The following is a 57,671-nucleotide window of genomic DNA, read 5'->3' on the forward strand; positions in this document are numbered from 1 at the left end:
GGCGGGCGCTCCGAACCACTGAGCGCTCCGGAGCAGAACATGACCCCACAGCGGAGCCCTCGGGGCGGGCGAACAAGGGGCGCTGTTGACGAGCGGCGAACCAGGTGACAAGTAACCCCTGAGTAACTTTCGGAGCCGGATCTTCCTCGTCGGACTCGTCGTGGCCCTCGTCCTCGCGGGGATCGGGCCAGCGGCCGAACGGGCCGATCTGGCCAGGGCGTTCGGCTCCGAGTGCCCCGGGGCCCTTCGTACGGTGCGACACCGAGGGGATCACGCGTGCTCCCCTCGGTGTCGGGCATGCGCGAGCAGCGCGGCCGCGACGTCGTTCGCCTGGTCCTCGGTCTGTTCAGCGACCGTGCCCACCGCGTCAGTGGTGCCGCTTCCGGGCCCGGTGAGGTCCACCCGGGTCGGCCGGCGCGGCGCGATGCTCTCCGGCCCGGCCGGTGCGCCGGTCTCCTCGGCTTCGGCGAGCGCGCGGTGGACGGAGGCGAGGAGACCGGCGGCCCGGAGCCGGCCGGAGAGGATCATCAGCTCGGCGACGTCGCGGGCCAGACGCTTGAGCTCGTGGGCGGTGAGGATGACCTCCTGGTCGGGAGCGGCGTCCTTGATGTCGTACGCCAGCTTCAGCGCCTTCTCCAGCTCCGGCCGGGTCTTGACCCGGGTGGAGATCTTCTCGGGGATGATTCGCTTGCAGACCGGTCCCAGCGCGTCGAGCTGGCTCTGCAACTCCTGCTGCGCCCGGCTTCCACGGCCGCCCCGGGACGCGGTCCTCGGGCACCGGCACCTCATGTTTTCCCGCCGGCAGGGCGTTCCCCAACAGGGACCAGAAGGACTGACCTGCGACATCCCCTGGGACCGACTTACGGGTGCCGGGCTGGCAGTTGCGGCGCTCGGCGGACGGCGGGCGGCACGTCGACGTGGGGGTCTACGGTGACCACGCCTTCGTCAACCGCGGTTGCACCGCCGGCCTCGATGCCTCGGACCGCTGGCAGGAGGGCCGGACGCCCTTCGACCTGTCCGCCCGCACGGTCTGCCTGCGCGTCCTCGTCGACCGCACGTCCGTCGAGATGTTCGTCGACGACGGCCGGTACGCGCACTCGACCGTGGTCTTCCCCGACCCGTCCGACACCGGGCTGGCCCTGTTCACCATCGACGGGCAGGCGGTGTTCCGGAACATGGTGATCCGGGAGTTCGCGGTCTGATCCGACGGGGGGGGTGGCCGGTGGGATGGCCGCGACGGACGAGGTCGGCGGCGCCCGGCGCGCCGGGGCTCTCGTCGAGGAACAAGCGCGAGGGCCGCACCGGGCGCGCTCGGTTCCGCGTCGGCCGAGCTTCGGGGGCCACGAGGTGGGGCGGGTCCCGCGTGAGGCAGCGGCCGCTGGGGCGTGATACGGGGGCTTCGGCTCGGCGTGACAAAATGGGGGGCCGTTCGTCCGTCCTTTGATGCTGCGAGGTTCTCCGTGAGCAAGCCCGTGGGCCGCGAGCCGCTGCGCCGTAATGCGCGGTCCAACCGGGCGCGCATCCTGGCCACGGCCCGTGAGGAGCTGGGGCGCAACCCCGACATCACGCTGGAGGAGCTGGCGCGGGCCGCCGGGGTCGTCCGGCGTACCCTCTTCGGGCACTTCCCGGGGCGGGCGGCGCTGGTGGAGGCGCTCGCCGAGGAAGCCGCCGAGACCTTGCGGAACACGGTGGAGGCCGGGTCGGAGCCGGGGGAGTCGGCCGAGCGGGCGTTGGCGCGGTGCGTACTCCGGATGTGGCCCGTGGGCGACCGCTACCGCATGCTGCTGGCGCTCACCCGGCGGGACCTCGGCGCCGGGCGCCTCGCCGAGGTGCTCGAGCCGGCCCGGGAGGCCGCCACCGGGATCCTGGAGCGCGGGCAGCGGGACGGCGTCTTCCACTCCCATCTGCCGCCGGCCGTGCAGAGCGCCAGCCTGATGGCGTTGATCGTAGCTCTGGTGGAGTCCGTCAACACCGGCGCGCTGGAGGACGACGGGCACCGCATCGCCACGGCCACCCTCATCGCGGCCGGCGTGCCGGAGGATCGGGCGAGCGCGGTGGTCGAGGAGGTCGCGTCGGCGATGGCTACGGCTCTTCCGGCCGGCGACGCCTGATTTCTCTCCGGCCGACCCGTTCGACGAGGTGTCCCGGGCGTCGTCGCGGCGGAAGGTGACCGACGTGCCGGAGAAGTGGGCGGTGAGGCCCTGCTCCCTGGTGGTGACCGAGCGCGGTCGGAGGCCGTCGGGGATGTTCCGCGGCGCGATCGGCTCGGCGAAGACCTGGCCGAGCAACGTCTCACCGGCCTCGGGCAGGGCGACGCGGCCCGCGACCTTGAAGTCCTTGAAGATGACGCGGTTGCCGGAGGCCGCCGCGACGGTCGTCGTCGCGGTGACCTCGAAGCCGAGGGTGGTCAGGACGAGGGCGCGGATCCGGTCGCAACCGTAGCCCCGGGTCAGTTCCAGGCCCAGGGCGTCGGACAGGTCCGCGTACGACAGGAAGACGGTCGCCTCCGCCGAGCGGGCCCGTGCCTCGCTGTCGTCGTCCGACTTCGTCAACCCGTCCATCCACAGGGCGAGTTCGCTCACCGGCAGCCGGCGGTCGGAGCCGTCGGCGGGTTCGTGCGCGTACGAGTACGAAAACTCGCACTCCTGGTCACAGTCGCGCTCGGGGCGGGGCGGTACATCGGCCCTCCTCCAAAGGGCGTCAGGGGACAGGGAGTTGGGGGCGGACATGTGTGAGTGCGAGTGGGGTACGGGCACGGGGTTTCAGACGGGACTCGGGGGCGACCCGGACTTCCGTACCTGATCGACCTTCGCGGCGGCGGTGTCCGGGGCGACTCCGGCGGCGATGAGGGCGGCGGTGGCGGCGCCGGTGCCGTCGTCGGACCACGGGCCGCAGTCTGCGCAGTCGAGCAGGGCCAGCAGTTGGGCCTCGATGGCTCGGCCGAGCGGGTCGGGCGGGACGGCGGTCTGGAAGACGCCCTGTCGGCGGCCGTGGGCGAAGACCCTCGCGGCCATGTCGCGGGCGGGGGTCAGCAGTTCGTCGACGCGTGCGCGTGCGAGGTCATGGCCGCGGGTCAGCCGGATGAGGGCGCGGTAGCGGTCGCCGACGGGCCACACCATGAGGACGAATCGCGCCAGGTCCGCGACGGCGTCGGGGGTCGGGGCCGGGGCACCCGCGACGGCGCGCCGGATCGCCTCCGCGGCCTCGGCGGCCAGGCCCTCGACGAGCGCGGCCCGGCCGGCGAAGTGGACGTACACGGTGCGCCGGGCCACACCGGCGGCACCGGCGATGTCCTCCAGGCTGCTGTCGGGGTCGCGGGTCAGTTCCCGCCGAGCCGCGTCGAGGATCCGGGCACGGGTGGCCCGCGCGTCCCGACGCTGCGCCGAAGTCGCGGTCGAAGTCGGCGAGGGGGGTGAAGTCGAAGTCGGAGCAGGAGGGGGCGGCGTCTCGTGGGGCCGGGCCGGAGACCGTCTCGGCCTCGTCGTCGGTGTTCGTGCTGTTCGGCTGGTCACGTCGGTACCTCGAGGGCGGGTGGAAGAAGGGAGCCATCGCGATAGTTGCACACCAACGGGCAATAAACTAGTGTGCACATCGATGGGCAATTAAGTGCTTCCGCTCATCCACCCGTCCCTCTCAGGAGCTACTGATGCCCTTCCTTGCAAACACCCCCGTGGAGAAAATGCCCGGGCCGTACGCGCGGCGCTGGTGGGCGCTGCTCGTGCTGTGTCTGAGCCTGCTGATCACGGTGATGGCGAACACGTCGCTGATCGTCGCCGCCCCCGCCATGACCACCGACCTGGGCCTGAGCAGCAGTGATCTGCAGTGGGTCGTCGACTCCTACACCGTTCCGTACGCGGCGCTGATGCTGGTGCTGGGCGCGATCGGCGACAAGTACAGCCGGCGCGGCGCGCTGGTGCTGGGCCTGCTGGTCTTCGCCGCCGGTTCGGTGATGGGGAGCATGGTCGACGAGACCTCGCTGGTCATCGTGGCCCGCGCGATCATGGGTATCGGTGCCGCGGTCGTGATGCCGGCCACGCTGTCCCTGGTGGTCGCGACCTTCCCCCGCAGCGAGCGGACCAAGGCCATCACCGCCTGGGCCGCGACCTCCGGCCTTGCGGTGGCCGTCGGCCCGCTGGTCTCCGGCTGGCTCCTTGAGGACCACGCCTGGGGCTCGACCTTCCTGATCAACGTGCCGATCGCCCTGCTCGGCGTGGTCGGCGCGCTCGCCCTGGTACCGCCGTCCAAGGCGCAGGGCATGGGCCGGATCGACTACGTCGGTGGTCTGCTGTCGATCGTCACCGTCGGCTCCCTGATCTACGCCGCCATCGAGGGCCCGCACTCCGGCTGGAGCACCGGCCCCGTCACCGCCGCCGTGGTCGCCGGCGTCGGTCTGGCCGCCTTCATCGCCTGGGAGCTGCGCCACCCGCACCCGATGCTGAACGTCCGCAAGTTCGCGCTGCGGCCCTTCAGCGGCTCGATGCTCGCGGTGCTGTTCTTCTTCTTCGGCATGTTCGCCGTGATCTACTACGTGACGCAGTTCCTGCAGTTCGTCCTCGGCTACGGCTCCCTGGACACGGGCGTACGGCTGCTGCCGCTGGCCGGTGCGGTCTTCCTCGGGTCCGCGCTGACCGGGATGCTCACCCCGAAGCTGGGCGTGAAGCCGATGGTGGTGACCGGCTTGGCCATCGGCACGGCGGGCATCTTCCTGCTCACCCAGATCGACAAGGGCTCGACATACGGGGACTTCGTTGCGCCGATGATGATGCTGGGCCTCGCGCTCGGACTGGCCATCTCCCCGGCGACCGACACGATCATGGGCTCCTTCCCCGAGTCCGAGCTGGGCGTCGGCGGCGGGGTCAACGACACCGCGCTGGAGCTGGGCGGTGCGCTGGGCATCGCGGTGCTGGGCTCGCTGCTGGGCACGGCCTACCGCGACGAGCTGACCGACCTGGTGGGCAACCGGCTCCCGGCGGAGGCGATGGAGACCGCCAAGGACTCCGTCGGCGCCGGCCTGGCCGTCGCGGAGCGGGTCGCGCAGGATCCCGCTGCCGGGCCCCAGCAGGCCCAGGCCGCCGTGGACGCCGTCCACCAGGCCTTCGCCCACGGAGTCGCCCAGACCAGCCTCATCGGCGGGATCATCATGGCCGCCGGAACACTGATCGTCCTCGCCATCCTGCCGGGCCGGCGCGGGTTCGCGAAGCAGAGCGCCGAGCCGGGGGCCGGGACGACGGCGAGCGAGGCGGCGACGGTGCGGGAGCACACCGGGGCCACCCGCTAGATCGCTGGCGGGGCTCCACTGGATCGCCGGGCGGCGCGTCCGCCGAGTCGCCGGGGGCGCGTCCGCCGAGTCGCCGGGGGCGCGTCCGTAGGATCGACGGGCGACGTGTCCGCTGGGCACCGCCTCCGCCGGATCGCCCGCCAGGCGCGTCGGGCAGGAGCCCGGCGGCGCGAGACGCGCAGGGCGCGGGCGTGGTCCACGGTCCACGGCCAGCGGGTCTCCTGCCGGAACACCTCACCGTCCTCGGCCTCCGGGCCGCCCCGGGGCTCTCCTCCGGGCGGCCCGGAGGCCGAGGGCCGTGAGGTGACAGCGGCGGTCGCCGCAGACGCCGCCCTGCGACGACAGGCAACCGCCGTTCTCCTCCGCTACGCCGCACTCCGCTATGCCGCACCCGCCGCTGCTCGCACCCACGCGGCGGCGTCGTGCCACCGCCCTCTGATGCTCGTGCCCTGCGGCCCTGCGCCCCCGCCCCCTGAGCCTCGCGCCCCCACGGCACCGCTCGAGCCGACAGCCCTCTGCCGCCGTCACCCTCAGCTGCTCGCACCCCCGCGGCGGAGCCACGTACGTCACGCCCGCCCCCTCAAGGCGCAGGCGTGAGCCCCAGGTTCTCGGCCGACCGGCGGAGGCCTCGACCACGGCCGCGGTTCGGGGTTGTGGGCCGGACGGGGAAGCGGGCCATACGGCCGCGATGCGGCGGTGGCCCGCCACCGGGACCGCGGGGCAGGGCCACGGTTTCGGGCGGGGCACCGGTGAGGGCGAGGGTGGGGACCACGGCCGTGCCGAGGCCCGCTCGGACCAGGGACAGTGCGGTGGGAAGCTCCCGAGCGGTGTGGGCGCGGCTCGGGGTGTAGGCGTGCTGCGCGGAGATGCGCGCGAGGGCACGGCCGCACGCCGTGCCGGGCGGGGGACCCCGGGGGCGGTCGGCGAGGTCCCTGACCGAGCGGGGCGACGGTGACCAGTCGGCAGGGGTGACCACGCGGTACTCGTCGTCGGCGACCGGCGCGGACGCCAGGTCGCTACTGCTCGTGCGGATCGGGATCGTCGCCGTCGTACTCGACGACCAGGCGGAGGCCCGCCGTAAACGCGCCGAGCTGACCGGCCGTTCGACGGGCCGACGACGATCGCCGCGTTCTCCGCGGGCATCTGCTCGTCCCGGCCCTCGCCGCCCTCGCCCGCCTACACCGGAAAGCTCGTCGACTGGGCGAAACAGCACCTCAACCTGACCGTCAAGCCGGTCAGCCGCCCCAAGGACGCCTCTGGCTTCGTCGTGCTGCCCCGCCGCTGGGTCGTCGAGGTCGCTCGCGTGGATGATGGACGCGCGCCGCCATGCCCGGGACTACGAACGGCTCATCCAATACTGAGACCCTGATCGTCTGGGCCGTCATCACCCTCATGACCAGGCGTCTCGCACGGAAGGGGGCCACCCCCAGCCGGCCAAGGAAACCCACATCGGCCACGAGCGCCTGGCAGGTGTGGTCACCGTTCCCCGGCCAAGCGGATCCCCGCAGCCCGTGCTCCATCTGCTCTCTAGGCGGAGGCGGCGGCCACGAAGAACGGAATGGCGATGAGGAAGCGGTCGGCCTCGGCGCGTCGGTGCTGTTCGGCGAGCCACTCATCGGCCTGGTCACGGCCGACGGCACCGCTCATGCAGGCCGACTCGGCGAGCCCGGTGAGCAGCGACAGCATCGCGGGATCGGTGAACACGCTGGTGTGCACCTCGACGGTGACGTCGTTGAAGCCGCCGTCCAGGAGCAGGTTGCGGTACTGGCGGGCGGCGCGGGGCGTGCCCAGGAGGTCGGCGCGGGCGTGCACGATCGTGCGGGTGAGCGCCGCGTCATCAGAGTCGACCATGATGGCGTCCCAGTCCTGCCCGACCAGGACGATCCTGCCGCCCGGGCAGAGGACGCGCCGCGCTTCCGCCACCGCGCGCCACGGCTCCTGAAGTGCGTGGAAGACCTTGTCGGCACGGTAGCCGCGCACACTTCCGTCGGCAAACGGCAGCTCCTCCGCCCCCGCCTCCCGGAACTCGGCCGCCGGCCACCGTTTCCGGGCCTCGGCCAGCATCCACGGATCGGGATCCACGCCCACCGCGTTAACGCCCCGCTCGGCCAGCTCGGCGACGGCCCGCCCGGCACCGCAGCCGATGTCCACAACAGACGAGTCCGGGACAAGAGACAGCAGCTCGTAGGAGCGGGCCCGCAGCCGCCTGGCGCTCGGCATCTGGTCCATCGCGTCGAGGAGGGCCAGCATGGCCTCGGTGCCGCGGTGCTTTTCCACGAAAGGAGTCGTCACAGCCATGGCCTCCTGCCTTTCCTTGTCAGTCATGGTTCGGTCAACCCTTCGAGTTCTGGGTGGTTGGCGGGGGGTCAGTCGTTCAGGAAGCCCAGGATGTGGTTGGCGACCGGTGCCCTGTGCCGGGTATGACGATGCGTTCGAAGCCGTTCGTGAACAGGTCGTCCATGCCGTCGCCGTCCATGCCGTCGCTCGCCTCCACGGAAAAGCAGTTGTCGTCGGCCCCGTGGAGGTAGAGCGACGGGACGGTGATAGCGCCGGGCGTGCACGCAGCCTGTCCGGTGAGTTCAGGACATTGTGTACTGAACAGTCAGAAACCTAGGCGGTTCTGTACTGAGCTGTCAAGTACGTCGGACGGTGGTGCCGGCGACCACGGCGACCAAGGCGGGCGCGTTCACCGGGCCGGGGCCGGTCTTTCCCGTGCTCTGCGCCGAGACCCCTCACGAACGGGCGGGGAAGCCCCTTGCCGTCAGCTCGGACGGACCATGTGGGCCTGCGCGGTCGTGCAGGCCATCGCCTTGGTCTCGGCGTCGGACACGGGTGTGATGTCCAGCGGCAGGTCGGGGGGCCTCGCAGACCTGTGGCCGGCGCGGCTCGAACTGGAACCCCTGGGCGGCGACGAGCGGCCGGGTGCGCGGTGGTGGCCGTAGGCCTGGGCGATCCCACGCGTCAGCAGGGTGGTCGCCTGCGCCGGTTGCGGTCCCGGCGGTACGGGGGCGTTTGCCGCGTGGGTGAGCGGGACGTCAGGCTGACGCTCGCGCGGGATGGCGACGGTCGGGCCGGTCGCCGACTCGTCGACGCCCGGCGGGAGTCCGTACGGGTGCCCGCATCCGCGGGGACGGCACCTGGCTCTACGAGGGCAGCGAGGCGGAGCGGTGGCACGAATTCGTGCCACCGCGGTCCGAGTTGGCGCAGCGGCGGCCGAAGTGCCACCGGGCCGGCGGCGTAGCGTTCGGCGACTGACGTGCAGTTCAAGCCCGGCGACACCGCGCCTGCGGTGGAGCAACCCGACTGGAGGCGGGCGCAATTCTTCGCCGGCCGCCCGGACGACCGCCCGGCGGCGCGTAAACCTACAGGCCGCGCCTGCGCGGCGTCGAAGTGGGCCGACCGCATCAGACGCCGGTGCGGCGAGGCCGGCTGTGCCCTTGTCAGTGGTGGCGCGGGCGAGGCAGCAAGGCGAACGCGCTCTCCGCGATCGAGGTCAAGCGGTCGGGACTGTGGCCGTAGGCGCCTACGACATCGCTCCCGCGGATGACGGTCAGCAGAAGGTACGCGAGGTCGTCGGGATCCGCGTCGGGGTCGATGTCGCCGTTGCGCTGCGCCGCTCGCACACACTCCGCCACCGCCGTCCGGACCACGGAGAAGCAGTCGCTGGCCAGCCGTTGCACCTCGGGGTCGGAGGCGCCGATCTCCAGGGCCATCTTGGCGGCGAAACAGGCCGCCCCCGTCCGGTCGGAGGCGGGGGGCACGTCGGGGGCGAGCGGAACCCCATGGACGGCGCGGAGCAGGTAGGCGTGCAGTCGCTCCAGGGCACCCTCGTCCGGTCCGGCAAGCATCTTCCGCGGACCCTCCCCCAGCCGGGCGAAGTAGCCGCCCATCGCCTGCATCAGCACGCCGCGCTTGCCGTCGAACGCGGCATAGAGGCTGCCGCGGCCCAGGCCGGTGGCGGCGCTGATGTCGTCGACGCTCGTGCCGTTGTAGCCCGAGGCGCGGAACTGCCGCTCAGCGGCATGCAGGACGTGGTCGCGGTCAAAGCTTCGTGGTCTGGCCATGCATCGAAGGTAAAGCCGACCCACCCTTCTTGACAACCCAGTACAGAACCGCCTAGGTTCCTTACCGTTCAGTCCACAACGATCCTGAGCTCACCGGACAGGGTGCGTGCACGCCCGGCGCGATGACTGGCCGGCGCCGACATCAACAGGATGCTGGCCACCGCGGACACCGACGCGGCCCTCCAGAGGATTGCCGAGGGAAGCCCCGAAGCGGCCACACGATGATCTCGAAGCCCTGAGATCTCAGCCCGTCATCCGGTCGCCTCACCTTCATCGGTGAGGAAACCCATCAGATTCCAGACGGCTTTCAGTCATGCCGAGCAAGCAAGGGAAAAAATGAGTACCAGCATCGACCGCGGGGCGCCCGCCTCCGGAAAGACAGACTCGGGCCTTCGCGGCTCACATGCCGTGCGCTGGTGGGTGCTGGTCGTCATAGGCATGGCACAGCTCATGGTCATGCTCGATGCCACCGTCGTGAACATCGCGCTGCCCGAGGCACAGCAAGACCTCGGCTTCAGCGACGGCAGCCGGCAGTGGGTCATCACGGGGTACGCCCTGGCGTTCGGCAGCCTGCTGCTGCTCGGCGGCCGACTCGGTGACCTGTTGGGCCGACGCACCCTCTTCGTGATCGGCTTGGCAGGTTTCGGGGCCGCGTCCGTCGTCGGCGGCTCGGCCGGCAGCTTCGAGATCTTCGTCGCGGCACGTGTGGCCCAAGGCCTCTTCGCCGCGCTGCTCGCGCCCGCGGCACTCTCACTGCTCAGTGTGACCTTCACCGAACCGTCGGAAAGGGCGAAGGCCTTCGGTATCTTCAGCGCGCTGGGTGGTGCGGGCGGCGCGATCGGGCTGCTGCTCGGCGGCATGCTCACCGAATGGGCGTCGTGGCGCTGGGTGATGTACGTGAACGTCGTCTTCGCGGCCCCCGCCCTGATCGGTGCACTGCTGCTGCTGGCCAAGCCCGTGATCACTAAGAAGCCCCAACTCGACATTCCGGGCATCGTCGTGGTGAGCGCCGCGCTGTTCGCCGTCGTCTACGGGTTCGCGCACGTAGAGTCCACCAGCTGGACCAACCCGGTCGCCCTCGGCTCCATGATCGTCGGCGCGGTGCTGCTCGCGGTGTTCGTCTGGCTGGAGTCCAGGGTCGCGCATCCGCTGCTGCCCCTGCGCCTCGTGCTGGACCGGACCCGCGGTGGTTCGTTCGCGGCGGTGTTCGTCCTGGGCATGGGGATGTTCTCGATCTTCCTGTTCCTGACCTACTACTTCGCGGCCAGCCTCGGCTACTCGCCGATCAAGACCGGTCTGGCGTTCCTGCCGATGGTCGCGGGCGTCGTCGCATCGTCGACCACGATGCCTTCGCTGGTGCTGCCCAAGGTCGGCCCGAGGATCGTCGTCAGCGCCGGCTTCCTGGTCGCCGCAGCCGGTATGGCCCTGCTGACCCGGCTCGAGCTGGACAGCGCCTACGCCACCCACATCATGCCCGGCCTGATCCTGCTGGGTCTCGGCATCGGCGCGGTGATGAGCACCGCGACCCAGGGGGCGACCTCAGGCCTGCACCACGAGGACACGGGCGTCGCCTCGGCGCTGATCAACACCGGTCAGCAAATCGGCGGCTCCATCAGCACGGCGCTACTGACCACCATTGCCTCGTCGGCCGCGACCGACTACCTGACCGCGCACAAGCCCAGCGCGCTGGCCGCGGCGCAGGCCGGGGTCGAGGGCTACACGGCCACCTTCGCGTGGGGCTCCGGCTTCTTCGTGGTCGGTGCGGTGATCGCCGCGTTCCTGATCCCGAACCGGGCTCTGGCGCCGTCCGAGGGCGAGCCCGTGATGGCCCACTGAACCTGGATCCACCCTGGAGATGCCCTGCCACCTGCGATGACTGTTGTTCTCAGGACACGAACCAGCACAGGAAAGCAGGGCATCTCCAGGGTTCCACCGCGACCGTCTCGCCCCGCGAATCCACGACAGGGCCTTCTCCGCGATAGACCTCACCACCCGCCACCCGCGCACCAGAGAACTGCTGTCCACGGCGAAGTCCTTGGTGCAACCAGACCCAACAGGAGACACTCCCATGAAACGACGTACATTCCTCGGCGCGACCACCGCGTCGCTGGCCGCCACCCAACTCGCCGGGCCCGCCCACGCCACCAGTTCAACCGCCGGCCCAACCGCCGGTCAGTACACGGTCGTCGCCCGCTTCTGGGGCTCGATGCCGACGGGTGTCACCGTCTCACGCCACGGCCGTATCTTCGTCAACTTCCCCCGCTGGGGCGACGACGTCCCGTTCACCGTCGCCGAACTGCGCGGCGGGAAGCCCGTGGCCTACCCCAACGCCGAGGTGAACCGCGAGGACGCCTCCGACCTGGCCGGGCACTTCCAGTCGGTGCAGAGCGTCGTCGTCGACCCGGCCGACCGGCTGTGGATCCTCGACACCGGAAACCCGCTGTTCGCCGGGTCCTCCTACGGCGGCCCGAAGCTCGTGGCGGTCGACCTGCGCACCGACCGGATCGTACGGAAGATCCTCTTCCCGCCCGAGGTGGTGCCGTCGAACAGCTACCCCAACGACGTGCGCTTCGACCTGCGGCGCGGCGCCGAGGGCATGGCGTTCATCACCGACTCGGGCGGCTCGAACGGCATCATCGTGGTCGACCTCGCCACAGGCCACTCCTGGCGGCGACTGGCCGGGCAGCCCTCAGTACTCCCCGACGAGCAGTTCCTTCCCGTCATCGAGGGCGAACCCCTCATGATCCGCCCCGCGGGCAGCGAACCCATGCACTACGAGACCGGCTCCGACGGCATCGCCCTCAGCGCCGACGGCAAGCGCCTCTACTACTCCCCCCTGTCCAGCCGCCGACTGCACAGCGTGGCCACCGACGCCCTCGCCGACCCCGACGCCACCGACGCCGAGGTGGCGGCGACGGTCGAGGACCACGGGTTCAAACCGATGGCCGACGGCCTGGAGAGCGACGACAAGGGACGGCTCTACGGCGGCGACCTGGAACACAACTCCATCTGGCGCAGGAACCCGGACGGCACCTACCGCACCCTCGCCCAGGGCACCGACCTCATCTGGGTCGACACCCTGTCCGTCGCCGCGGACCGGCACCTGTACGCCACCGCCAACCAGCTCAACCGGATGTCGCTCTTCCACGAGGGCGAGGATCTGCGCCGCAAGCCCTATCTCCTGGTCCGCCTGCCGATCGACGCCGGACCGGTCAGGCTCGTGTGACCTCTCCGGCCCGCGTCACGTGACTGCCTGGTCGCTGTCCCTGTCCGGACGGCGAACCGGTCCACCAGCACGCCGGCCGAGGGCTCGACCACGGGGCCTGGGTGCCGCTGAATGACCATGTATCCGCTGGCCGAGGAGGGTGTGCTGGTGATCGGCTCCGGCTTTATGACGCACGGGCTGCCGTTCATCACCCGTGCGATGCTCGAAGGCCAAGTCCCGGGCTGGTCCGCCGAGTTCGACGCCTGGGCCGCCGACGCCCTCGCGCGCGGCGCCGGGGACGAACTCGCCGCGTTCCGGACGAGGGCGCCCGGTATGCCGTACGCCCATCCGACCGTCGACCACTACATCCCGCTGTTCATCACCCTGGGCGCCGCCGCGCACCCCGACCCGTCGGTGCGGACCACCGTCGAGGGGTACACGGTCGGCTTCTCCAAGCGCTCGTCCCAGACCGCCGCGTGACACCGACAGCCGTATGACGACAACACCGAATCAGATCACCTTCATTGGGGAAACGACCATGACCGAAGCCACAGACCGGATCATCGACGCCCTGCGCAGCGGGCACGACCACCTCGCCGCCGTGGTGCACAGACTCACCGCCGCCGATCTCACCCGCCCGTCCGGCGCGTCGGAGTGGGACGTCTCCCAGGTGCTCAGCCATCTGGGCAGCGGCGCCGAAATAGGCCTGGCCGCACTGGAGGGCGCGACGGGCGGTACGGGTGCCCCCGACGGCGACTTCAACAAGTCGGTGTGGGCCCGCTGGGACGCGATGACCCCGGCCGAGCGCGCCGAAGGCTTCGTCACCGCCAACCAGGCGCTGGTCGAACGCTACGAGGGCCTCGACGCGGGGGCCCGCAGCGACCTCCGGATCGACCTCGGCTTCCTGCCCGCGCCGGTGGACGTCGCGACCGCGGCGGGGCTCCTGCTCAGCGAGCTCGCCCACCACTCGTGGGACATCGAGGTGGCCTTCGACCCGTCGACGCCCCTGGCGTCCGCCGCGACCGGGCCGCTCCTCGACCAGGCCGGCATGATGCTGGGCTTCCTCGGCAAGGCGGACGCCCTGGAGAACCGCCCCGTCGCCGTCGCGGTGCACACCACCGCACCCGAGCGCGCCTTCGGTCTCTCGGTCGGCGAGACGGTCGCGCTCACCGGCGAACCCGAGAACGCCGACGCCGTGCTGACGGCCCCCGCCGAGTGGTGGCTGCGACTCGTCGCCGGCCGGCACGCCCCCGCCCACACCCCGTCCTCCGTGACCCTCACGGGCGACACCGTCACCCTCGACGACCTGCGCAGGATTTTCCCCGGGTTCTGAGCCCGGCGGCGAGGCAACGGGCACGGGAACACGCCCTGGCCCGCGTGTTTCGCTCGGGGTCGTGTCCGGATCATGAGCGGCACAGCGAAAGTGCCTTCCGACCTGGGACGACAGGGCTTGTCCAAGGCTTCTGTCGTCTCGCGGGGGAAGGCACTTTCCGCGTGCACACCACCGGGTCACGTCCGCGACTTGTCGTCTCGGCCGACGGTCGCGGGGTGGTCAGCCATGCCGGATCCCGTCTGCCGGCCGATCTGGCCGAAGTCACCGGGCTGGCCAGCGCCTTCACCAGCGCGTTGCGTCGGCTGCGGCCGCGCGGCACGGGGCACGCCCCTGGCCGGGTGGCGGTCGACCTGGCCGTGATGCCCGCCGACGGCGGCGAGACCATCACTGACCTCGCTGTCCTGCGTGACCAGCGCGAGGTGTTGGGCCCGGTCGCCACCACACCCACCGCCTGGCGTCTTCTCGCCGACATCGGCCCTCCCGCACTGGCCGCCCTGCATGAAGCCCGGGCCACCGCACGCGAAATCGCCTGGCTGCAAGCCGCCGACACCCGCGACGGCATACCAGCGTCCCGCGCGGGCGGGCGCGACCTGCCCTGCCTGGTCCTGGACCTCGACGCCACCCTGGTCACCTGCCACTCCGAAGGAGCAGGCAGCCGCCGCCTACAAGCGCGGCTTCGGCTACCACCCGCTGCTGTGCTTCCTGCACCACATCCGGGCCCTGCCCGACCGGGTCTGGCACCCGGCCCTGGAACAGGACGGATCCCTGCGCGACGGAGCAGAGGCCGCCGAGCTGACCGGCATGATCGACCTCACCGGCTACCCCGACGGCACCCGCGTCATCGTGCGGCGTGAGCGTCCCCATCCCGGTGCCCGGCTGTCCCTGTTCGACTTCGACGAAGGCATGCGCCACCTGGTCTTTCTCACCGGCACCCCGGTCACGGGTGGGGGAACCGCGCAGCGCCTGGAGGCCCGCCACCGCGCGCATGCCCGCGTGGAGGAGCGCATCCGCCTGCTCGTCTGGACCCAGGCCCTGCTGTTGGACAGCGAGTTGGCCACCGCCGAGCCGAAGAAGCTCCGCTACCGGCTGCTGCCCGCCGCCGCCCGCATCACCCGCGGAGGCCGCCGACTCTGCCTCCGGATCTCCGCTACCTGGCGTTGGCGACACGAGCTGACCAGCGCATTCACCCGCCTCGCAGCCCTGCCCCGGCCAGCCACCTGACCCGCAGCACTGTCCCTGCCCATCCGCGACCCGAGGAACCCATGCCCGCCCCTCGACCAGCAACCCAAATGGCGGCAGTCGGCTTCGTTGGTCTCGATCTCGTACAGGGCTGTCGTCACCACGGGGCGCTCACGTCTTCGAGGAGGGTCGCCAGGAGCTCGCAAGCGTCGTCCTCGTGCGGGGTCCCTGTAGGAGGCGTGATCGCTGACGTGGAACACCGTGTCCTTCGCGGTGACCGTGTACCTGGGCCGACGTGAACGGCGCGTAGTGCGTGGGTTTCATGCCGACGTCGTCGGGGATGTCCAGGCCCGCCGCGCACACCCCGGCGTCCCCGGCGATGAGCACGGCACGGGCCTCGCGGACACGAGACGGGTCAGCTCGTCGTCCCGGCACCGCTGGGCGGGACGCTGGGGTCGATGCCGGTGTCCTTGGTCATGAGGGCTCCTGGGCCGGGTCGGGGACGGTATCGGGCTCGGTGTCGGGGTCGGTGGCGGTGAGGGGGAGCAGCACCTGGAAGCGGGTGTCGCCGGGTACGGACTCGACTTTCAGGTCACCGTGGTGCTTGTTGACGACGATCCGCCAGGAGATGTCGAGCCCCAGCCCGGTGCCCTCGCCCACCGGTTTGGTGGTGAAGAACGGGTCGAAGATCCGGCCGCGGATCTCGGCCGGCACTCCCGGGCCCGTGTCGCGGAACTCCACCAGCAGCCGGTCGTGCACCAGAGCGGTGCGTACGGTCAACGTCCCTTCGCCGCCCGCGCTGTTGATGGCGGAGACGGCGTTGTCGATCAGGTTGGTCCACACCTGGTTCAGCTCGGCAGGGTAGGCCGGAATCCTCGGCACCGAACGGTCGTACTCCTTCACGACCTCGACCTGCGGACCGATCTTGCCCGACAGCATCAGCAGCGTGCTGTCGAGGAGTTCGTGGACATCGGCGACCTGGTAGGGCGCGCGGTCCAGCTGCGAGTACTGCTTGGCGGCGTCGACGAGGTGCGAGATACGGGTGGTGGAGTCCTCGATCTCGGACATCAACAGCTCGGTCTCGACCGTGTAGGTGAGCCACCCGATGGCACTCGGCAGGATCTCCTCCTGGTCGCATGCCGCCGCGATCTGCTCCAGCCAGTCGACGTCGAGACCGCCCTGCACGAAGATCGGCGCGATCTGCCAGCCGTTTGGGACACCGTGGTCGTCGAGCCAGTCGGCGAGTTCGTCCTCCCGGTCGGACGCTTCGAGCGGGCTCAGTGCCGGCGCCTTGGAGACCCGCTCGGCCGTACGCTCCTGGAGGTCGACCAGGGCCTTCAGGGCGTCGTGGTGATAGTCGCCCGAGGCGATGACGCCGAGCTTGTTGCGCATGTGCGCGACCCGGTCCCTGAGCGAGGAGGTGGCCCGTACGGCGGCCGCGGCCGGGTTGTTGAGCTCGTGGGTGAGACCCGCGGACAGCGAGCCCAGCGCGAGCAGCCGTTCGCGCTGCCCGACGGCCCGCTGAAAGGTCTGCGAACCGAGGGCGAGCCCCTCCAGGAGATGGACCGCCATCGGAAACCACTCGTGCATGAAGTTCGCGAACGATTCGGCGGGCAGGACGAAGAACCGCGTCGGCTCCGACACCCGCAGCGAGTTCATGTACCGCTGCGGTTTCCCGTCCCCGACGAACGCCATCACGGCCCCCGCGTACACCCCTGGCTGGGACGTGCGGCTCACCTCGATGTCGTCGCTGCCCACCCGGCGCGACATGACGACCGTGCCCTCGATCATCACGTAGAAGCAGGTCGCCGGGTCACCTTCGGCGAACACCGGCCCGGGGTCGAACAGTTCGACCCGTCCCTCGCTGCACAGCCTGTCGATCTGCTCGGCGCTGAGCTTCTCGAAGAGGAACAGCGAGCTGATCTCCGCCGCGCTGCACGGCATCGGCCGCCCGCTCACGACTGCTCCAGGTACCGGTGGACGAGCATTACGGCCATGGCTCCCTCTCCGACGGCGGACGCGACCCGCTTGGCGGACTCCGCGCGCGCGTCCCCGGCGACGAACACGCCGGGGATGCTGGTCTCCAGGTGGTACGGCGGCCGGTCCAGCTCCCAGGTGGCCAGTGGCCGCCCGTCGGCGGTCAGATCGGGCCCGGCGAGGATGAACCCGCGCTCGTCCCGCAACACCGTGCCCTCCAGCCAGTCGGTCAGCGGGGCCGCGCCGATGAACACGAACAGCCACTGCGCGTCGACCCGTTCGGTCTGACCGCTCGTGGTGTCGCGCAGCGTCAGCTGTTCCAGGTCGTTGTCGCCGTGCGCGGCATCGACGACCGTGTGGGCCCGTACAAAGATGTTCGGCGACTGGGCGATCTGCTGGATCAGGTAGTGCGACATCGACGCGGTGAGGTCCGCTCCGCGCACCAGCAGGGTGACCGACTTGGCGCCCCTGGACAGGTACATCGCGGCCTGTCCGGCCGAGTTGGCGCCGCCGACGATGTACACGTCGTGGCCCTGGCAGGCGGCGGCCTCGGTGAGCGCGGACCCGTAGAACACCCCGCGGCCCGACAACTCGTCGGCACCCGGTGCCTCCAGTTGCCGGTAGGAAACACCGGTCGCCAGGATCACGCTGTGCGCCGCGATCTGCGACCCGTCCGAGAAGCGCACGGTGCGGGCCGCGCCGTTGACCTCCAGGCCCGTCACCTCACGGGCGGTGAGGATCTCGGCGCCGAACTTGGTGGCCTGGCGTCGCGCCCGGTCGGTGAGCTGGCCGCCGGACACCCCGTCCGGGAAGCCCAGGTAGTTCTCGATCCGCGAACTCTGCCCGGCCTGACCGCCGGTCGCCGACCGCTCCACGAGCACCGTACGCAGGCCCTCCGAGGCCCCGTACACCGCGGCACCGAGTCCGGCCGGGCCGCCGCCGATGACCACGAGGTCGTAGAAGTCGGCCGTCGGGGTCGTCGCCAGGCCCACATGGGCGGCCAGGTCGGGCGCCTCGGGCTCGACCAGGGGGGTGCCGTCCGGGGTGATCACCACCGGCAGCCGCTGCCCGTCCTGGCCCGCGGCCGTCAGCAGCCGCTGTCCTTCGGGCTCCTCGGTGGAGTACCAGCGGTACGGCACCTGGTTGCGGGCCAGGAACTCCCGTACGCCCGAGGAGCGCGCCGACCAGCGGTGGCCGATCACCTTGGTGGCGGGCACCGGCTTGTAGTCACTGCACCGCCACGCCTCGAGCAGGTCGTCGAGCACCGGGTAGAGCTTCTCCTCCGGGGGGTCCCACGGCTTGAGGAGGTAGTGGTCGAGGTCGACGACGTTGATCGCGTCGATCGCCGCGTTCGAGTCCGCGTACGCGGTCAGCAGCACGCGCCGGGCGCCCGGATACACGTCCATGGCGTGTTCGAGGAACTCGATGCCGTTCATCTGCGGCATGCGGTAGTCGGCCAGAATCACCGCCACCAGATCACCGCGCAGCTTCAGCTCCCGCAGCGCCTCCAGCGCGGACTCACCGGACTCCGCGCGCACGATCCGGTACGACCCGCCGTAGCGCCGTCGCAGGTCACGGGCGACTGCCCGGGACACCCCGGGATCGTCGTCCACGGTCATGATGACGGTCCGCGCAGCGTCCGCGGCCTGTGCCATACGAACTCCCACCCCGAGTGATCGGATCACCAGCAGGCGCCGGCTCGGTGCCGGCGTCGCCTTTCAGCCATCGTATGTTCGATCGCCCCGCTCCGGTTAGCTCCGCCGCGAGCCGAGCACGCAGAACTCGTTGCCCTCCGGGGCCACCAGTGTGGTCCAGGACTGCTCTCCCTGGCCGATGTCCGCGTGCCGCGCCCCGAGGGCCGGCAGCCGGTCGACCTCGGCCTGCCGGTCGTCGGGCCGGAAGCCGAGGTGCAGCTGGTTCTTGACGGTCTTCGCCTCGGGATGTGGACGAAGAGCAGGCCGGGCATCGGGGCCGGCCGGATCTCGTACTCCTCGGGGGAGTCGACGACTGCCCAGCCGGGGGCATCGGCCCCGCAACGGGGCGGTCGGCTGCTGGCCCCAGCCCTGCTACCGGGTCTGGGACGAGACCCACGGTGTCCTGACCGGCAACAGACCGCACTCCGTCGACGAGCAGACCAAGCGCCTGAACGAAATCGTGCAGGGCCGCAAGGCCACACGAGCCTGACAAACGCCCTGCCTGGTCGCGTGTCGACCCGTCAGGGCGGAGACCAGGCGGCCCCTTGGGCGATGTGCTGGGTGCCCATCGCCCCTGGGGCCACGACCCCCACCCTCATCTCCAACGCCCGCCTTCGAGACCGGCTCGATGAGTCCCTGAGAGAGCAGCGGATCAGTGCCGTCCGTCACGTCCTCGAATGCCGTCGCCACGACGTGCGCAAGGAGTTCGCCCTGGTGCCGTTCTTCGGGTCGGACCCGTGCGACAGGTCGCGGCCGCTCCCAGTCCCGCATGTGCTGTTCTGGCTGTCGGCTCTGTGAGGTCGGTCTGGCTGGCGGTTTCCTGCACGCCGAGCAGCCGGGCCGCTTGGCCGCACCGCACCCAGACCTTCACCGGCCGCGTCCCCCGGGGGGCGACCGTCCCCGACGACAGACTCCCCCATGCCGTCAGCGTTCATCTCGCCGTCCCAACCTCATCCCGGACAACGAGATCGCGGGCGCGCTCCGTATCCGTCCTGCTCGTAGCCCTGTCGGCGCTCTTTCGCCATATTGCTTAATTCTTTTTAGTTTTATGGGCAAGGTGGGCGCATGGTGGTGGGCCTGCCGTCACCATACGACACCGCGTGAGGAAGGCCGATGGAAGTGTCGTGGCCCCCGCGCCTGGGCCTGGGCGATCAGGTGCGGTTCGAGGGTCGAGCTTGGGTGGTAGCCGGTTTTGAGCACGGCTTGGTCCAACTGACGGATCCACTGGGCAACATGGCCAGTCCCAGGGTTGCGGAGCTGGTGCTGTCCGCCGACTTTGAGGTTGTGGAGCGTGGCTCCCGTGTGTCTTCGATCCGGGTCCTGCCGGCATCTGACGCGGTCCTCGCTCAAGCCCGGTGGTGGGAACGGCACATCACAGAGGTGATCAGCGGCCTTCCGCCCGGTTCCGCCCCTGATGCCGCGCCCCGCGCCGAGTACGATCCAGCGCTCCGCTCGCTGAGCGAGAGGGAGGCGGCCAAGGCCGCCGAACTCACGGCGGCGGGGGTGTCCGGGGCGTCAGCGCGTACCGTTCGGCGCCGTCGCCAGCGGTACCAGGCTCAGGGGATTGACGGGCTGGTCGACGGACGTGCGACGCGGAAGCGCGCTCCCGGGGCACACCAGGACCCGCGCGTATTGGAGATGCTGCTGACGCTCATGTCGGACGACACCCGGCAGGGGCACACCGCGTCGGCCGACGAATACCGGCGGTTTGTCGGTCTCATGCTGGACAAGGTCTACGGCAGTGGCGCCGTGCCGCTGCCTTCGCGGTCCACGTTCCAGCGGCTGGTGAAGACGGTCCGGGAGCAGCACGGCGGCGCACGTGGCGTCACCGTGATCGATGAGAAGGGAATCAGGCTCTCCCGGCCTGGCGAGCGCGTACACGTTGGCACCTTCCGACTGGCTCTTCCCGCGCACCTTGCCCGCCCCTCCCTGCGGTCGGTGCAGATCACGGTCGCGGTCGATGAACTGACCCTGACCATCTGCACGTTGATGGTCCACACGTCGCCTCATGAAGTGGACGGGCCGACTCTGCTGGCCCGTCTGTGCGGTCCACCTGCTGCGCGGGCTGTGTCAGGCAGCGGCGAGGGGCGCGAGGTCGCGCCACTGATCCTGCCCGAGACTCTGGTACTCGACGGGTTGCGGATGCGCCGGGAGCGGGCGTTCCTGGACGAGTGCCGCGCCATGGGCATCCGGGTCGAGGCGCGCCGCCCGGTGACAAAGGCAGCCGGGGAGCACATCACCGGCAGACTCGCCGCTCTCTTCGGCGCTGAGCTGACGGCGCTGACGCGGCAACCCACTCATGACGACACCTCACTCATCACCTGGTTGCAGGACCGGGCCGAGCAGTGGGCGGAGTCAGTCTGGCAGCACCAGCCCCAGGCCGGGCTGCAGGCGGTGGGAGGCCAACGAAACGCCACACCGTCTTCGGCATACGCGACCTGCGTCGCCAGGCTCGGGTGGGTACATCTGCCCCTGGGCGGACACACGGTACGGCGCTTGTTGCCCAGCGTGACCCGTCGGGTGACGGACAGGGGCGTGTTCGTCAAGCGGCGCCGCTACTTCCACGCCCGACTCGCCTCGTTGCAGTCAACTGACCCCGTAGAAGTGCGATTTGACTCGTACGACCTGCGTCAGGTGTGGGTGCGGACGGGTGCCGAATCCTGGTTGCAGGTGCCTCTGGCCAGGAATGCGTCGGGACAACTGCCCTCATGGGGCATCTGGATGAGCGGCGACGCCACACGCGGCGTCCTGCCTGATGCCCCCGCCCGGAGGCCGTCGCGTGCGCTGGACTCTGTCCAGGAACGGCTGTCGTACCACGCTCAACTTCCCGTTCTACGCACGCCGTTCCTGCAGGAGGTGCTTCGGCTCGGCGACCGACTCGCCGTGCTGAACCGGACTCCTGCGGGCGGGAGACAGGGCCTGTTGATCACTGGCCCACCACGCAGTGGAAAGACCACTGCCTTGCGGGAACTGAGCCGACACGTCGCTCGCATGAGCATCAGCGGCTTACCTCTTGGTCCGGCCGTCTACCTCCGCCTTCATCCGGCCGACAGAGACCGGACAGCCCTCCTCCGGCTGGGGAAACTCGTCGGTCTTCCTCCTCTCCCCCGTGGGATGAGCACCGCCGCCGTCTCCGAGGCGGTACAGGAGGCCTTGATCGCATCGGAGACCAGCTTGGTCCTGGTGGACGACGCCTTCCCTGAAACCCCGATTCGCCGGGCATCAGGCCCGGTTGAGATGCTGCGGTTCCTGGCCGATCAAGTACCGGCTCTCTTCGTCTATGCCAACGAGGACAGGGAAGAGACCCCGTTCGCGCCAGACCAGGGGGCAGGTCAAGGACGTCTGACTCACGTGCAGGCAGCCCCAGTGCCGTACGGGCCGGATTGGGGACACCTGGTCGAAACCCTCGACAAGGCCCTCCGCCTGCGCCATCACCAGCCCGGCTCCCTGCTCCAGCTGGCACCGGCACTGCACCACAGGACTGGCGGCTGGCCAGGAGCCCTGGCCCACCTCGTGCGCTCCGCCTCCATCGACGCGATCCTCTCCGGGCGTGAGGAGGTCACCGAACGGGACTTCAACCCCATCACGGCGTGAACGGCATGGCATCACAACCCCGCAGGGCATGGCAGTAAGCCTGAAAGACCAGGTTTGATGAGCAACCCCGGATGCTGATGACGCTTAAGACTTGCATTCGTGCTCCATCAGCGATGCGGTCGGGCTCCTCTGCCTCTTTGCGTCTGGTGACAGGCGAGGGGCAGCAGGTCTGTCTGGGTGCAATACCGATCGAGTATCCGCCATCCCCGCCCGGGTCTGACCGTGTCTGTCCTCCTCTGCCATATGGGCAGACGGCCTGCCTGACTCACCTCTACTGTGGCTCCCATGAGTCAGCTCGAAGGTCACCTGCCCTCGGCGGACTGGGTGGCTCAGGACCTGGAGCAGATGCTCCGCGAGTGCGACGCGCTCATCGAGTCCCATGAAGAGCAACTGCGCCGGCTGCGCGAGTCGATCGCCGGGCTTGAGGCGGAGCTTGAGCATGCCCGCGGCAATCGGGACGAGGCCAGCCGTGTTCTGGAAGCCCTGCGCGCGGCCGTGCGGGAGGGCCAGCAGCTGCGCGCCACTCGAACACAGTCGCCCAGTCCGCACCTGCGCGTTGTCCCCGACTCAGGGAGTCCGTCCTTGCCTCCCGCCGATTTCGAAACCGGTACGCCCGAGGCCACGCAGCTCCCTCCTGGAAATCCGGTCGTCCTCATCGGGGGAGCGCGATCCGTGATCATCATGAAGGTGATCTCGACGGACGGCCAGCGGGAGTGGAGCGCTCGGGCAGTCACCGAGGCCCTCGGCGAACCCGCCGATGCCGTACGCCGAAACCGCTGCGTGCTGGACAATCTCTGCAAGCGCGGCGTGCTGGCCAAGAGCGAGAGGCCCAACCGCGAGGGCAACGGCAAGAGCGTCTTCTACCGGCTCGCGGCCCCCTGGCAGGCCGCTTGACCCCAAGCCGACGCCGCCCGTGAGCCCGAGACCTCAGCCATAACTTCACAGCAAAAGACCGCCGCCGTGCCTGGCCTCCTGGTTGGTAGCCCTCTGGCCTGGACACGGCGGCGGTCAGCGCCCTTAGGTCGCCGTCCTCGACGCTACCGGCTTCCGGTGGCGCGCACCGGGCGTTCGGCCAACTCACCCCTGAAGGGTCGAACAGTCATGCCCGAATGCCCATTACGTTCGAGGGCGGCGTTCCTCGCGTTCCGCCGTGTCCACATCCCGCTGCCGGGTGATCCCCTCGACCTGCGGCTGCACCCTGCGCCCGCTCTCGTCCCGCGGCCACTCCAGATGATTGGGCCAGAGTGGCTCCCCGAGAGCACCCTCCAGATTCGCCACCGTCAGCAGATCGGGCCACACGACGCCGGCCAGCACGTTGGAGATCACCTGCCGATTGACGTCACTCGCCTGGGCCAGCGCGTTGGCGCTGATCTTCTGACGCTCCATGGCCTCCGCGAGTGCGCGGGCCACCGCCTGGGCCACCTGCGCTCCGAGATGGTGATCCATCACGGCGTACGGCCAAAGGCCGTCGACGACGTACGTGTGCGGCTTCTGGGCACGTCGAGTTCCTCCAGGCATGTGAACAGTGTGACGGAGGCGCCGACAGGATGCGCCCCACCCTCAGGCATGCTACTCAAGCAGCAAGATCTTGTGAGGGTCAACGCCGACGTTCGTACCCGAGAGATTCCCTACGGTGGCACGAACGGGGCTTGCGAGGAGGGAGCCGAGCGGTGACGAGCACTCGCCGGAACACCCCCGTCCCATCCTCAAGGCCCCTCCCGACGGACCGGGTCCTGGCTCATGAGCATCTGGCGATCACCCGCGCCTCGTGCGCCGCCAAGGGCATCTTCGTCGCGCGCGATCTTGAGCAGGTCACCGAGGTTCCAGCCCGTCGCTGCGGGCTCGTCCTGGCCTTCGTGCGCGCGTATGGACTCATCGAGCAGGCACCAGGGCGAAGCGCCTACCGGCCGACCAAGGCGGGGGAGAAAGTCGCCCGGGCCTGGGAGGCAAGCGAGGAGAAGGGCCTGCGCGCACTGCGCGAGGCCTGGGCAAAGTCCTGGTTCGCCCGGGGCACGAACAGCCGCCTGGCACAGGGCCCCGCTCTGCGGATCGGTCTCGCGGGCAAGCTGATGAAGCTCTCCGAGGCCGACGAGACGCAGCACCGCAAGGTGGAGATCCTGGTCGACCTGATGGTGGCCGTCGGCATGCTGCGTGTCGAGGACGGCGGTTACCTGCGCTGGAACGAGAGCGCCGCTGTCCCGAAGCCTCGTACCGGGTCCGGGACGGTAACCGCCGCCTCGGAAGCAGCCGATGTGCACGTCGATTCCCCGGACGAGGACGCCGAGTCCGCGGCCCTCATCCCCTCACCCCGCACGCACGCTGACGTGCCGTCGTCCAAGAGCGCGAACGAGGACCTGATCCGCCTGCTCAGCCCGCCGGTCCTGCTGGCCGACCTGGCGCGCCTGTCCGCTGAGGACATGGTCGCCCTCCACGGCCACCTCCATGGACTGGCGGCGATCCTCGCCAAGCTGAGGGGGCCGTCCATGACATAGACCGCCATACGAACAGCAGGTCCGGCAGCGCCGCATCCCTTGGCCGGGTGGCACTGCCGGACCCCCGCCTCCACCACTGCTGCGCGCGGCACGGCCGCGCGTCCGAGGGGCTTCGGCATGCCCTCACACAAGGCGAGGGGCACTGCCCACGGTAGCGGGCTCGGGCCCCTTCGCCTCGCCACTTCACCGCGCAGCCGCACGCGCGCGGTCGGAAACGGGAAGGTGCCCGTGGCCAGGACAAAGATCAAGAACGCTCTCCTGTCCGTCGCGCGCGTCTGGCGGCAACGCGCCGCCGACGGCGAACTCAGCCTCGAGACCGTCATCCTCTACACCCAGGTCGTCGAACGCCTCCTGCGCTTCGCCGAGGCGCAGGGCGTGACCTATCTGGACGACGTCTCCGCCCAGCTCGCCGCGTATTTCATCGATGCGCCCGGCCATGACCGCCACCAGGGCATCATCCTGAACCCAGCCGCCGGCACCCGCCGCCAGCGCCGCTCCGCCCTTGAGGCGCTCTTCACAGAGGCACGGGCGCTCGGGCTGACCCGAGCGGCTCCGCTCGTCGACCTTCCACCGATTCCCCGGAGCCCTCGTAAGCAGGGAACCGAACTGACCGACCCAGACGTGCAGTTGCTCCGCTTCCACGCGGAACGCGGCATGCCCGCCACTCGCCATGCCGCCCTCTTGGCCCTGCTCCTGGCCGGGCTGCACACCGCGGAGATCGCCTCCGCGACAACGGACGACCTCGACCTCACCGAAGCCGAGGTCTGGACGAACGGTGCCACCCGAACCCGCGGCCGCAGCTGCCATCTCGACGAGTGGGGCGTACAGGTGCTGTGGCTGCGCCGCACCCACCTCCTGCGCGGCACGGAATCCGGACCGCCGCCACGCCTGGTCACCGCGGCTTCGTCGGCCTACCGCTCGCAGGCCAGCGTCTGCTCCGGATTCGGCGACATCGCCCGTCGCAGCGGGCTCGCCACTCGCGAGCGCAGGGTCGAGCCCAAGGACGTGACCCGCTACGTCGCCCGCAAGATCTTCTCCGACACCGGCCAGCTCTCCGAGGTCGCCCGCCGTCTGGGGCTGTCCTCCCTCGACGCCGCCGCCGCGCTCGCCGGCCACCGGTGGAACCCCGGGGACGCAGGCGGTGAGGTGGCGTGACCGCGACCACGAAACGCTCCCGCCGACGGACCAAGGGGAAGACCACCAAGGGCCGCGACTGGCTGGTGGGCCCGATCCCTGACGACGTCTTCGGTTCCGCCTCAGACCCCGCGCCTCAGCCAGGCCCGCAAGCGCCCCCGCTCGCGATCGACGAGCGGTTCGAGTACCTCCTGAGCAATCCCGACCTGTTCGAGGCGGTCCGGCAGACACTGCCCGCCCGCGATCCCGGCAGCGTCGGACGCCCGCCGGGATACCCTCCGTACATCTACTTCGTCTTCCTCTGCGCAATTTCCGTCTTCGGCTCGGCCCGCAGCACAGCACGCCATCTCCAACGAGATCTCTGGTGGAACACGGTGCGCGAAGCCGTACGCAAACACCTGGGGCCAGGAGAAGCCGATTCCCTCAAACCAACCGGCCCCAGCCTGAGCCAGTGGAACTACTTCTTCAAGAACCACCTCAAGACACACATGAATGCCGTACGTGACGCAAGCCGGGAACTATGGATCCGCCAAGCCCTCGACATGGGGATGATGGCGGAATCAAGGGCGCGCGGAAGCTGGATCTATCCCGAGCGCGACCAGGTCATCCACGGCGACGCAACAGTTGCCGCACCACCCTCCAAACACACGCAGCACGAAACCGTAGACAAAGAAACAGGGGAAATTCGGCGTCATCGAGTAGACCCAGACGCCAGTTACACCACGGAGGGCGGAGGACGAAGGGTTTACGGAAACAAGTTCCTCTCCCTCGCCGTCCGCGTGGCGCGCACCCCGCACAGCCGAGTCATCCTGGCTCTGGAATCCGTCCGCCACAAGTCGAAAAAGCGCGACCCTGAACGGGAAGACGAAGGCGCCGCCGTGGTCCGGCTCGTCCACCATCTCCTGAACAAGGCGCCCGGCATCCGTGCATTCACGTATGACACCGCCCTCCGCGGCGTCCATCGAGCCCCTCTGATTGCAGACGGAATCGTCGTTTTCACCCGCCAGCACGGCGGGCTGGCGCCTCACTCTCTCCAGCGTTACGAAAAGAATTACAAAAACGGCAAGTGCAGCCATTACCTCTATACCGCAGAGGGACGGGTTTGCGAGCGCCACATCACCGTGGACGGCGAGACCTACTACGCCCCGCTTCCCGTCGAAGAACTGGAACGCCGAAAGCAGAAGAAGAGTCGCTTCTACCACCGCCTCGCCATCCCATGCTCACGCGGCGATCACGAATTGCGTATTCGCGTAGACGAAACCAAAGAGGATCGAGAAATCGACCCGTCCAGCCAAAAGCCTCGTTTCAACCGGGCCGAACATCTGAGGCAGATCCCACCCGACACACCAGCCGGTCGCCGACTCCTGGGATTCCGGCAGGACAGCGAGTCGATCCACTCCCGCTTCGACCAGGCCTACCCGCACAAGCGGGTCCCCGCCTACGGTGCCAACGCCGGCCTGTTGATCTACATCGGCTACGCCTGGGTCAACAACTCCATCACCCGGGCCCTGGGCCAGAGGCCGTTCGGCCTCGCGGCCTGACGCCATCGCCCCGAGGGCTGTCACCTGTCCCGGAGCCTCCCACACCGGAGCCATCCGCCCGATCTGACCTGCCACCCGCAGCCAAGATGACCAACCTTCCAGCCGCCGCAGTGCCAGCCGCTACACTGTGGGCGGTGGCACAGCTGCAGGCCAGCCATGCCGCCGCACCACTGCCGGGAACACGTCTGACGCCCGCATCATCTGGGCACTAATTTCAGACACGTTTTCCGACAGATCCCCGCCTTCGTAGCTCAGGGGATAGAGCACCGCTCTCCTAAAGCGGGTGTCGCAGGTTCGAATCCTGCCGGGGGCACACGACTAAGGGCCAGTTCAGAGGCTTGATCCTCTCGAACTGGCCCTTTCGCATCATCACGGCCGTGCCACGCCTGTGCCACAAGCTCCGCCAGGAGGCCGCGACCACCCCGTTCCTCGCGGACAGCCAAGCCGACTGCCTCACATCAGGCGCAGGTTGCTCGCGCGACAGCTCCACCATGGGGCACCGCACCTCCTCTGAACCTAAGCCTCATCAGTGCAGCACCTCAGCACCTCGGTCCGCGGGCCCACGGTGATCCGCAGTTCACGCTCTGGCTCATCTAGGGCCGATGCACCAGACCAAGCCTGATTCCCACCATGACCCACACCACCAGGCCCGGCCCAGGAGCTAGGCACCGCCTCATGGTCAACAGCCAGTGATCCGCGCGATCCCTCGAAGCGCTTTCATCCAAAGCAGGTGCGTCACGGCTGAGGTCGGCCGCCTCCACAGGCCGTAGATCGGCCGCCTCCACAGGCCGTAGATCGGCCGCCTCCACAGGCCGTAGATGGTGGGGCCGTCCGTGGCTGGGGCGGTCGGCGTAGCGACTTTGGTGGTCAAGATTTACAAGCGGGCGCTGCACCTTCCCCGCATTGGCCTCATCCAGGAGGTATCGCCTAGACCGTTTTATTGATCTATAAGCGTGTTTCCACCTGATCATGCCTATGCTCCAGCGCGCTCCGGTCAAGCTCGCATCCGGGCTCGGGGAACCACCCGAAACTCGTGGAACAAGGAGCACCCATATGAGTCCTGAGCACAGGACGACCTCACCGCTTGAGCCAGCACCTCAAGACGGATTCAAGAACCTTCGCAAGCTCGCCGCGATTGCGACGGCGGTGACGGTCGCAGTAGGGACCCCGGCGGTGGCGGTCGCAGCCGGCATGACCTCTCAGAAGGACGCGACGTACGTCACCGACCCCCACTGCGACCATGACAAGCCGGGCAAGCACCGCGGCGACTGCCCGACCAAGAAGCCCAGACCTACCGTTACGGTGACAAAAACCGTGACCGCAACCCCGACCGTGACCGCCACCGTGACGGCCACCGTGACGGCGACGGCGACGGCGACGGCGACGGCGTGCGGCACCGGCGTGGACTCGACGAAGCCGAACGGCAACGAGCAGTTCCTTGCCGCGCTCAGAAACGGGGTGCCGTTCGCCGGTAGACGCACCACCAACATGAACGACCCGGACAACCCGAACATCGTGTCGGGCCCGGCCAACACTCCCGGCTGGACCGACCTCAGCACGATCGCCGGCTTCCCCACAAACTCCACGGTCTGCGGCATCTCGGTTGACGCCCAGGGCAGTGACGCGTTCTACAAGATCATCACCCAGGACGGCACGGTCTTCACCCTGCATTGCGCTGCCACAAACGCCCTCGTGTGTCCCGCCCCGGCACAAGGGCAGCTGCCTGCATCGCAGTGGGTAGCGGTGGCACCTCAGCCCTGATCGCCACAACTCGTGATGCTGGGAACCGCAGGGAGCCACCGTCTCGAGTGAGCGTCCTACAACACAACGGCCCCTGACCGACTTGACCGGTCAGGGGCCGTTCACCGGTGCGGTGGATAGAGGCCGATCGTGCCCTCACCGTGCCCGTTCGAGAAGTAGCCAAGAAGGAGCAGTGGGGAACGACAGCAAGCAACCAAACGGATACGGGCCAGCCACGAAGCAGTGCCGTCTCTCGGCTGTGGCAGTACAGCAGCGAACTACCGCAACCCCAGCAACCGACTCTGCCTAACAGAGCCCCACCAGGCCGCAGCACGGCCGGTATGACCCTCACCGACCGGTCCGTATAGAGCTACGGATCAGAAGTTCCCCGTGCCACACCCGTGCCGTCTCCAGTGGGGAGTCACGGGGAACTGCGGTAGCCGACGGGTAGCTGATCGCGTGTCCTCCTGTCTGGACGCCTCGCGGGTCAGAGCCACACGCGCCTCACCTCACCCCTAAAGCGGGTGTCGCAGGTTCGAATCCTGCCGGGGGCACCACGCGTTACCGCTCTGAACTGGGGTTTTTCCCTCAGGGAAGCGGGTTCTCCCGGTCCCACCGCGTCCAGGCTTGGTCGGGAGGGACATCGGTCACTGACTGCTGATCGCGCGGGATGCTCCGACCGCGCCCTTGGCAGCCAGGCCCCAACCGGCCCCGGTCCTCACTTGTCGCGGGGCTCGCTGGCCGGATGCCGGCCGACGGGGAGGGGCATGAATGAGATCCGCGTGCTGTACAAGTGGCGGACAGTACGCTGAATGCAGCGCGGGATCGGGCCCGCAGCCCAGTGGCCAGGAGGTGCTTCATGACGGCCGAGATGGTGGCCCCGGCGTGGATGCATGAGCAGATCACGGCGCAGGAGTACGACTCCTGGTCCGAGGAGCAGTGCGCGGGCATCGAGATCGTTGACGGGATGGTCGTCGTGAGTCCGAGTGCGTCCAAGCGGCACAATCGGCCGGCCCGGATTCTGGCGAACGCCCTGGATGCCGCCGCGGGCCCGGAGTGGAACGCCGACACGGGCTTCGACGTGCGGCTTCAGGACGTCCCTCTCACCAATCGCCGCCCGGACGTCGTCGTGTACCGCGCAGACACGATCGACATCACCCCCACCCGCCCCGAGCACGTGCTACTGGTCGCGGAGGTGGTGTCGCCGGGCTCGGAGACCACCGACCGGATCGTGAAGGTCGACCAGTACGCCAAGGCAGGCATCGGCTTCTACTGGCGCATCGAGCAGGCCGCGACAGGCGTTCCCCTCGTGTACACCTACGTTCTCGACCCCGCGACGAAGACCTACCGGGAGGGAGACGTGTTCACCGGCGTTCTCAAGGTAGCGGCCCCCTTCTCAGTGGAGATCGACCTCGGCCAGGTCTGACCACGCGCTGCTCAGCAGCCAGCAGCGCGTGAGCGATGCGTGAGCGGACGGCCCGGTCCTCGGAGTGATCTCCGGGGGGTGTTTTCTGTGTGCGGGGGACGAACGGGGGACAGAGCGTCAGGCGATTCTCCCCGGACGGCAGCTCCAGCGGGGAGTCACGGGGAACTGCGGTAGCCGACGGGTAGCTGATCGCGTGTCCTCCTGTCTGGACGCCTCGCAGGTCAGAGCGCCTCACCTCGCCCCTACGGAGCGCGGGTGCCCTTGCGCCCGGTGGACAGAAGGGCACCCGCGCTCGCGGTGCGCCGGCCTCAGTGCCGGTATATCTCCGGCCGGGCGCGCGACGCCTGGCACGCACTCCCCCAGAGGGGGAACCTCCAGCCACGTTGCCGGAGGTATGGCACAGGCTCTTACCTCGGGTCCCGCACCGTGCCGGTGACCTCCGGCCCCTGCACCTCCTGGAAATTGTCGTCTGTCGTGATCAGTCGCAACCGGACGGACTCCGTCGGCTCTGTCACCCGGTCGGCGATGGTGGGCACCTTCACGTCGACGCTCCGTTTGCCCGCGGGAATCTCGAACGACAGGCGAGGTTCGTCCGGCAGCCTCGACAGCGCACGCTGTGGACTGGCGGAGACGTCCTAGTTCTCCTTCAGCCACGCGGGAGCGACGTCCTTGGTGGACAGTTCGGTGCCACGGCGGACGGGCAGGATCCGCAGGTCTCCGTACAGGGTCTCGTCGGCGGGTGAGGACAGGGTGATCCGCCAGACCAGGGGTTTGCCCTCGGCGACGGTGCCGCCCAACACCACCGGCACCAGCTGGTGAGAACCACAGAGAGGGCGTTCCCCCAGGCCAAGCATCCTGCAGTCGACGCTTGCGCAGGTCACAGCCCCACCCAGGGAGAACTGATCTGTCGCGGATACCTGGTCCTGAGACGCGAGTAGCCGAAGCGCAGCGCTACTGTCCCGCGGCCAGGGGAGCGGAGTGCAGGTCGCGTACCAACTGCGGGGTGAGCAGTTCGCCGGCGCGGTCGGCGAGGACGGCCATTTCATAGCCGACCAGGCCGACGTCGCACCCCTCGGCGGCGAGGACGCCAAGGCAGCTGCCGTCGCGAACGCGACCGACCATGAGGAAGCCGCCGAGCATTTCGATCATGACGAGCTTCATGCCGTGGAAGCCGTGTACCGTCGCCGCGTTCTGGGCGAGGCTGGTGATTCCGGAGACGACAGCGGCGAGGTGGTCGGCGCGATCTCGGCCCAGGCCGTCCGAGGCGGCCATGAGCAGGCCGTCGGCGGAGACGGCGACGGCATCGGTGACGCCGTCGGCGGTGCGTGCGAACTCCGAGATGAGCCAGCCGAAATTCTGGACGGCGGTGGTCACGATGACGCTCCTGGTGTGCTTTGGGCCTCGGCACGGGCGACACCTGCTCGGAAGCCGTTGAGCAGGGAGGAGACAGCGGGTCTGGTGGGCGAGGTGGCGGGGCCCGCCACGGGGGCGAGCAGGCGCCGGGGGAGGGCGAGGAGTGCGGACAAGCCGCCGCCAGGGGTGTCGAAGAGGTGGACGTGGGTGCCTTCACCGAGGCGGTGGGCGAGCCGGCCGACGACGAGGTGGCCGAGGAACCGGGCGGGCGCGGCGAGGAAGGCCCCTTCGCCGGCGTCGGAGAGGCGCGCGTTGGCGCGTTCCCTGTCGGCTTCGGACATGCCGATGCCGTGGTCGACGACGGCGAAGCAGTAGGTGTCGTCCTCGGTGTCGTGCCAGCCGTGCACCTCGACCGGTTCGACCGGTGGCGAGAAGGTCAGCCCGTTCTCGATGAGTTCCGCAAGGAGGTGGGCGACATCTGCGACGGCGTGCCCACGCACCCGTACCGGCTCCACGGTCGCGATCAGGACCCTCCGGTACTGCTCCACCTCGGCAACGGCGGACTGGACGACTTCCAGGCCGTCGGCAGGTGCCGCCGTGGGCCGCGGCGGATTCAGCCCGGCCAGGACCAGAAGGCTTTCGGCGTTGCGCCGCATACGAGTGGCGAGGTGGTCGAGTTCGAAGAGCTCGGCGAGGGCGTCCGGGTCGAGTTCCTGCCGTTCCAGGCGGGTGATGAGACTGAGCTGACGACGCACGAGGTTCTGGTTGCGGCGGCCGAGGTTGGCAAGCGATTCGGTGGTGTTACGGCGCAGGCCTGCCTGCTGGGAGGCCAGGCGCAGGGCGGTGAGTTCCACCTGCTGCAGGGACGCCGCGACCTCAGCGATCTCCGCCGCGCCACCCAGCAGACGTGCATCGGAGTCGTCCGGTGCGTCCGCCGGCGGGAACAACTCCCCATGGTCCTGCGGGGACTGCTGGATCCGGGCGACGGTTGCGGGCAGCCGGTTCCGCGCCACGTCGTGGGCGGCCTCGGCGAGCGCGCCGAGCGGGCGCGTGAGGGAACGGGAGGCGAAGGCAGCGACGCCCGCGACGAGAGCGGCCATGACTGCTCCCGCGACGAGATAGGCGACGAGGTCGACCTCGGCGTCGTGGCTGAGCAGGTCGGCCCGGTCCCTGGCGTCGTCCCCGACCGACTGCTGAACGGCGTACAGATCGTCGACGAGTACGGTCATCGCATCCCACCAAGCGCCGGCGTCGGCGTCCAGCGCGGAGCCGTCGGCGGCGGCTTCCGCCCGGTTCTCGTAGCGCGTGGCGCGTTCAGCGTCCGTGGTGCTGAAAGCCTTGTTCAGGGCCGCGCGCTGCGGCGCGGTGGCGACCTGCCGGAAACGGGCGAGGGCGGCGACGCGGGTGGCACGTACCTCGGTGAAGGTGAGGTACTCGCGGCCGTGGAAGCCGCCTTCGGCGAACACACCGTTGAGGAAGCCCCGTTCGAGAGCGACTGACTCCTTGGCGGCGGCCAGTTCCCGCAACGCCGCGATCTCGTCGCGTAGTCGCCGGTCGGCGCCGGTCGCGTTCTCCGCCACCGGGTCGACGGCGTTGAGGGCGTCGATGGCGGTGGTGTAGAAGGCTAGAGTGGCGGTCCGGTCGGCGGGGGGCGAGCCGACGGTGCCCCTGTCGGCGGCGGCACGGATAGCGGCGAGGCGCCGCATATGCCGCTGCATGACATCCTCGACGGCGGGTTCGGAGCGCATTCCGCGCAGCGTCGTGTTCACACGCTTGCGCGTAGCGGCGAGCGGTGTGCTGAAGCCTTTCTCACCGCCCAACAGACCGTTTGTCAGGCCGCGTTCCCGTTGCAGCTGGTGTACCAGCTCCTGGACCCGCAGGCTGAGGCCGACCTCGGCGCGGGTCGTACGGGCGTCACCGAGGGCCTCGGCGCGGCCGTACACCGCCAGACCGGCTACCGCCAGCAGCAAGCAGATCGGGACCGTGATGACCACCGCCACACGGCCTCTGATGCTGCGCCAGCCAGGGAGCGGCCTGCGGCCGGGAGCGGTTCGGTCGCCGTGGCGGCGCGCTGAACCGCCAATGGCGAAGCCGCCCTTGCCGATTGCGCCGAGGCTGCCAGGCGGCGGCCGAGATGGCGTCCACACCCTCATGTCACGAAGCTAGACCGAACGCCGTAGCAGCCGGTTTCCGACCTGTTAGACCCCGTGGGAACTTCAGTTGCGCCGCCCTCACACCGCAGGCCAGAAGACTGTGACCGGGCAGGGCGGGACAGGTGCGGAGCGGACGGCAGGAGCAGGCGGGGCCATGGAACCCGCCCATGGCCTCGGGCCGTCGGCATCCGCGCCTGACACCGGCATGGGCGCCCTACGCTGTCTCGCGCCCTCCTGCGCCGCGGACGCGTGAGAGGCTCCGTGAAACTGGACGCTGTCCCGGATCCGCATCGTGCCCACGGACGATCAGGTGGCGACATGCACTCCTCGCGGGACACTCCGTGCAAGTCGAGAAGGTCTGACGAAACGCCGCCCGCGCTGCACCGAGACCACTCGCCGGCTCCCCCGAACAGCCCATGCCCACGTCGGACGGCATCCACCGGCACGTATCCAGCGCACATGGGACCGGGGAAGCACTGCGAACACATGGGTTCTGCCGAGGAGTGTTTCCCCTGGCCAGACACCCGTGGCCCTCATTACCGCAGGTCAGCGCCTCGTCTCGGGAAACCTCCCAAAGCGGGTGTCGCAGGTTCGAATCCTGTCGAGCCCGTCAGCGCCCGGCAGCGGTCTGGCTGGCCCTCCACTCAGGAGCCTCGGGCGTGTCCTGGAACTCCAGGAGGTGCTGTCCGGCGAACCGCTGCAGGGCGGCGCGTACGTCTGCCGGTGTGACGTAGAAGAACTCCCGGCGTAGGTTGACACGGTTGACGCGGCGGGACTCGAACTCCTGGTGCAGGCGGCGTTCCAGGCCGACGGCGTCCTCACTGAAGATCAGGGCGTGTACGTCGAACCGGAAGGGGACGGACGCGTCCCCGAGTTCGATGACGCGGTCCATGGGATCGAGGCGCCGGGTCATACCGATCTTGACCATGCGTTCGCCGAACGCTCCGACGTTGGAGATGACGTAGACGTATCCGGCCCGGATGTTGGCCTCGCGGGCCTCTACCGCTCCCAGTTCGGCGCCCAACTCGGCGAGTTTTCCTTCGAGTTCGGCGATTGCGGCCGCATCGCCGGTGCCGGAGCGCAGGCGGCGCAGGGCGCTCTCGTAGTGGCTGCGTTCCTTCTCCAGCCGCTGCCGCTCGCGCTCGATCTCGCGCTGCAGGCGCTCCTCCTCGCGCTGCTGGGCTCGTAGCTCTCGCTGCTCCTCCCGCTCGGTCTCCTTCCTCACCAGGTAGTCGGCCGTCAGCTCCAACTCCTGGACCCGCAGCTGGTGGTAGTCATCGCCGATGCGGATCTGCATGGTGGCGCCGAGCCGGGCGATCGACTCCCGTGTCTTGCCGAGCCGGTCGATCAGCGAGTCGAGCCGGTGCGGCTTCATGCCGCGCACCGCGTTGTCCGCCTCGGCGTTGTACGCGCGCAGCATCAGCTTGGAGAAGTCACGGACCATCTTGCGGCCCTTGGCAGCTGAGCCGTCCACCATCCAGTACTGGTTCCCGAGCACTGCCCGATCGTCCCTCGCCAACTGCTTGTAGCGGGCCTTGAGACTGTCGAGCCGGTCCTTGTAGGCGAGCGCGTCGGCGAGCGGATGGCGGTACTCGTAAATGCCGGCCTCTTGCAGCATCCGAGTCTCGTCGGTGAGCACCAGATCCCGGCGCGCGGCCATGAGGCGCTGTTCGGCCTCCGCCGTCTGGCGAGCCATGTCCTCGGCTTGGCGGCGCACGTCGATCAGGGACTGCGCGGCGCTCTCGGCGGCGTGCTCTGTCTTCTCGTCGAGGAGAGCGTCGATCCGTCCGATCTCTTGGAGCTTCTCCTCATGCGCGCGGCGCAGTCGCTGCTGCTCGGCGGCTATCTGAGCGCTGTCGGCTCCGATGAGACGACTCAATTGCTCCGTCAGGTGACGGTTGTCTTCGTGTAATCCGCGTACCTGTGTTTCCATCAGCGCCAGTTCGCCCGCCAGACGCGCCGCCTCGGACTCCGCTTGCTTACGGCGCCGGCCGAACAGACCCCCACCTGTGGCCGGGGCCGTCGCCTGGGGGCCGTAGGGGGACTGCTGAGGAATGGGTGCGCTCGGCTGCGGCGCGGCCCCTTCCGGGATCCAGATCTGCCAGCCTGGGGGTGTGGGCCATGCGGGATCCGGTTCCCAGCCCGGTGGCGGGCTCCACCCCTCCGGCGGGGCGGGCCAGGTGGGCGGCGGGTTGAACCGGTAGGTCATGGGGCAACGACTCCTGTCGCGAGGGCGAGAGACGGCCGGCGTAACCCCGATGCCGTCCGGCAGCCAGCCGGCCGAGTCGAACGTACTCGGCCTTGTGGACCTTCGTCCTGCCATCTCCTGTTTTTGGCCCTCCTGGCAGCAGATCCGACCAGGTGGGTAGGCCGCAGGGAGCCGTTAGACACCGGCCGCTGTCAGGACGGCCCACTCCAGGTCAAACGCGGTCATGGCGGAGTTTCCCCAGGTCCCGAACTTGCTCAGAGAAAACTCCTAAAGCGGGTGTCGCCGGTTCGAATCCTGCCGGGGGCCCAGGCACAACGCGCTACCGACCTGACCTGGGGTTTATCCCCTAGTAGGGGCTCTATTCGGCCTCGGACTCATCGTCCGGGGCGGTTTTGCGTGGGCGACGGGTACTGCTCGGCCTGCAGCGGGTCTCTACGCAGGTCTGGACGTCGGTCCCTTTCCCCTTCCGGTTCAAGCCAGTTCCCGGTTCAGGCCAGGCCGAACTTCTCGGCGTGCACCAGTCGCGCAGGGAGGCGTGCGCCCGTCGTGCGGGACCCGCTGGTCTCGCAGGCTGGCGAGCACGGCCCTGGTCATGGCCGACGGGCCGCTCACCGGTGTGGCCGAAGTACCGCTGGCCTGTTCCGATCCGTTGGCACCGAGTCCACCGCGCCGGTTCCTCACCTGTCGTGGCCTCGCTACAGGGCGGCATGAGCCGGACCGAGTGACTCCCCGCACGATGGCTTCCCGGCCGTCCACGCCAGGCAGGACGCCGAGCACAGCCAGTCCGCCGGTGACGATGAACGCGGGGATTCGCGACGACCGCTCGACATCGCCCGAGGATCGGGCGAGCCGGCCCCCGCCCGTCCCAGGGTCACTTCGTCTGCCGGCGGGCCTGTTTCACCTCGCCGTCGATGGCCCAGGCGTCGGCAACCGGGCCGAGGTGGCCGAGCTTGTCGGGGTTGATCACCGAGCGGATGGTCTGGATCTGCCCGTCGAGTACGTCGAGGGCCAGGGTGTGGAGGACCTTGCCGTCCCGGTCGCGGAAGATGGCGCCGGGTTGGCCGTTGACCTCGTGCGGTTCGCACGTCACGTCGATCCTGGCCAGCAGCGGGAAGACGGAGGCCAGCAGCCGGGCCACGTTCTCGGCGCCGATGACGGCCCTGGCCAGCTGCGGGGCCTTGCCGCCGCCGTCACCGACCATCTGCACGTCGGCGGCCAGCAGATCCCGCAGGGCGGCGACATCGCCTTCGTGGAGGGCGTCGAAGAACCGCGTCGCCAGCTCCTGCCGCTCCTGACGGTCCGCTTCGAACCGCGGCCGCCCGGCCTGCATGTGCCGCCGTGCCCGTACCAGAAGCTGTCGGCACGCCGCCTCCGAACGCCCCACCGCGGAGGCGATGTCGTCGAACCCGAAACCGAAGACCTCCCGCAGCACGAACACCGACCGCTCCAGCGGGCTGAGCCGCTCCAGAAGCAGCAGCGCCGCCATCGATACCGAGTCGGCCAGCTCGGCCGAGCGCGCCGGATCCTGATACGGGTCGCTCAGCAGCGGCTCGGGGAACCACGGCCCGACGTACTCCTCCCGCCGCATCCGCGCGGAGCGCAGCACGTCGATCGAGATCCGCGTCACCGTGGCGGACAGAAACGCCTTGACCGACGTGGGGAGAGTCGTCGAACCGTCGAAGCGCAGCCACGCTTCCTGCACCGCGTCCTCGGCCTCGCTCACGCTGCCCAGAATCCGGTAGGCGATCGAGAACAGCAGGGGGCGCAGTTTCTCGAACTCCTCGACCTTGTTCACGCCGTATCCCCCTTGATGTCGTTCCACTCGGCCGTATGTCGTGGCGCGGTCACGTTCTGGTGATCTTGCGTTCGTCGGCGGGGCTGTGCAACGCCCCCTGCCCGGGGCCCGCGGCAGCGGCAGCGGCAGCGGCAGCGGCAGCGGCACGCTCGGCCTCGGTGAGGACCGTGGCCTCTCGCCACGCCGTCACCAGGTTCGGTCGCGCGTCCATCGCGTTCTCCTCCGTCCTCGTCGGGGTGGCTACACCCCTGGGACGAGACAGCCCGATGTCCTGTGACACGGACGCATGTGACCCACATCTCAATGGACTCACATGTTCGGAGATGTCACAGACGGGGGCGCTGTCTCGTCCCAGAGGAAGCAGGCAGATCCTCGATCAAGGAGCTGATGATGAACCTCGCACTCTGGGTCGTCGCCGGACTGATGGCCGCCGTCTGCCTGACCGGCAGTTCCAAGATGTTCGTGGCCAAGGAGAAGCTGGCCGTCGTGGGCGGCTCCGCCGGCCAATGGGTCGAGGACTTCAGCCCCGGTGCCCTCAAGGCCATCGGCGCCGTCGAGCTCCTGGCCGCGGCGGGCCTGATACTGCCCGCCGCGCTCGACATCGCGCCGGTCCTGGTACCGCTGGCCGCCACCGGACTGGTGCTGCTGTTCGCCGGCGCGCTGACCATGCGCCTGCGCCGTGGCGAGAGAGTGACGATCGCGGGCGACCTGGTCTACCTCGCCCTGACGCTCTTCCTGGCGTGGGGCCGCTTCGGCCCCGAGTCCTTCACCGGCTGACCACCAGGTCGGCCCCTCGATCGTCGGACTCGCGACGCTCGACGCGGACGGCTCGACGAGGACAGCCCGACGCGGACGACCCGACGCGGACGACCCGCCGAAGACGACCCGACGAAGACGACCCGACGAAGACGACCCGACGAGGACGGCCCGACGGGGTCCTCGTCGACTGCCTCCGCCCCGTCCCGTCCCGAGGTGACCGACCCTCCCCGCCTCACATCCCGCAACGAGTGAAGGAGCAACCATCATGATCCTGATCACCGGAGCCAATGGCGTCGTAGGCCGTCAGGTGCTGAACCAGCTGGTGCAGGAGGACACGGCCGTCACCGCGGTCACGCGCGGGACCGGCGAGGCCCGGCTCCCTGACGGCGTGGCAGCCGTCCGCGGAGACCTGTTCCACCCCGAGTGGATCGAGCCCGCGCTGGACGGAGTCGAAGCACTGCAGATCAGCCCGCGCGCCACCGGGCCCGGCCTCGGCGAGCTGCTGAGGCTCGCCGCCGAGCGAGGCGTACGGCGTGCGGTGTTGCTGTCGGCCACCACCGTGGAGCACCTGGCGGGGGAGGCCCGTTTCGCCGCCCAGTTCAAGCATGCCGAGGAACTCGTCATGAGGTCGGGTCTGGAGTGGACGATCCTTCGCCTGGCCGACTTCGCCGCCAACGCACTGGCCTGGGCACCCCAGATCAGGGCCGGTGACGTGGTGCGCGGCGCGTACGGCCGGGCCGCCACCTCTCCCCTCCACGAAGCCGACATCGCGGCGGTCGCCGTACGCGCTCTACGGGGCGGCCTTGGCACGAAGGCGATCCACACGCTGACCGGGCCGCAGTCACTGGACCAGATCGAGAAGGTGCGGCTCATCGGCGCCGCCACAGGCCGGACGCTGTCCTTCCAGGAGCTCTCGCCCGAGCAGGTGCGGCAGGGCATGCTCGCCCAAGGGCTGCCCGAGGAGATCCCCGCCCGGCTGCTCGGCTCCCTCGCCGACTACGCCAACCGGCCGGGCCCCACCACCAGCACCGTGGAAGACCTGCTGGGCCGGCCGGCACTCACCTTCGCCGACTGGGCACGCGACAACGCGCCCGCCTTCGGCGGCTGATCAGCGCCGACCAGCCGACGCCCGCCGCAGTAGAGCCTGGGCAGCCTGCCGTAAAGCTGTCGAGCCCGACGCTGCGTCGGCTCTACCCTTCCGGCATGGCCCACGGAAAGACCTCGTACGTCTGCCTGCCCTGCCGGGCCTCGTACAAGCAGCCCTACCCCGGCTACCACGACCACGACCGGGTCTGTCCGCGCTGCGCCGAACCACTGATCCACGTCGGCTCCGCCTTCGCGGCACCCAAGCGCCGGGACACCGCCGCGTGGCGCGTCCTCTCCGTGCTGCTGCACGCCGGTGTGCGCTTCCACAAGAGCTGCTGCGGCGGCCCCGGCTACCGCCCCCGCACCCTCAGCGAGGTGCGCGAGCGGATGGCCTACGCCCGGGCCACCGGAGAACCGTTCGCTCGGGCCCTGGTCCGCCGCGAGCTGCCCTAGGAGCCAGAGCAGTCCGTGAATGCGCTGGGCTGCACAAAAATCCCTCGAAACATTCGAAGAGCCAATTTGGCCTTTTGATCTCGCAGCCACTTTGCTGTCGATCACTATTAATTCGGTCCAGCCGACATCATCCCCATCAGGTGAAATACCTTCCGCAGAGATCCATTAACCGATCGAATGTTTCGAGCGCAGTGCCGAAACTATTGACACTTGGCAGGGTCATACCAAAACTGTCGCCGTTGACAGAGCAGCCTCTCGATCGAGAACGAGGAGGAAGCACGCTCATGAACGACGGACCCGCGAACCCGACGCGCCGAAGCGTCTGCAGCCTGCTGCTGGCCACCGGGGCCACGTTGGCCCTGCCCGGCACCGCCGAGGCGGCCACGGTCGTCACCACTAACCAGACCGGGACGAACAACGGGTATTACTACTCGTTCTGGACGGACAGCCAGGGCACGGTCTCGATGACCCTGAACTCCGGTGGGAACTACAGCACTTCGTGGCGAAACACCGGGAACTTCGTCGCCGGCAAGGGCTGGAGCAACGGCTCACGCCGGACCGTTACCTATTCCGGCAGCTTCACCCCGTCCGGCAACGGCTACCTGACCCTCTACGGGTGGACGTCGAACCCGCTCGTCGAGTACTACGTCGTCGACAACTGGGGCACTTACCGGCCCACCGGAACGTACAAGGGCACGGTCACCAGCGACGGCGGCACGTACGACATCTACCAGACCACTCGCTACAACGCCCCGTCCGTCGAAGGCACCCGCACGTTCAACCAGTACTGGAGCGTCCGGCAGGCGAAGCGAACCGGCGGCACCATCACCACCGGCAACCACTTCGACGCCTGGGCCCGCGCCGGAATGCCCCTGGGGAGCTTCAGCTACTACATGATCCTCGCCACCGAGGGATACCAGAGCAGCGGGAGTTCCAACATCACGGTGCGCTAGGCCACTTCGGGGAGCGGGGAATCCGCCCTGGTCCCCGCCCCCCCATAAAAGGACCAGGCTGGAGGACCGCTCCTCATGAAAGCAACCCCGCGTCTCTCACTCCTCGCCGTCGCCTCGCTCGCCGTCGCCGGCACCCTCACCGTCGACACCGCCGCCCCGGCACAGGCCGCCGCCTGCAACGGGTACGTCGGGCTCACCTTCGACGACGGACCGTCCAGCAGCACCCCGGCCCTGCTCAACGCGCTCACGCAGAACGGGCTGCGGGCCACGATGTTCAACCAGGGCCAGTACGCCGCCGCCTACCCGGCCCGGGTCAGAGCCCAGGTCAGTGCCGGTATGTGGGTCGGCAACCACAGCTACACCCACCCTCATCTGACCCAGCAGAGTCAGGCGACGGTCGACTCGGAGATCTCCCGGACGCAGCAGGCCATCGCGGCCGCGGGCGGCGGTACGCCGAAGCTGTTCAGGCCGCCGTACGGCGAGACCAACTCGACGGTGAAGGCCGTCGCGGCCAAGTACGGGCTGACCGAGATCATCTGGAACGTCGACTCGCAGGACTGGAACGGCGCGAGCACCGACGCGATCGTGGCGGCGGCCGGCCGGCTCACCAACGGCCAGGTCATCCTCATGCACGACTGGTCCGCCAACTCCCTCGCGGCGATCCCCCGCATCGCCCAGGGGTTGGCCGCCCGGGGCCTGTGCGCCGGCATGATCTCCCCGCAGACCGGCCGCGCCGTGGCTCCGACGGCCGCAGGGGCACATACGCGTTCGGCGAGTGATCGACTGGGGTAGCGAAGCGGAGATGCCAGGTTGTGATGAGGCAGCCCCAGCAGCCGACTCCCGGTCAGGAAGTGAAGCCATGCCCCACAGAACCGCCTTGACCGCGCTCGCCCTCGCGCTCGTCACCGCCGTCGGCGGAACGGCCGCCTACGCCACGCAGGTCGACACCGCGTCCAGCACTGCCGGCCGGCCCCCGTCCAGCCCGTCCAGCCCGGCCGGCCGGCACCACCCCAGCACCACCCTTCTGGACAAGGTGCCCGAGCGCGGGGTGCTGCGCGTCTGCACCACCGGCGACTACCGGCCGTTCAGCCACCTGGACCCCGCCACGAAGTCGTACACCGGCATCGACGTCGACATGGCGAGGAACCTGGCGAGCAGCCTGGGCGTGAAGCCCCGGTTCGTGGCGACCACTTGGGCAGAGCTCGTGGCCGACCTGACGGCGGGCAAGTGCGACCTCGGGATGGGAGGGGTCTCCGTGACACTGGCCAGGGCGCGCAAGGCGTACTTCAGCACGCCCTACCTCGTGGACGGCAAGGCCGCGATTGCCCGCTGTAAGGACAAGGACAAGTACCAGTCGCTGAAGGAGATCGACCAGCCGGGTGTCCGGGTGATCGTCAACCCCGGCGGTACCAACGAGGCGTTCGCCAAGGCCAACATCCACCAGGCGACCCTCGTCACCCACCCCGACAACACCACGATCTTCGACGAGATCGTCGCGGGCCACGCCGACGTGATGATCACGGACGGCAGCGAGACCGAGTACCAGGCCAAGCTCCACCCGGAGCTCTGCGCGATCAACCCGGACAAGCCCTTCACCTTCGGCGAGAAGGCGTACCTGCTGCCACGTGGCGACGAGGAGTTCAAGGAGTACGTCGACCAGTGGGTGCACCTGGCCACCCACGACGGTACCTACGACGGTTACGCGGCGGACTGGCTCAGCTGACGCGGGGCGCCCCGGTCAGGCCAGGCCGAACCTCTCGGCGTGCACCTGGCGCGCGGGTACCCGCAGCTCCCGCAGGCCGGAGAGCACCGAAGCCGTCATGGCGGGCGGGCCGCAGACGTACACGTCGCGTTCGGTGACGTCGGGGACCAGCCGGCGCAGGTTCTCCGGGCCGAACGGCGGGGTGCCGTACTCGGCGGTCCTGCCCGTGAGCAGGTGCAGCCGCCCGCCCCGCAGCGCGACCAGGTGGCGCACCGCGTCGGCCTCGCCGCGCACCCGGTACAGCACGACGACGTCACCGGTCGTCTCCTCCTCCAGCATGGCCCGCACGGGAGTGATCCCCACGCCGCCGGCGATCAGCAGGGTGCCGGGCCGGGTCCGGTGCAGCGAGGTGAACGCGCCGTACGGTCCCTCGACGTAGGCGCGGGTGCCGACCGGGACGTCGCGCAGGCCGGCGCTGGCGCTGCCCGCCGCCTTCGCCGTCAGGCGCAGACCCTGAGGGCTCGGAGCCGCCGACAGGGAGAAGGGGTTGGCCGGCCACCAGTGGTGGTGCCCGGGGAACCGCCAGATGCAGAACTGGCCCGCGCGGGCGGGGAGTTTGTCGAGGTGGCGGCCGGTGACGTACACGGAGACCACGTCGTCCGACTCCGGCACCACGGCCGTGACGGTGAAGCGGTGGTAGGCGTTGCGCCACAGCGGCACGACGACCCGGCCTGCCAGCAGGGCGCCGAAGGCGAACAGCCACAGGATCCACCAGTAGGCCGTGGCGAACGCGGAGGACGTGAACGTCGTCGTCTCCTGCAACTGGTGGACGAAGGCCAGGCCCAGGGCGACGTAGAGGAGCAGGTGCAGGCCGTGCCAGACCTCGTACGGGAGGCGGCGGCGCAGGGGGCGGGTGGAGATCGCCGCGATCACGACGACGACGGCCGCGGCGAGCATGCCCAGCAGGGAGGCCGGCACCCCGCTCAGCGCGACGAACGTCTTCCCCATGGACGCGTCGTCGAGCGTCGCGTAGCCGAGCACCACCAGGGTGGCGTGGGTGAGGACGGTCCACAGCAGGGTGAAGCCGACCCAGCGGTGCCACACCGTCAGCCGGTCCATGCCGATACGGCGGTCCAGCCACGGCAGTCGGGCCACCAGCAGCAGTTGGAACAGCAGGAGCAGGGCCGCGTGCAGGCCGAAGAACTTCGCGACCGTGAGCACGCTGTTCTTGCCCTCACCGGCGCTGACGAACAGCGCCTCGACGATCACCGTGTTGGCGATGACGAAGGCCCACATCGCCGAGCGCGCCGCGTCCACCGGGAGGACGGTGCCTGTGCGCACCGTGTTGTTCGCCGTCGCCATGGTCGCCTCACCACATGAAGATCGAGTGATTCGTCCGGATACGCACCTCGGTCGGACAAGCATACGGACCCCGGGTCCAAAATCCCTTGATCGGAAACCGATCGACTTCTTAGAGTCCCTCTCGGTCCTCTTCGGTCGCGCCTTGCGCAACTTCGACCACTTCCGAAGGGGCCCGATCCAGGATCAGAGGCACCAGCGGTGCCTCATGGCAAGGGGGAACAAGACATGGCAGATTCCAGGAAGTTGGCCGTCGCTTTCGCCGCGACGGCTGCGATTCTCACCCTCGGCAGCGTCCCGGCGCAGGCGGCGCAGGAGAGCACCGCGGCCTCGACTCGGGTCGTGAACTGCGCCACCGGCCGCATGTGCATGTACGAGGACGCCAGCTACACGGGCAGCAAGTACGTCAACTGGAAGCCGACCGGCACCAACCAGAAGTACCAGATCGACGGTTGGAACGGGGACAACGAGATCACGTCGCTGATCAACAACACCAGCTACAACATTCGGCTTTACGACAACGACGACTACTCCGGTAGGTCGATGTGCGTCGTGAAGAACAGCTCCATCAACAACCTGAAGAACTGGTGGATCTTCAACGACAAGGCCGAGAGCGCCAAGACCGTGGCCAACTGCTAGCGGCGCGGGCGGGGGACGTGCAGGCGGCCCCCGCCCCCGGCAGTCACCGGACGGCATCCGTCGATGCCGTCCCGGCGTCACTGGTCCAGATACGCCAGCACCGCCAGCACCCGGCGGTTGTCGCCGTCCGTCGGCAGCAGTCCCAGCTTGGTGAAGATGTTGCCGATGTGCTTGGCGACGGCCTTCTCCGTGATGAACAGGCCCTGCGCGATACCGGCGTTGGAGCGCCCCTGGGCCACCCACTCCAGAACCTCGCGCTCGCGTGCCGAAAGGCTGCCCACGGCCTCGTCCCGCTCCTTGCGGGTCAGGAGCCCCGCGACCACCTCGGGGTCCATGACCGTACCGCCCTCGGCCACCCGGCGGATGGAGTCCAGGAACTGGCTGCCGTTGGTGACCCGGTCCTTCAGCAGATAGCCCACGGCCCGGCCGCCGTCCGCGAGCAACTCGCGGGCGTAGAGCGGCTCGACGTACTGGGAGAGCAGCAGGATCGGCAGGTCCGGGAGCCGTTCGCGGGCCGTCAGCGCCGCGCGCAGGCCCTCGTCCGTGAACGTCGGCGGCAGCCGCACGTCGACCACCGCGACGTCCGGCCGCTCACCGACGAGCGCGTCCAGCAGTTCCGTACCGTTGTCCACCGCCGCGACGACCTCGTGGCCGTGGGCGCCGAGCAGACGGACGAGCCCGTCCCTCAGGAGGAAGTGGTCTTCGGCGAGGGCAATACGCACGGAAGCTCCATCGTCACCAGCGTCGGTCCGTTCACGGGGCTGTGCACGGCGAGCACCCCGTCGAAGGTGGCGAGCCGGCGCTCGATGCCCCGCAGACCGCTGCCGCGCGAGGCGTCCGCGCCGCCGTGGCCGTCGTCGGTGACGGTGATGCGCAGCATTCCGTGAGCGTAATGGATGTCGATCAGCGCCTGTCCGGCACCGGAGTGCTTGGCGACGTTGGTGAGAACCTCCGAGACCGCGAAGTACGCGGCGGACTCGACCGGCGTCTCGGGCCGGCCCGGCAGGTCGATCTCGACCTCGGTGCGGACCGGGCAGACCATCGCCAACGCCCGTACGGCGTCGGCGAGTCCACGGTCGGCGAGGACCGGGGGATGGATGCCGCGCACCAGGTCGCGCAGTTCGGCCAGCGCCTTGGCGGAGGACTCGCGCGCCTCGACGAGCAGGGCGCGCACGGCCTCGGGGTTGGTCTCCAGGAGGTTCTCGGCGGCGTCCAGGGTCATGCCCATCGCCACCAGGCGGGCCTGGGCGCCGTCGTGCAGGTCGCGTTCGATACGGCGGATCTCGGCCATCTGCGTGTCGACGGCGTCGGAGCGGGTCGCGGCCAGGTGCCAGGGCCTGTCCGGCGGATCAGGCCGGCTTCAAGGAACGGCGCCTCATCAACTCAGGTGAGCGGGGCCTGGTGCGTCCAGCTGCAAGGCGGAGGAGGGCGGCGACGCGGAGCGTCGGCAACCGACGACAACGCCGCAGATGGGCGCACCAGGCCCCGCGACGCCGGCATGATCCGCCGGACAGGCCCTGGATCCGGCCGGCCATCAGCTCGCTCTCGCTCGGGGCGAGCATCGCGCGGGTGTACAGGGCGTGCCGGCGCACGACGCGCGGCGCCGCCCACAGGGCCAGCGGCAGTTGCAGGACGCCGAGTACCCCGGCGAGCACGGCGGTGGCCTGCCCCTCGATCGGGACGAACTGGTACCACAGGCCGTCCCACTCGGCGGAGAGCGGGACACCGAAGAAGGCGAGGAAGATCCCCCACACGCCGCTCAGGACCAGGGCGAGGGGAAGGAAGGCGAGGAGCGCGCCGGCCAGCGGGTCGACCAGCACCCAGACGTACTCCCGCCGGGTCTGCGGGTCGCTCATGATCCACCGGTAGCGGGCGACCACCCCGGACGCCCCCTCGGGCACGGGTGGCAGCGGGCCGGGCGGGCCCGGTATCTCCACGCCCGACCAGCGCAGCGCCAGTGCGCGCCGACGGGCGGCCAGGTCGCGGATCCCCTCCATGGCGCGCGGCACCAAGCCGAGGCCGGGGCCCATCAGGCTGATCGCCCCGCAGACCGACAGTGACCGGCCGAGGGCCGCCGTCGCCGTCCAGCACAGGGTCAGCGCCCGCCGCAGCCCCACCCATCCGGCCGTGACGGAGAACCCCCCGGGCCCTGTGCTCTCGTCGGCCGGACGGTTCCCCCCGAGCCGCTTCGCGCGGTCCATACGACTCGCTCCCCTCTGTCGCCTGTGCGGTGATGTCTCCGGTACGGGGGCCGAAGCGCCCGTGCCCTCATTCTGGCGACACCGGGGCCCGCAAGTCGGTGGGAAAAACTCCCCTCTCCGCGTCCCGCTCCTCCCCGCGGCTCGCCACCGCCAGGGTCACGGTCACCGCCAGCGAGGCGACCGCCATGGCCGTCATCGCCGTCGCGGGCGAGGTCAGTTGGGCGATCGAGCCGGCGAGGGCGGCGCTGAGTCCCTGCAGGGTGAGCATTCCGGCGGCGCGCAACCCGAGGGCGTGGCCCGCGAGTTCGTCCGGGGTGAGGGACATGAGGCGCTCCTGCTGGGCGAGGCTCGCGCCGAAGCCGACGGAGGCGACGCACACGGCCAGCGCGGCCCAGGGCGTGCCCGGCCGCAGGGCGAAGAGCAGGTACGGCGTGGCCAGCAGGAGGAGCAGCGGGACCGGCAGGCGGGAGCGCAGGGCGGGCGGTACGAAGCGGCCGACGGTCAGATCGCCGACGAACATGCCCAGCGCCGCGGCGGCGAACAGGGTGCCGGCGGCCCCGGAGTCGTAGGAGACGAAGAGGGATTCACAGCCGACGATCAGCCCGTTGGGGATCCACAGGCCCAGGTAGGTGAGGCGGCGGGGGCGCGAGGACCACAGGAGGGCGTTGGTGCGCCAGGTCGCCGCTACGGACGGGCGGCCCGCGCTGCGGGGCGGGCGGGCGGTCAGGCCCAGGCGGAAGACGAGGGACGCGGTGGCGTACAGCGCCGCCGACAGCATCAGACAGCTCCGGGGGGACAGCAGCGTCAGCAGGGCGCCGCCCGTCGCGAACCCGACGACCTGCACCAGCCCGAACACCATGTTGAACACCGAACGGCCCAGTACGAAGCCGTCCTTGGGCAGGATCTCGTTCAGCAGACCGCCGGTCACTCCCCCGCCCAGCGAGGCGATCAGGCCCTGGAGGAAGATCACGCCGAAGATCGCCCCGACGGGCAGGCCGGGCAGGGCCAGCACCGTCGTACAGGCGGCGAAGGCGAGGCTGATGGAGCCCAGCGTCGCCCGCGGGGGCAGCCGGTCGGCGCCCGACAGGAGGAAGGTCGCCCCGAGCATCTGCGCGAGCTGCGGCCCGAACATGCTCACCGCCGACAGCAGCGGCGAGTCGGTGGCCCGGTAGACCAGCGTGGCCAGCGCCAGCCCGCCGATCGTCAGGGCGGCGCCCTGGGCCGCGGAGGCGAGGAAGAACGGGGTGAACTCGGGGGTGCGGAAGAGCTCGCGGTAGCTGCGCATGCGCGGAGTCTGCGGCGCCGGAAGCGGGGGGTCGTATTGTTTCGCGCGGACGCGAAACACCGGGGGTGCGCATGGGGTGGTGGCAGCTCAACGCGGACACGCTCGCCCGCAGCCGCTTCGTCCTCTCCCCGTTCACCGAGACCCTCGCGAGCCTGAAGCTGCTGCACGCGGGCACGCCCGCGCACCCCGGCGAGCAGGCCTGGCTCCGCGCCCATCTGCCCGCCTACCGCGCCCGCCTCGCCGCCGACCCCACGACCGCGCGGCTCGTGCGCGCCGCCCTCGGCCGGTCCTGGATCGCCGACTTCGTCACCCCCACCCCGAAGGACGGGGAGAGCTTCGAGGAGGTCGTCGCCCGGGTGCGCTCCGCCGACCCCGCCGCCGCACGCGCCCACCTCACCGTCTCCCTCGCCGGCCCGCTGCCCGCCGTACTCGACCGCGACGACCTCCCCGACCGCGCCGCCGCGCTCCTGGAGTACGTCTGGACCCGGACCGTACGGCCGTACTGGGACCGGCGCCGGCGCATCCTGGAGGCGGACGTGGCCGCCCGGACCGCGCGGGTGAGCCAGGGCGGCTGGGCGGCGGTGCTGGACTCCCTGCGGCCGGGGCAGACCCGCTGGCTCGGCGAGAACCGGCTCCAGGTGAACCTGCACGAGTACCCGCCCCGCGAGATCTCCGGCGCCGAGCTCGTCTTCATGCCGGTCACCCCGAGGACCGGCTGGGTCTCCTGGGAGGAGCCCGACCGGTACGCCCTCGTCTACGCCTGCACGGGCGCCCTCGCCGACCCGGGCGCCCGGCCCGTCCCCGCGAGCCTCGGCGCCCTGCTGGGACCGGCCCGGGCCACGGTCCTCGTCCTCCTGGGCTCCCCCATGAGCACGAGCCAGCTGGTCGCGGTGACGGGCCAGAGCCTGGGCTCGGTCGGACGGCATCTGCGGGTGCTGCTGGACGCGGGGCTGGTGGAGCGGCGGCGGGCGGGACGGTCGGTGCTGTACTCGCGGACGGCGGCGGGGGACACCCTCGTCGACGCCCGGCGCCGGTCCGACACGTAGCGGAGTTAGCATCCGCTTCATGACAACCCATGACAGCAGCTCCCCCCTCGACGTCGACATCAACACCCTCACCGGCGGCGCCGCCGACCTCGCCCAGTACGCCGGCCAGGCGGTCCTCGTCGTGAACGTCGCCTCCAAGTGCGGCCTCACCCCGCAGTACAACGGCCTGGAGAAGCTCCAGGAGCGCTACGCGGAGCGCGGCTTCACCGTGCTCGGCGTGCCCTGCAACCAGTTCATGGGACAGGAGCCCGGCAGCGCCGAGGAGATCGCCGAGTTCTGCTCGGCGACGTACGGCGTGACCTTCCCGATGACCGAGAAGGTCGAGGTGAACGGGGAGGGACGGCACCCGCTGTACGAGCGTCTGGTCGGTTTCGCCGACGCCGAGGGGCACAGCGGCGACATCCGCTGGAACTTCGAGAAGTTCCTGATCGGCCGGGACGGCACCGTCGTCGCCCGCTTCTCGCCGCAGACCGAGCCGGAGGCCGCGGAACTGGTGGCGGCCGTCGAGGCCCAGCTGGTGTAGCCGGGGTTGACCTTGCCCCTGGGGCAGGGCCGAGCGTCCTTCGCACCGGGCGGAAGAGCCGCCCGGTGACGGAGGATGAGGCAGTGGACGACGAACTGCTCACGATCGGCGTGTTCGCCGCACGGGCCAGGCTCTCGGCCAAGGCGTTGCGCCTGTACGACCGTCTGGGGCTGCTGCCTCCCGTGCGGGTCGACGAGGTCAGTGGCTACCGCTACTACCGCGCCGGCCAGATCGAGCGCGCCCGCCTGGTGGCGCTGCTGCGCCAGCTGGACATGCCGCTCGCACGGGTCGCGGAGGTGGTCGAGGCACCGGACGGGGCCGCGGCCGCGGCCCGGCTCGACGCGTACTGGGCGGATGTCGAGGCGCGGGTGGCGGGGCAGCGGACGCTCGCCGAGTACCTCCGTGGACGGCTGTCGGGGAGGAGCTCCGAGATGTACGGCAAGTTCGTGGTCGAGACGGTGGACGTGCCCGAGCAGGTGGTGATCGGCGAGGCCCGCCATGTGCTGGCGGGCGAGCTGCCTACGTGGATCGGGGCGTCACTGGGCCGGCTGGAGTCGGCGGCGCGGGAGTGCGGCGGGATCACGGGGCCGCCGTTCGTCGTGTACCACTCCGAGGTGTCGATGGAGAGCGACGGTCCCGCCGAGTCGTGCGTACCGGTGGCGGACGAGGCGGCGGCCCGGGCGTGGGCCGAGCAGCACGGCCGTACCGGGGAGACGAAGGTGCGGGTGCAGCCCGCCCAGCGGCTGGCCTACACCCGCGTCACCAAGGCCCAGGTGGCCCATCCGCAGATTCTGGCGGCCTTCGAGGCGGTGGAGGAGTGGATCGCCCGGGAGGGCCTGGAACAGACGGGCCCGTGCCGGGAGGTGTACTTCGCGGACTGGGAGGCGGCGGGGGCGGAGGACCCGGTGTGCGATGTGGCGTTCCCGGTGAGGTGACCCGCCGGGCCGCACCGGAAAGGCCCTGGGGGCCGGGGCACAGCCGAGCCCTCTCGGCAAGGACGGCGGGCTGGTCGAGAGGGCTCTTCCTGTGGTGCTTGTGCAGTTGTGGTTCGTGCGGTCGGTTGAGGGTGAGGATCAGCCGGAACCGCCCCTCACGCCTTGACCGACGCCACGAAGGTGTTCCACGCGGTCGCGGGGAACGCCAGGATCGGGCCCGCGGGAACCTTGGAGTCCCGCACCGCCATGGCCGCCGTGACCGGCGACTTGATCTCGACGCAAGCGCCGTTCCCTGTGGAGTACGAGGACTTGGTCCACGTGTCCGTGGCACCCTGACGAATTGCCATGTTTGCTCCGAATTGCCAGATGTTGAGTTGCTGTCACCGCACTGCGCGTCCGGACCGGAACCCGCAGCGCGATTCACGCCAGCCTTGTTGCTCGGTGGCGTGATCGACGCTACTCGCCAACATCGGCTGACGAAGCGACTATTCACTCGGGTGGGTGGCATATTCCATTGGAGTCTTCCGCCCCGCCCGGGGGACGGTGTACGGTACGGCGCTTCTCAGGCCGCGTACTCCTTGGCGATGTTCGCGATGAACTGCCGGGACTGCTCGACGTTCAGGGCCTGTGCCCTCAGGTGCTCGTACATCACGCTGTACTTCTGCACGTCGTTCGCCTTCTCCAGGTACAGGTCGCTGGTGACGCCCTCGATGTAGACGACGCTGGAGTCGGCCGCGTCCGGGAACTCCAGGATCGCGTACTGCCCGTTGAGGCCCGGGTGCGCGCCCAGCTCGAACGGGATGACCTGCACGGTGACGTGCGGCAGCTGGGACTGCTCCACCAGCTGTTCCAACTGGTCACGCATGAGGGACTTGTTGCCGACGACGCGGCGCAGCGCGGCCTCGTCCAGGACGGTCCACAGCCGGAGCGGGTTCTCCTCGGTGGAGATTCGTTCCTGTCGGCGCATCCGCACCTGGACCCGCTTCTCGATCTCGGCGGACGCCGTCTCCGGCAACGCCCCGGCGATCAGGGCCTCCGCGTACTGCTTCGTCTGCAACAGCCCCGGCACGACCTGCGGGTCGTACACGCGCAGACTCGCCGCGTCCGTCTCCAGACCGATGTAGACGCTGTAGGGGATGTCGCCGAAGGAGTGCCACCACCCCTGCTGCCGCGAATCCTTGGCCATCTGCATCAGCGAATCCACGATCCGGTGGTCCTCCACCTCGTAGACCCCGCACAGATCGCGGACGTCGCGCTGGCTGATGCTGCGCCGCCCGTTCTCCAGCCGGCTGATCTTCGACTGCGACACCAGCAGCCGCTCGGCCACCTCTTCGGCCGTCATGCCCTTGAGCTCGCGGAGCCGGCGCAGCTCCTGGCCCAGCCGGCGTCGCCTGACGGTGGGATTGACATTGGACGCCACGGGACGTGCACCTCCGGCTGCCTGCCTGTGATTGCGACTTTGCGTATCTGCTGTTGAGCAGACTGCCACCAAGGTGCTTACTACCGCTGGCAAACGGTGGATATGCGCTGGATACACGCCAGTTCGGGGACACCCCCGGCAAAACCCGGCACACATACGGCCGCGCGGGGCGACGGGACCCGGTCGTCGTCCGGACGTACGGTCCCGTCACCCCGCGCGGACAGCGGCTCCCGAACCGGTCGTGGGGACTGCGGCGCGGTGCTGTGCGTGGCGTGCGTGTGGAGCATGTGGTGCGCGCGTGCGGCGCATGCGCGATGGTGCGTGCGGTGCATGCGCGATGGTGCGTGCGGTGCATGCGCGATGGTGCGTGCCGTACTGGTGGAGCGATGGCCCTGTTGCGCGAAGGCCTTGGTACGCGAAGGCCCGGTGGTGCGAAGGCCCGGTGGTGCGGGTCGTGTCGTGGACTCCCGCGGCTCAGTGGGCCACGACACGCGCCATGGATCCGCGGCGCGGCTGCACCGGAACACCACGGGCGGGTTCCTCCGCCCTGCCGCCGGGGGCGGCCTGACGGCCGGTCGCCGGGGCCGGGCTACGACGCGGCTGGGCCGCCACGCCGTTCTGGACGTCCATCACGGCGTGCGCCACGAGACCGCCCATGGGGTCGTGCCTGATCAGATCCCGCAGCCGGGAGCGCGAGGACCTGCCCTCGTTCCCCGGATACAGGTGCTTGCCGAGGCCGACCGCGTGTGCCAGTGCGGCGAGCGCCGCGGTCCGTGGGTCCGGCGGTACGCCGGTACGGATCGCTGAATCCAGCCGGGCCCTGATCTCCCGGCTGATGGCGTTGTCCGTCGCCTGGTAACGAGTCGTCGGCAACACCCCGCACATCTGACCCGCCACGGCATGCACCATGCCGCACCGTTCCAGATGCGAGAGGTAGGTCTGGCGCAGCCCCAGCCGGGGCCCGCCGATCCAGTGGACGGCACGCACGGGAGCGCCACGCCTTCGCAGCAACTCCAACGCGCAGTCCAGTGTCGGATCTCCAGTCGGCCGTGGTGCCACCACGGCGATACGATCCCCGTCTGGGGCTATCCGTCCGGCCAGCGCCAGCTCCACTAGCTGCGCTCCGGCCAGACCAAGGTCGAGCGACTGCGGCTGCGCGGTGGTACCCGTGGTCGGGTCCAACGCCAGCAGCAGAAGCTCCTCCGGAATCGTTCTGCGGCTCCTGCCCATCCATGCCTCCCCGCGTGGATGAAAGACAGGGTGACCCCTCTCACATTCATCTGTCGAGGGTGCGTGACCGGTTCGTGAGGGAACCGGTAGGTATGTCGTTCTCGTCTACCGGATGAGTTGAGGTCCGCGCCCTGGACACTGGTACATGGTTCGGACAGCGGCACGGGGGGTCGTACGGGCACGGTGCCCGGGCGACGGCTCACGGTTCGGCAGACGCACGGAGGGCGTGCGGCGGCACATGGAGGAGGCATCGGTGGCGGGCGAGTCCCCCGACAGGTCGAAGCAGCGCGAGTCGTCGGCAGAACCGACGTCGGGGAGCGCGATCCCGGTTCCCGAATCCCGTCCCGAACCCGACGACCCCACCCCCGCCCGCCCGGACCCCCGCCTGGCGGTGGCCCGCGAGAGCGCTGCCGCTGACCCCGCGGACGCCCAGCGCGGCGGCGTCGACACGGCGACGAGGGTCCTGTCCCGGCAGGAACTGGACGCGGTGAGGGCGAAGACGGAGAAGACCGGGGTGGAGGAGAACGCCGAGGGCTCCGAAGACGCCGGGGACGTTGAGGCGGGTGCCGAGGAGGCTGAGGACGCCGGGGACGTTGAGGCGGGTGCCGAGGACGGTGCGGACGCCGAGGCTAAGGACACTGATGCCGAGGGCAAGGGTGACGATCGGCTGAGGGCGGCTGTGGCGGCTTGGGTGACCTCCGAGGACCCCGAGGACGCGAAGTCGACGCCGGACGCGGACGAGGACGCCGACGGGGAGGGCGAGGAGGCCGACAGCTCGGACAAGCCCTCGGCGGCGTCCGACGCGGACGACGACGCTCCCGCGGCCGCCGACGGCGAGGATGCCCCGCAGGGGCCACCCGCACCCGAGGACGAGACCCGCACGGGCGGTGCGGGTGGGGACACGAAGGCCGAAGGCGAAGCCGAGGCCTCGGACGACGAAGCACCCGCGGCCGCCGACGGCGAGGATGCCCCGCAGGGGCCACCCGCACCCGAGGACGAGACCCGCACGGGCGGTGCGGGTGGGGACACGGAGGACGAAGGCGAAGCCGAGGACGCCGGCGACGAGACGCCGGCCCCCGCACCCCCCGCCAAGGCCAAGCCCGTCGATCAGCCGACCGCCGTCTTCAAGGCCGTACGCCCCACCGAACCCCGCGTCGACCAGCCCACCACCATGCTGAAGGCCCCCAAGCCCGACGCCGAGACCCCCTCCGAGCGCACCAGCAAGTTCGTCGCGCTCAAGCCCGACATCAAGCCGGACACCCCCAAACCCCCGGCCCCGGACGTCACCGCCGCCGTCCCCCAGGTGGGCCCCGAACGCACCACCCAGCAACCCCTGCCGCCCAGGCCCCCGCTGGACCTCCTGGCCGAGCTGACGAACACCCCGCCGCCCCCGGACACCCCCGTCCGCACGGCCATCCGACGGGTCAAGATCTGGACCCCGCTGGTGCTGCTGCTGGTGATCGTCTTCGCGGTCGTACAGAGCATGCGCCCGCTCCCGGCCCCCACCCTCGACCTCACCGCCGAGGACACCTACACCTTCGACGGCGCCAAGGTCGACATCCCGTGGCCCGCCGACGGCCAGGCCGCCCTGGACGTCGACGGCATCGGCACCTTCGGCTCCTCGGGCGACCAGAAGCCCGTGCCGATCGCCAGCGTGGCCAAGGTCATGACGGCATACGTCATCCTGCGCCAGCACAGGCTCGACAGCGGCGCCGAGGGCCCGGACATCACGATCGACCAGGCCGCCGAGGAGCAGTCGGACGCGGGCCAGGAGTCGACGGTCAACGTGACGAAGGGCGACAAGATCTCCCAGCGCGAGGCCCTGGAGAGCATCCTGATCGCATCCGCGAACAACGTCGCCCGTCTCCTGGCCCGTTGGGACGCCGGTTCCGAGAAGGCGTTCGTGGCGAAGATGAACGCCACCGCCGAGGACCTCGGCATGACGAACACCACGTACACCGACCCCTCCGGTCTGAACAACACCACCGTGAGCACGGCCGTGGACCAGGTGAAGCTGGCCAAGGCGGCGATGAAGGAGCCCGCCTTCCGCGAGGTCGCCGCGATGATGTCGTACGACGACTACAAGGGCCACAACCACGGCAACTGGAACCAGTTGGTCGGCCGCAACAACGTCGTCGGCATCAAGACCGGCACCACCACCTCCGCCCTCGGCAACCTGGTGTTCGCCGCGAAGAAGGAGATCGGCGGCGAGACCCGGACCGTCGTCGGCGCGGTGGTGCGCCAGCCGGACGCGGGCGGCGGCATCCTCGCCGCGGCTCTCGACTCCGGCGACAAGCTGATCCGTGCCGCGCAGGACGCGCTGGAGTCGGCGACGATCCTCAAGAAGGGCGACGTCGTCGGGTACGTCGACGACGGCCTCGGCGGCCGTACCCCGGTCGTCGCGACGAAGGACGTCAAGGCGGTCGGCTGGTCCGGTCTGAAGGTGGAGCTGACCTTCGCCGCCGGCGAGGTCCCGCACACCGCGAAGGCCGGCACCGAGGTGGGCACGCTCACCGTGGGTGACGGCAGCAGCGGCGCGGTCAAGATCCCGGTGGCCCTCCAGTCGGACCTGGCCGAACCGGGCTTCACGGACAAGCTGACCCGCCTCGGCTGACCCGGGAAGGGCGAAGCAGCACGGCATCGCAGCCCGCCGACAGGCCTCGTCGGCGGGCTGCGTGCTAGCGTCACGAAACGGGCAGGTCGTCGCTCGCACGGCGGGACCGGAGAACCTTCAGGTACCGGGCCGACAACACGCGGGAAACGGGACGCGGCCAGAACAGCAGACGGGACAGCACGGGGAGTGCCTCAGACGTGGCCACTGCGGAGCCGACACGCGCCGACGACGCCGATCCGGGACGGGGAGCCGGTCCGCGAATACGCGTACCCGCGCCACGCCAGGGAGACGGCCCGAGCCGCACGGAGAACGAGCCGCCGTCGCGTCTGACCGCCGCCGTCCACACGCTGCGTGAGCGCCTTCTGCGTCACCCGGTGCTGTCGATCACGGCACTGGCCGGGCTCCTTCACGTCATCTGGTTCTTCACGTTCGCGAGCAGCGGCGGCGACCTCGCCGCGCAGGACGCCTGGGCCGAGTTCGTCGGCCGGCATCCGGACTCGGCGTACAACCTGGCCTGGTACGGCGGGATGCACCCGGTGTCGTACAGCGTGGTGTCGCCGTATCTGATGTCGGTCCTCGGTGTCCGTACGACGATGATGATCGCGGGCACCATCTCCGCGGGTCTGCTGACGCTGGTCCTGATCCGCAGCCGCTCGGTGCGGAATCCGCTGTGGGCCTCGCTCGCCGGGGTCTTCGGGCTGGTGTGCAACGCCATCTCGGGGCGGGTGACCTTCGGGCTGGGCACGATGTTCGCGCTGGGCGCGGTCGCCGTCGTGTTCTGCTGGCCGCACCGCTGGCGCTACAAGCGCTGGGCGAAGGCCCTGTGCGCCGCGCCGCTGGCCGCGCTGGCCACCATGGCGTCGCCGGTGGCGGGACTGTTCGTGGGCTTCGTGGCGGTGGCGCTGTTCCTGCAGAAGCGGCGGCCGGGCGCCTGGGCGCTGGGGCTGGCGCCGACCGCGGTCGTGGCCGTGTCGGCCTGGCTGTTCCCCTTCTCCGGCACCCAGCCGATGGTGATCGGCTCGGTGCTGCTGCCGCTGCTGGTCGCCGCCGTCACCTTCGTGCTGGTGCCCGAGGAGTGGAAGACGGTCCGGCTGGTGTCCGCGGTGTACGGCCTCGCGGTCGTCCTGGTCTGGGTGATCAGCTCGCAGATCGGTTCCAACATCACGCGCCTGGCGATGCTCTTCGGCGGAACGGCCCTGGTGGCCGCGCTGCCCTTCACGGTGCCGCGTTCACGCAAGTGGTACACGGGTGTGCTGGCGCTGCTCACCTTCGCCGGCTGGATCGGCTACAAGACGGTCG

Annotated in this window: 48 protein-coding genes, 1 tRNA gene and 6 pseudogenes (1 of these 55 cut by a window edge); 30 read left to right on the top strand and 25 right to left on the bottom strand. The window is 69.9% G+C overall.

What is annotated here, in order from left to right:
* Positions 1-270 precede the first annotated feature (270 nt).
* Entirely contained in the window at positions 271-726 is a 456-nt protein-coding gene (locus AQJ67_RS29250) for a recombinase family protein (RefSeq protein WP_062722298.1), read from the bottom strand.
* A gap of 106 nt (positions 727-832) precedes the next feature.
* Between AQJ67_RS29250 and AQJ67_RS29255 the strand changes: the two are divergent.
* Together AQJ67_RS29255 and AQJ67_RS29260 are read left to right on the top strand one after the other, a co-directional pair.
* Positions 833-1,202 (top strand): annotated as a pseudogene (locus AQJ67_RS29255) (glycoside hydrolase family 32 C-terminal domain-containing protein); the annotation flags it as partial.
* A 258-nt stretch (positions 1,203-1,460) separates the two neighbouring features.
* The gene (locus tag AQJ67_RS29260) at positions 1,461-2,111 is read left to right on the top strand and encodes a TetR/AcrR family transcriptional regulator (protein WP_062722300.1); all 651 of its coding nucleotides are present in this window, start codon (positions 1,461-1,463) and stop codon (positions 2,109-2,111) included.
* A gap of 135 nt (positions 2,112-2,246) precedes the next feature.
* On the opposite strand, the pseudogene AQJ67_RS49625 reads toward AQJ67_RS29260, so the two are convergent.
* Both AQJ67_RS49625 and AQJ67_RS29270 read right to left on the bottom strand, forming a co-directional pair.
* Positions 2,247-2,729, bottom strand: a pseudogene (locus AQJ67_RS49625) (hypothetical protein); the annotation flags it as partial.
* 33 nt (positions 2,730-2,762) lie between these two features.
* Positions 2,763-3,347: a TetR/AcrR family transcriptional regulator gene (locus AQJ67_RS29270; protein ID WP_062722464.1), complete on the bottom strand. Its 585-nt coding sequence runs from the start codon at positions 3,345-3,347 to the stop codon at positions 2,763-2,765.
* A 299-nt stretch (positions 3,348-3,646) separates the two neighbouring features.
* Between AQJ67_RS29270 and AQJ67_RS29275 the strand changes: the two genes are divergently transcribed.
* Positions 3,647-5,278: an MFS transporter gene (locus AQJ67_RS29275; protein WP_062722302.1), complete on the top strand. Its 1,632-nt coding sequence runs from the start codon at positions 3,647-3,649 to the stop codon at positions 5,276-5,278.
* A gap of 580 nt (positions 5,279-5,858) precedes the next feature.
* On the opposite strand, the gene AQJ67_RS45735 is transcribed toward AQJ67_RS29275, so the two are convergent.
* Complete coding sequence (locus AQJ67_RS45735; RefSeq protein ID WP_244190626.1) at positions 5,859-6,254, bottom strand: type 2 periplasmic-binding domain-containing protein; 396 nt, start codon at positions 6,252-6,254, stop codon at positions 5,859-5,861.
* A gap of 198 nt (positions 6,255-6,452) precedes the next feature.
* On the opposite strand from AQJ67_RS45735, the pseudogene AQJ67_RS45740 reads away from it, so the two are divergent.
* A pseudogene (locus AQJ67_RS45740) lies at positions 6,453-6,751 on the top strand (IS5-like element IS4811 family transposase); the annotation flags it as partial.
* Between the two features lie 54 nt (positions 6,752-6,805).
* Here AQJ67_RS45740 and AQJ67_RS29280 read toward each other — a convergent pair.
* Positions 6,806-7,528: a methyltransferase domain-containing protein gene (locus tag AQJ67_RS29280; RefSeq protein ID WP_107123019.1), complete on the bottom strand. Its 723-nt coding sequence runs from the start codon at positions 7,526-7,528 to the stop codon at positions 6,806-6,808.
* Positions 7,529-8,718: 1,190 nt separating this feature from the next.
* Positions 8,719-9,342 (bottom strand): TetR/AcrR family transcriptional regulator, encoded by a 624-nt coding sequence (locus tag AQJ67_RS29285; RefSeq protein ID WP_062722304.1) that lies wholly within the window; start codon positions 9,340-9,342, stop codon positions 8,719-8,721.
* A 336-nt stretch (positions 9,343-9,678) separates the two neighbouring features.
* Between AQJ67_RS29285 and AQJ67_RS29290 the strand changes: the two genes are divergently transcribed.
* The 5 genes and pseudogenes from AQJ67_RS29290 to AQJ67_RS29315 all read left to right on the top strand — a co-directional run bounded on the left by AQJ67_RS29290 (position 9,679) and on the right by AQJ67_RS29315 (position 15,101).
* Positions 9,679-11,178: an MFS transporter gene (locus AQJ67_RS29290; RefSeq protein WP_079056245.1), complete on the top strand. Its 1,500-nt coding sequence runs from the start codon at positions 9,679-9,681 to the stop codon at positions 11,176-11,178.
* A 232-nt stretch (positions 11,179-11,410) separates the two neighbouring features.
* On the top strand, positions 11,411-12,568 hold the full coding sequence (locus tag AQJ67_RS29295) for an L-dopachrome tautomerase-related protein (RefSeq protein ID WP_062722305.1): 1,158 nt from the start codon (positions 11,411-11,413) through the stop codon (positions 12,566-12,568).
* A 111-nt stretch (positions 12,569-12,679) separates the two neighbouring features.
* Entirely contained in the window at positions 12,680-13,027 is a 348-nt protein-coding gene (locus AQJ67_RS29300) for a dioxygenase family protein (RefSeq protein ID WP_062722306.1), read from the top strand.
* Between the two features lie 58 nt (positions 13,028-13,085).
* Complete coding sequence (locus AQJ67_RS29305; protein WP_062722307.1) at positions 13,086-13,880, top strand: maleylpyruvate isomerase family mycothiol-dependent enzyme; 795 nt, start codon at positions 13,086-13,088, stop codon at positions 13,878-13,880.
* A gap of 161 nt (positions 13,881-14,041) precedes the next feature.
* Positions 14,042-15,101, top strand: a pseudogene (locus tag AQJ67_RS29315) (transposase).
* 432 nt (positions 15,102-15,533) lie between these two features.
* Here the strand turns inward: AQJ67_RS29315 and AQJ67_RS29320 are convergent.
* The 3 genes and pseudogenes from AQJ67_RS29320 to AQJ67_RS45745 all read right to left on the bottom strand — a co-directional run.
* Positions 15,534-17,003 (bottom strand): ATP-binding protein, encoded by a 1,470-nt coding sequence (locus tag AQJ67_RS29320; RefSeq protein ID WP_425264192.1) that lies wholly within the window; start codon positions 17,001-17,003, stop codon positions 15,534-15,536.
* An 11-nt stretch (positions 17,004-17,014) separates the two neighbouring features.
* The gene (locus AQJ67_RS29325) at positions 17,015-18,691 is read right to left on the bottom strand and encodes an NAD(P)/FAD-dependent oxidoreductase (RefSeq protein WP_062722311.1); all 1,677 of its coding nucleotides are present in this window, start codon (positions 18,689-18,691) and stop codon (positions 17,015-17,017) included.
* Between the two features lie 96 nt (positions 18,692-18,787).
* A pseudogene (locus AQJ67_RS45745) lies at positions 18,788-19,074 on the bottom strand (VOC family protein); the annotation flags it as partial.
* Between the two features lie 217 nt (positions 19,075-19,291).
* Between AQJ67_RS45745 and AQJ67_RS29330 the strand changes: the two are divergent.
* From AQJ67_RS29330 to AQJ67_RS29340, 3 genes are all read left to right on the top strand, one after another.
* On the top strand, positions 19,292-19,528 hold the full coding sequence (locus tag AQJ67_RS29330) for a hypothetical protein (protein ID WP_159058847.1): 237 nt from the start codon (positions 19,292-19,294) through the stop codon (positions 19,526-19,528).
* A gap of 315 nt (positions 19,529-19,843) precedes the next feature.
* Positions 19,844-22,324, top strand: coding sequence for a Mu transposase C-terminal domain-containing protein (locus AQJ67_RS29335; protein WP_062722313.1), 2,481 nt, complete (start codon positions 19,844-19,846; stop codon positions 22,322-22,324).
* 285 nt (positions 22,325-22,609) lie between these two features.
* On the top strand, positions 22,610-23,218 hold the full coding sequence (locus AQJ67_RS29340; protein ID WP_062722314.1) for a hypothetical protein: 609 nt from the start codon (positions 22,610-22,612) through the stop codon (positions 23,216-23,218).
* Between the two features lie 222 nt (positions 23,219-23,440).
* Here the strand turns inward: AQJ67_RS29340 and AQJ67_RS29345 are convergent, their stop codons facing one another.
* Entirely contained in the window at positions 23,441-23,842 is a 402-nt protein-coding gene (locus AQJ67_RS29345; protein WP_079056246.1) for a helix-turn-helix domain-containing protein, read from the bottom strand.
* Positions 23,843-23,994: 152 nt separating this feature from the next.
* On the opposite strand from AQJ67_RS29345, the gene AQJ67_RS29350 reads away from it, so the two are divergent.
* The 6 genes from AQJ67_RS29350 (at position 23,995) to AQJ67_RS29375 (ending at position 30,657) form a co-directional block, all read left to right on the top strand.
* Complete coding sequence (locus tag AQJ67_RS29350) at positions 23,995-24,816, top strand: hypothetical protein (RefSeq protein ID WP_062722315.1); 822 nt, start codon at positions 23,995-23,997, stop codon at positions 24,814-24,816.
* 228 nt (positions 24,817-25,044) lie between these two features.
* Positions 25,045-25,971, top strand: coding sequence for a hypothetical protein (locus AQJ67_RS29355; protein ID WP_062722316.1), 927 nt, complete (start codon positions 25,045-25,047; stop codon positions 25,969-25,971).
* The gene (locus AQJ67_RS29360; RefSeq protein ID WP_244190627.1) at positions 25,968-27,491 is read left to right on the top strand and encodes a hypothetical protein; all 1,524 of its coding nucleotides are present in this window, start codon (positions 25,968-25,970) and stop codon (positions 27,489-27,491) included. Before AQJ67_RS29355 ends, AQJ67_RS29360 begins: the two co-directional genes overlap by 4 nt.
* A gap of 240 nt (positions 27,492-27,731) precedes the next feature.
* A tRNA-Arg gene (locus tag AQJ67_RS29365) sits at positions 27,732-27,804 on the top strand.
* 740 nt (positions 27,805-28,544) lie between these two features.
* Positions 28,545-29,252: a hypothetical protein gene (locus AQJ67_RS48690; protein WP_208615062.1), complete on the top strand. Its 708-nt coding sequence runs from the start codon at positions 28,545-28,547 to the stop codon at positions 29,250-29,252.
* An 838-nt stretch (positions 29,253-30,090) separates the two neighbouring features.
* On the top strand, positions 30,091-30,657 hold the full coding sequence (locus tag AQJ67_RS29375; RefSeq protein WP_062722318.1) for a Uma2 family endonuclease: 567 nt from the start codon (positions 30,091-30,093) through the stop codon (positions 30,655-30,657).
* Between the two features lie 407 nt (positions 30,658-31,064).
* Here AQJ67_RS29375 and AQJ67_RS50245 read toward each other — a convergent pair whose 3' ends face one another.
* The 7 genes from AQJ67_RS50245 to AQJ67_RS48695 form a co-directional block, all read right to left on the bottom strand.
* Positions 31,065-31,199: a hypothetical protein gene (locus AQJ67_RS50245; protein ID WP_279616908.1), complete on the bottom strand. Its 135-nt coding sequence runs from the start codon at positions 31,197-31,199 to the stop codon at positions 31,065-31,067.
* Between the two features lie 93 nt (positions 31,200-31,292).
* Positions 31,293-31,466, bottom strand: coding sequence for a hypothetical protein (locus tag AQJ67_RS47840; RefSeq protein WP_159058848.1), 174 nt, complete (start codon positions 31,464-31,466; stop codon positions 31,293-31,295).
* 142 nt (positions 31,467-31,608) lie between these two features.
* Positions 31,609-32,031 carry a roadblock/LC7 domain-containing protein gene (locus AQJ67_RS29380; protein ID WP_062722319.1) on the bottom strand — a complete coding sequence of 141 codons (423 nt, stop codon included), beginning with the start codon at positions 32,029-32,031 and terminating at the stop codon, positions 31,609-31,611.
* A complete protein-coding gene (locus AQJ67_RS29385) occupies positions 32,028-34,010 on the bottom strand; it encodes a nitrate- and nitrite sensing domain-containing protein (RefSeq protein ID WP_244190628.1) in 1,983 nt (660 codons plus the stop codon). The genes AQJ67_RS29380 and AQJ67_RS29385 overlap by 4 nt, the downstream gene beginning before the upstream one ends.
* Before the next feature lie 763 nt (positions 34,011-34,773).
* Positions 34,774-36,042: an SNIPE associated domain-containing protein gene (locus tag AQJ67_RS29390; RefSeq protein WP_062722320.1), complete on the bottom strand. Its 1,269-nt coding sequence runs from the start codon at positions 36,040-36,042 to the stop codon at positions 34,774-34,776.
* Between the two features lie 1,201 nt (positions 36,043-37,243).
* Complete coding sequence (locus AQJ67_RS29395) at positions 37,244-38,167, bottom strand: RNA polymerase sigma-70 factor (protein WP_062722321.1); 924 nt, start codon at positions 38,165-38,167, stop codon at positions 37,244-37,246.
* 49 nt (positions 38,168-38,216) lie between these two features.
* Positions 38,217-38,378 carry a hypothetical protein gene (locus AQJ67_RS48695; protein WP_208615063.1) on the bottom strand — a complete coding sequence of 54 codons (162 nt, stop codon included), beginning with the start codon at positions 38,376-38,378 and terminating at the stop codon, positions 38,217-38,219.
* 179 nt (positions 38,379-38,557) lie between these two features.
* Between AQJ67_RS48695 and AQJ67_RS29400 the strand changes: the two genes are divergently transcribed.
* The 6 genes from AQJ67_RS29400 (at position 38,558) to AQJ67_RS29425 (ending at position 43,141) form a co-directional block, all read left to right on the top strand.
* On the top strand, positions 38,558-38,944 hold the full coding sequence (locus tag AQJ67_RS29400; RefSeq protein WP_062722468.1) for a DoxX family protein: 387 nt from the start codon (positions 38,558-38,560) through the stop codon (positions 38,942-38,944).
* A gap of 247 nt (positions 38,945-39,191) precedes the next feature.
* Positions 39,192-40,034, top strand: coding sequence for an NAD(P)H-binding protein (locus AQJ67_RS29405; protein WP_062722322.1), 843 nt, complete (start codon positions 39,192-39,194; stop codon positions 40,032-40,034).
* 95 nt (positions 40,035-40,129) lie between these two features.
* On the top strand, positions 40,130-40,465 hold the full coding sequence (locus tag AQJ67_RS29410) for a hypothetical protein (protein ID WP_062722323.1): 336 nt from the start codon (positions 40,130-40,132) through the stop codon (positions 40,463-40,465).
* Between the two features lie 284 nt (positions 40,466-40,749).
* The gene (locus tag AQJ67_RS29415) at positions 40,750-41,418 is read left to right on the top strand and encodes a glycoside hydrolase family 11 protein (RefSeq protein WP_062722324.1); all 669 of its coding nucleotides are present in this window, start codon (positions 40,750-40,752) and stop codon (positions 41,416-41,418) included.
* Between the two features lie 75 nt (positions 41,419-41,493).
* Positions 41,494-42,210: a polysaccharide deacetylase family protein gene (locus AQJ67_RS29420; protein WP_062722325.1), complete on the top strand. Its 717-nt coding sequence runs from the start codon at positions 41,494-41,496 to the stop codon at positions 42,208-42,210.
* A gap of 67 nt (positions 42,211-42,277) precedes the next feature.
* Positions 42,278-43,141: a transporter substrate-binding domain-containing protein gene (locus AQJ67_RS29425; protein ID WP_062722326.1), complete on the top strand. Its 864-nt coding sequence runs from the start codon at positions 42,278-42,280 to the stop codon at positions 43,139-43,141.
* A 15-nt stretch (positions 43,142-43,156) separates the two neighbouring features.
* Here the strand turns inward: AQJ67_RS29425 and AQJ67_RS29430 are convergent, their stop codons facing one another.
* Complete coding sequence (locus AQJ67_RS29430; RefSeq protein WP_208615064.1) at positions 43,157-44,482, bottom strand: ferredoxin reductase family protein; 1,326 nt, start codon at positions 44,480-44,482, stop codon at positions 43,157-43,159.
* A 225-nt stretch (positions 44,483-44,707) separates the two neighbouring features.
* Between AQJ67_RS29430 and AQJ67_RS29435 the strand changes: the two genes are divergently transcribed.
* Entirely contained in the window at positions 44,708-45,118 is a 411-nt protein-coding gene (locus AQJ67_RS29435) for a peptidase inhibitor family I36 protein (RefSeq protein WP_079056248.1), read from the top strand.
* Between the two features lie 77 nt (positions 45,119-45,195).
* Here the strand turns inward: AQJ67_RS29435 and AQJ67_RS29440 are convergent, their stop codons facing one another.
* The 4 genes and pseudogenes from AQJ67_RS29440 to AQJ67_RS29455 form a co-directional block, all read right to left on the bottom strand.
* Positions 45,196-45,840 (bottom strand): response regulator transcription factor, encoded by a 645-nt coding sequence (locus AQJ67_RS29440; protein ID WP_062722328.1) that lies wholly within the window; start codon positions 45,838-45,840, stop codon positions 45,196-45,198.
* A pseudogene (locus tag AQJ67_RS29445) lies at positions 45,804-46,445 on the bottom strand (sensor histidine kinase); the annotation flags it as partial. The gene AQJ67_RS29440 and the pseudogene AQJ67_RS29445, both read right to left, overlap by 37 nt.
* Positions 46,446-46,467: 22 nt before the next feature.
* Positions 46,468-47,319: a sensor domain-containing protein gene (locus AQJ67_RS29450; protein ID WP_062722329.1), complete on the bottom strand. Its 852-nt coding sequence runs from the start codon at positions 47,317-47,319 to the stop codon at positions 46,468-46,470.
* Positions 47,320-47,386: 67 nt separating this feature from the next.
* Complete coding sequence (locus AQJ67_RS29455) at positions 47,387-48,604, bottom strand: MFS transporter (RefSeq protein ID WP_062722330.1); 1,218 nt, start codon at positions 48,602-48,604, stop codon at positions 47,387-47,389.
* Between the two features lie 71 nt (positions 48,605-48,675).
* On the opposite strand from AQJ67_RS29455, the gene AQJ67_RS29460 reads away from it, so the two are divergent.
* From AQJ67_RS29460 to AQJ67_RS29470, 3 genes are all read left to right on the top strand, one after another.
* A complete protein-coding gene (locus AQJ67_RS29460; RefSeq protein WP_062722331.1) occupies positions 48,676-49,650 on the top strand; it encodes an ArsR/SmtB family transcription factor in 975 nt (324 codons plus the stop codon).
* A 19-nt stretch (positions 49,651-49,669) separates the two neighbouring features.
* Positions 49,670-50,173 carry a glutathione peroxidase gene (locus tag AQJ67_RS29465; RefSeq protein ID WP_062722332.1) on the top strand — a complete coding sequence of 168 codons (504 nt, stop codon included), beginning with the start codon at positions 49,670-49,672 and terminating at the stop codon, positions 50,171-50,173.
* A 65-nt stretch (positions 50,174-50,238) separates the two neighbouring features.
* Entirely contained in the window at positions 50,239-51,108 is an 870-nt protein-coding gene (locus AQJ67_RS29470) for a MerR family transcriptional regulator (RefSeq protein ID WP_062722333.1), read from the top strand.
* A gap of 155 nt (positions 51,109-51,263) precedes the next feature.
* Here the strand turns inward: AQJ67_RS29470 and AQJ67_RS45755 are convergent, their stop codons facing one another.
* The 3 genes from AQJ67_RS45755 to AQJ67_RS29480 all read right to left on the bottom strand — a co-directional run bounded on the left by AQJ67_RS45755 (position 51,264) and on the right by AQJ67_RS29480 (position 53,758).
* Positions 51,264-51,455, bottom strand: coding sequence for a DUF397 domain-containing protein (locus tag AQJ67_RS45755; RefSeq protein ID WP_079056249.1), 192 nt, complete (start codon positions 51,453-51,455; stop codon positions 51,264-51,266).
* Positions 51,456-51,670: 215 nt separating this feature from the next.
* Positions 51,671-52,528, bottom strand: a complete 858-nt coding sequence (locus tag AQJ67_RS29475) for a helix-turn-helix domain-containing protein (RefSeq protein ID WP_062722334.1) — start codon at positions 52,526-52,528, stop codon at positions 51,671-51,673.
* 474 nt (positions 52,529-53,002) lie between these two features.
* Positions 53,003-53,758, bottom strand: coding sequence for a GOLPH3/VPS74 family protein (locus AQJ67_RS29480; protein ID WP_062722335.1), 756 nt, complete (start codon positions 53,756-53,758; stop codon positions 53,003-53,005).
* A 253-nt stretch (positions 53,759-54,011) separates the two neighbouring features.
* Here AQJ67_RS29480 and AQJ67_RS29485 point away from each other — a divergent pair, with 253 nt between their 5' ends.
* Complete coding sequence (locus AQJ67_RS29485) at positions 54,012-56,372, top strand: serine hydrolase (protein ID WP_062722470.1); 2,361 nt, start codon at positions 54,012-54,014, stop codon at positions 56,370-56,372.
* Between the two features lie 197 nt (positions 56,373-56,569).
* Positions 56,570-57,671, top strand: the 5' portion of a protein-coding gene (locus AQJ67_RS29490; RefSeq protein ID WP_062722336.1) for a hypothetical protein. Its footprint extends 755 nt past the window's final position; only the first 1,102 of its 1,857 coding nucleotides appear in the window; the start codon lies at positions 56,570-56,572; its stop codon lies off the right edge, out of view.

The sequence above is a fragment of the Streptomyces caeruleatus genome, from assembly GCF_001514235.1.
Lineage (GTDB): Bacteria > Actinomycetota > Actinomycetes > Streptomycetales > Streptomycetaceae > Streptomyces > Streptomyces caeruleatus.

Coding starts and splice junctions, on each gene's coding strand:
- AQJ67_RS48695 (WP_208615063.1), bottom strand. CDS start 38,378: ATGGACGCGCGACCGAACCTGGTGACGGCGTGGCGAGAGGCCACGGTC.
- AQJ67_RS29300 (WP_062722306.1), top strand. CDS start 12,680: ATGACCATGTATCCGCTGGCCGAGGAGGGTGTGCTGGTGATCGGCTCC.
- AQJ67_RS29280 (WP_107123019.1), bottom strand. CDS start 7,528: ATGCTGGCCCTCCTCGACGCGATGGACCAGATGCCGAGCGCCAGGCGG.
- AQJ67_RS48690 (WP_208615062.1), top strand. CDS start 28,545: ATGAGTCCTGAGCACAGGACGACCTCACCGCTTGAGCCAGCACCTCAA.
- AQJ67_RS29285 (WP_062722304.1), bottom strand. CDS start 9,342: ATGGCCAGACCACGAAGCTTTGACCGCGACCACGTCCTGCATGCCGCT.
- AQJ67_RS29425 (WP_062722326.1), top strand. CDS start 42,278: ATGCCCCACAGAACCGCCTTGACCGCGCTCGCCCTCGCGCTCGTCACC.
- AQJ67_RS29345 (WP_079056246.1), bottom strand. CDS start 23,842: ATGCCTGGAGGAACTCGACGTGCCCAGAAGCCGCACACGTACGTCGTC.
- AQJ67_RS29295 (WP_062722305.1), top strand. CDS start 11,411: ATGAAACGACGTACATTCCTCGGCGCGACCACCGCGTCGCTGGCCGCC.
- AQJ67_RS29320 (WP_425264192.1), bottom strand. CDS start 17,003: ATGCCGTGCAGCGCGGCGGAGATCAGCTCGCTGTTCCTCTTCGAGAAG.
- AQJ67_RS29340 (WP_062722314.1), top strand. CDS start 22,610: ATGAGTCAGCTCGAAGGTCACCTGCCCTCGGCGGACTGGGTGGCTCAG.
- AQJ67_RS29290 (WP_079056245.1), top strand. CDS start 9,679: ATGAGTACCAGCATCGACCGCGGGGCGCCCGCCTCCGGAAAGACAGAC.
- AQJ67_RS29375 (WP_062722318.1), top strand. CDS start 30,091: ATGACGGCCGAGATGGTGGCCCCGGCGTGGATGCATGAGCAGATCACG.
- AQJ67_RS29435 (WP_079056248.1), top strand. CDS start 44,708: ATGGCAGATTCCAGGAAGTTGGCCGTCGCTTTCGCCGCGACGGCTGCG.
- AQJ67_RS29405 (WP_062722322.1), top strand. CDS start 39,192: ATGATCCTGATCACCGGAGCCAATGGCGTCGTAGGCCGTCAGGTGCTG.
- AQJ67_RS29430 (WP_208615064.1), bottom strand. CDS start 44,482: ATGGCGACGGCGAACAACACGGTGCGCACAGGCACCGTCCTCCCGGTG.
- AQJ67_RS29415 (WP_062722324.1), top strand. CDS start 40,750: ATGAACGACGGACCCGCGAACCCGACGCGCCGAAGCGTCTGCAGCCTG.
- AQJ67_RS45755 (WP_079056249.1), bottom strand. CDS start 51,455: ATGGCAATTCGTCAGGGTGCCACGGACACGTGGACCAAGTCCTCGTAC.
- AQJ67_RS29465 (WP_062722332.1), top strand. CDS start 49,670: ATGACAACCCATGACAGCAGCTCCCCCCTCGACGTCGACATCAACACC.
- AQJ67_RS29410 (WP_062722323.1), top strand. CDS start 40,130: ATGGCCCACGGAAAGACCTCGTACGTCTGCCTGCCCTGCCGGGCCTCG.
- AQJ67_RS29275 (WP_062722302.1), top strand. CDS start 3,647: ATGCCCTTCCTTGCAAACACCCCCGTGGAGAAAATGCCCGGGCCGTAC.
- AQJ67_RS29400 (WP_062722468.1), top strand. CDS start 38,558: ATGAACCTCGCACTCTGGGTCGTCGCCGGACTGATGGCCGCCGTCTGC.
- AQJ67_RS29420 (WP_062722325.1), top strand. CDS start 41,494: ATGAAAGCAACCCCGCGTCTCTCACTCCTCGCCGTCGCCTCGCTCGCC.
- AQJ67_RS29480 (WP_062722335.1), bottom strand. CDS start 53,758: ATGGGCAGGAGCCGCAGAACGATTCCGGAGGAGCTTCTGCTGCTGGCG.
- AQJ67_RS29455 (WP_062722330.1), bottom strand. CDS start 48,604: ATGCGCAGCTACCGCGAGCTCTTCCGCACCCCCGAGTTCACCCCGTTC.
- AQJ67_RS29450 (WP_062722329.1), bottom strand. CDS start 47,319: ATGGACCGCGCGAAGCGGCTCGGGGGGAACCGTCCGGCCGACGAGAGC.
- AQJ67_RS29305 (WP_062722307.1), top strand. CDS start 13,086: ATGACCGAAGCCACAGACCGGATCATCGACGCCCTGCGCAGCGGGCAC.
- AQJ67_RS29325 (WP_062722311.1), bottom strand. CDS start 18,691: ATGGCACAGGCCGCGGACGCTGCGCGGACCGTCATCATGACCGTGGAC.
- AQJ67_RS29460 (WP_062722331.1), top strand. CDS start 48,676: ATGGGGTGGTGGCAGCTCAACGCGGACACGCTCGCCCGCAGCCGCTTC.
- AQJ67_RS29335 (WP_062722313.1), top strand. CDS start 19,844: ATGGAAGTGTCGTGGCCCCCGCGCCTGGGCCTGGGCGATCAGGTGCGG.